Annotated in this window: 54 protein-coding genes and 1 tRNA gene (2 of these 55 running past the window's edge); 16 read left to right on the top strand and 39 right to left on the bottom strand. The window is 70.4% G+C overall.

Features of this window, described 5'->3' with window-relative positions; genetic code table 11:
• The 3 genes from ABIC53_RS08650 to ABIC53_RS08660 form a co-directional block, all read right to left on the bottom strand.
• Window positions 1-513 carry the 5' portion of a carbohydrate ABC transporter permease gene (locus ABIC53_RS08650; RefSeq protein ID WP_112613533.1) on the bottom strand. Its footprint begins 459 nt before the window's first position, so the window shows 513 of its 972 coding nt (coding positions 1-513); the start codon lies at window positions 511-513; the stop codon falls past the left edge of the window.
• Window positions 513-1850 carry a carbohydrate ABC transporter permease gene (locus ABIC53_RS08655; RefSeq protein WP_112613531.1) on the bottom strand — a complete coding sequence of 446 codons (1338 nt, stop codon included), beginning with the start codon at window positions 1848-1850 and terminating at the stop codon, window positions 513-515. Before ABIC53_RS08655 ends, ABIC53_RS08650 begins: the two co-directional genes overlap by 1 nt.
• 110 nt (window positions 1851-1960) lie before the next feature.
• Window positions 1961-3295, bottom strand: coding sequence for an ABC transporter substrate-binding protein (locus ABIC53_RS08660; protein ID WP_354451128.1), 1335 nt, complete (start codon window positions 3293-3295; stop codon window positions 1961-1963).
• A gap of 269 nt (window positions 3296-3564) precedes the next feature.
• On the opposite strand from ABIC53_RS08660, the gene ABIC53_RS08665 reads away from it, so the two are divergent.
• Window positions 3565-4614 carry a LacI family DNA-binding transcriptional regulator gene (locus tag ABIC53_RS08665; protein WP_274177452.1) on the top strand — a complete coding sequence of 350 codons (1050 nt, stop codon included), beginning with the start codon at window positions 3565-3567 and terminating at the stop codon, window positions 4612-4614.
• A gap of 74 nt (window positions 4615-4688) precedes the next feature.
• On the opposite strand, the gene rplL is transcribed toward ABIC53_RS08665, so the two are convergent.
• Together rplL and rplJ are read right to left on the bottom strand one after the other, a co-directional pair.
• A complete protein-coding gene (rplL, locus tag ABIC53_RS08670; protein WP_023952029.1) occupies window positions 4689-5072 on the bottom strand; it encodes a 50S ribosomal protein L7/L12 in 384 nt (127 codons plus the stop codon).
• Window positions 5073-5120: 48 nt separating this feature from the next.
• A complete protein-coding gene (rplJ, locus tag ABIC53_RS08675) occupies window positions 5121-5609 on the bottom strand; it encodes a 50S ribosomal protein L10 (protein ID WP_112613525.1) in 489 nt (162 codons plus the stop codon).
• A 438-nt stretch (window positions 5610-6047) separates the two neighbouring features.
• Here rplJ and ABIC53_RS08680 point away from each other — a divergent pair, with 438 nt between their 5' ends.
• Entirely contained in the window at window positions 6048-7010 is a 963-nt protein-coding gene (locus ABIC53_RS08680; protein ID WP_354451131.1) for a hypothetical protein, read from the top strand.
• A 161-nt stretch (window positions 7011-7171) separates the two neighbouring features.
• On the top strand, window positions 7172-7831 hold the full coding sequence (locus ABIC53_RS08685) for a YqaJ viral recombinase family protein (protein WP_112616890.1): 660 nt from the start codon (window positions 7172-7174) through the stop codon (window positions 7829-7831).
• A 26-nt stretch (window positions 7832-7857) separates the two neighbouring features.
• On the opposite strand, the gene ABIC53_RS08690 is transcribed toward ABIC53_RS08685, so the two are convergent.
• Window positions 7858-8370 (bottom strand): 2'-5' RNA ligase family protein, encoded by a 513-nt coding sequence (locus tag ABIC53_RS08690; RefSeq protein ID WP_354451133.1) that lies wholly within the window; start codon window positions 8368-8370, stop codon window positions 7858-7860.
• A gap of 188 nt (window positions 8371-8558) precedes the next feature.
• Here ABIC53_RS08690 and ABIC53_RS08695 point away from each other — a divergent pair, with 188 nt between their 5' ends.
• The 3 genes from ABIC53_RS08695 (at window position 8559) to ABIC53_RS08705 (ending at window position 11965) form a co-directional block, all read left to right on the top strand.
• Complete coding sequence (locus tag ABIC53_RS08695; protein WP_240309684.1) at window positions 8559-10265, top strand: MDR family MFS transporter; 1707 nt, start codon at window positions 8559-8561, stop codon at window positions 10263-10265.
• A 10-nt stretch (window positions 10266-10275) separates the two neighbouring features.
• Window positions 10276-10794, top strand: coding sequence for a MarR family winged helix-turn-helix transcriptional regulator (locus ABIC53_RS08700; RefSeq protein ID WP_354451135.1), 519 nt, complete (start codon window positions 10276-10278; stop codon window positions 10792-10794).
• 142 nt (window positions 10795-10936) lie between these two features.
• Window positions 10937-11965: an NADP-dependent oxidoreductase gene (locus ABIC53_RS08705; protein ID WP_274177448.1), complete on the top strand. Its 1029-nt coding sequence runs from the start codon at window positions 10937-10939 to the stop codon at window positions 11963-11965.
• A gap of 115 nt (window positions 11966-12080) precedes the next feature.
• On the opposite strand, the gene ABIC53_RS08710 is transcribed toward ABIC53_RS08705, so the two are convergent.
• Window positions 12081-12980 (bottom strand): LysR family transcriptional regulator ArgP, encoded by a 900-nt coding sequence (locus tag ABIC53_RS08710; RefSeq protein WP_274177447.1) that lies wholly within the window; start codon window positions 12978-12980, stop codon window positions 12081-12083.
• Window positions 12981-13051: 71 nt separating this feature from the next.
• Here ABIC53_RS08710 and ABIC53_RS08715 point away from each other — a divergent pair, with 71 nt between their 5' ends.
• Window positions 13052-13669 (top strand): LysE/ArgO family amino acid transporter, encoded by a 618-nt coding sequence (locus ABIC53_RS08715; protein WP_354451138.1) that lies wholly within the window; start codon window positions 13052-13054, stop codon window positions 13667-13669.
• Window positions 13670-13683: 14 nt separating this feature from the next.
• Window positions 13684-13959 carry an acylphosphatase gene (locus ABIC53_RS08720; RefSeq protein WP_114588097.1) on the top strand — a complete coding sequence of 92 codons (276 nt, stop codon included), beginning with the start codon at window positions 13684-13686 and terminating at the stop codon, window positions 13957-13959.
• A gap of 37 nt (window positions 13960-13996) precedes the next feature.
• Here the strand turns inward: ABIC53_RS08720 and ABIC53_RS08725 are convergent, their stop codons facing one another.
• From ABIC53_RS08725 to ABIC53_RS08750, 6 genes are all read right to left on the bottom strand, one after another.
• On the bottom strand, window positions 13997-15040 hold the full coding sequence (locus ABIC53_RS08725) for an NAD(P)H-dependent flavin oxidoreductase (RefSeq protein WP_274177445.1): 1044 nt from the start codon (window positions 15038-15040) through the stop codon (window positions 13997-13999).
• An 86-nt stretch (window positions 15041-15126) separates the two neighbouring features.
• Window positions 15127-15816: a 50S ribosomal protein L1 gene (gene rplA / locus ABIC53_RS08730; RefSeq protein ID WP_112616874.1), complete on the bottom strand. Its 690-nt coding sequence runs from the start codon at window positions 15814-15816 to the stop codon at window positions 15127-15129.
• A 13-nt stretch (window positions 15817-15829) separates the two neighbouring features.
• Window positions 15830-16261 (bottom strand): 50S ribosomal protein L11, encoded by a 432-nt coding sequence (rplK, locus tag ABIC53_RS08735; RefSeq protein WP_023952050.1) that lies wholly within the window; start codon window positions 16259-16261, stop codon window positions 15830-15832.
• A gap of 216 nt (window positions 16262-16477) precedes the next feature.
• Entirely contained in the window at window positions 16478-17539 is a 1062-nt protein-coding gene (nusG, locus tag ABIC53_RS08740) for a transcription termination/antitermination protein NusG (protein ID WP_181574192.1), read from the bottom strand.
• A gap of 74 nt (window positions 17540-17613) precedes the next feature.
• Window positions 17614-17871: a preprotein translocase subunit SecE gene (gene secE / locus ABIC53_RS08745; protein WP_114588099.1), complete on the bottom strand. Its 258-nt coding sequence runs from the start codon at window positions 17869-17871 to the stop codon at window positions 17614-17616.
• Window positions 17872-17915: 44 nt separating this feature from the next.
• Window positions 17916-17988 (bottom strand) — tRNA-Trp (locus ABIC53_RS08750).
• 245 nt (window positions 17989-18233) lie between these two features.
• Here ABIC53_RS08750 and ABIC53_RS08755 point away from each other — a divergent pair.
• The 3 genes from ABIC53_RS08755 to ABIC53_RS08765 all read left to right on the top strand — a co-directional run bounded on the left by ABIC53_RS08755 (window position 18234) and on the right by ABIC53_RS08765 (window position 24483).
• Complete coding sequence (locus ABIC53_RS08755) at window positions 18234-19655, top strand: HNH endonuclease signature motif containing protein (RefSeq protein ID WP_354451142.1); 1422 nt, start codon at window positions 18234-18236, stop codon at window positions 19653-19655.
• Window positions 19656-19809: 154 nt separating this feature from the next.
• Window positions 19810-21660, top strand: coding sequence for an HSP90 family protein (locus tag ABIC53_RS08760; RefSeq protein WP_274178530.1), 1851 nt, complete (start codon window positions 19810-19812; stop codon window positions 21658-21660).
• 36 nt (window positions 21661-21696) lie between these two features.
• On the top strand, window positions 21697-24483 hold the full coding sequence (locus ABIC53_RS08765; protein ID WP_354451144.1) for a tetratricopeptide repeat protein: 2787 nt from the start codon (window positions 21697-21699) through the stop codon (window positions 24481-24483).
• A 95-nt stretch (window positions 24484-24578) separates the two neighbouring features.
• On the opposite strand, the gene ABIC53_RS08770 is transcribed toward ABIC53_RS08765, so the two are convergent.
• The 7 genes from ABIC53_RS08770 to gabT are packed head-to-tail and all read right to left on the bottom strand — an operon-like array spanning window position 24579 to window position 34091.
• Window positions 24579-25946, bottom strand: a complete 1368-nt coding sequence (locus ABIC53_RS08770) for an NAD-dependent succinate-semialdehyde dehydrogenase (protein WP_354451146.1) — start codon at window positions 25944-25946, stop codon at window positions 24579-24581.
• A gap of 18 nt (window positions 25947-25964) precedes the next feature.
• The gene (locus tag ABIC53_RS08775; RefSeq protein ID WP_274178527.1) at window positions 25965-27431 is read right to left on the bottom strand and encodes an NAD-dependent succinate-semialdehyde dehydrogenase; all 1467 of its coding nucleotides are present in this window, start codon (window positions 27429-27431) and stop codon (window positions 25965-25967) included.
• Window positions 27428-28987 (bottom strand): APC family permease, encoded by a 1560-nt coding sequence (locus ABIC53_RS08780; RefSeq protein ID WP_354451149.1) that lies wholly within the window; start codon window positions 28985-28987, stop codon window positions 27428-27430. The genes ABIC53_RS08775 and ABIC53_RS08780 overlap by 4 nt, the downstream gene beginning before the upstream one ends.
• Window positions 28984-29886 (bottom strand): universal stress protein, encoded by a 903-nt coding sequence (locus ABIC53_RS08785; protein ID WP_354451150.1) that lies wholly within the window; start codon window positions 29884-29886, stop codon window positions 28984-28986. The genes ABIC53_RS08780 and ABIC53_RS08785 overlap by 4 nt, the downstream gene beginning before the upstream one ends.
• Window positions 29883-31241: a flavin monoamine oxidase family protein gene (locus ABIC53_RS08790; protein ID WP_354451152.1), complete on the bottom strand. Its 1359-nt coding sequence runs from the start codon at window positions 31239-31241 to the stop codon at window positions 29883-29885. Before ABIC53_RS08790 ends, ABIC53_RS08785 begins: the two co-directional genes overlap by 4 nt.
• A complete protein-coding gene (locus tag ABIC53_RS08795; RefSeq protein WP_354451154.1) occupies window positions 31234-32730 on the bottom strand; it encodes an amino acid permease in 1497 nt (498 codons plus the stop codon). Before ABIC53_RS08795 ends, ABIC53_RS08790 begins: the two co-directional genes overlap by 8 nt.
• 2 nt (window positions 32731-32732) lie before the next feature.
• Window positions 32733-34091: a 4-aminobutyrate--2-oxoglutarate transaminase gene (gene gabT, locus ABIC53_RS08800; RefSeq protein ID WP_282502182.1), complete on the bottom strand. Its 1359-nt coding sequence runs from the start codon at window positions 34089-34091 to the stop codon at window positions 32733-32735.
• An 89-nt stretch (window positions 34092-34180) separates the two neighbouring features.
• Here gabT and ABIC53_RS08805 point away from each other — a divergent pair, with 89 nt between their 5' ends.
• On the top strand, window positions 34181-35701 hold the full coding sequence (locus ABIC53_RS08805) for a PucR family transcriptional regulator (protein WP_354451155.1): 1521 nt from the start codon (window positions 34181-34183) through the stop codon (window positions 35699-35701).
• Between the two features lie 8 nt (window positions 35702-35709).
• Here ABIC53_RS08805 and ABIC53_RS08810 read toward each other — a convergent pair whose 3' ends face one another.
• The 6 genes from ABIC53_RS08810 to ABIC53_RS08835 are packed head-to-tail and all read right to left on the bottom strand — an operon-like array spanning window position 35710 to window position 40687.
• A complete protein-coding gene (locus ABIC53_RS08810) occupies window positions 35710-36558 on the bottom strand; it encodes a MurR/RpiR family transcriptional regulator (protein ID WP_354451156.1) in 849 nt (282 codons plus the stop codon).
• Window positions 36548-37381 (bottom strand): phosphonate ABC transporter, permease protein PhnE, encoded by an 834-nt coding sequence (gene phnE, locus ABIC53_RS08815; protein ID WP_112616846.1) that lies wholly within the window; start codon window positions 37379-37381, stop codon window positions 36548-36550. The genes ABIC53_RS08810 and phnE (ABIC53_RS08815) overlap by 11 nt, the downstream gene beginning before the upstream one ends.
• A complete protein-coding gene (gene phnE, locus ABIC53_RS08820; protein WP_354451158.1) occupies window positions 37378-38178 on the bottom strand; it encodes a phosphonate ABC transporter, permease protein PhnE in 801 nt (266 codons plus the stop codon). Before phnE (ABIC53_RS08820) ends, phnE (ABIC53_RS08815) begins: the two co-directional genes overlap by 4 nt.
• Complete coding sequence (phnC, locus tag ABIC53_RS08825) at window positions 38175-38993, bottom strand: phosphonate ABC transporter ATP-binding protein (protein ID WP_112616842.1); 819 nt, start codon at window positions 38991-38993, stop codon at window positions 38175-38177. The genes phnE (ABIC53_RS08820) and phnC overlap by 4 nt, the downstream gene beginning before the upstream one ends.
• Entirely contained in the window at window positions 38990-39964 is a 975-nt protein-coding gene (phnD, locus tag ABIC53_RS08830) for a phosphate/phosphite/phosphonate ABC transporter substrate-binding protein (protein WP_112616840.1), read from the bottom strand. Before phnD ends, phnC begins: the two co-directional genes overlap by 4 nt.
• Window positions 39965-40021: 57 nt before the next feature.
• The gene (locus ABIC53_RS08835; protein ID WP_112616838.1) at window positions 40022-40687 is read right to left on the bottom strand and encodes an HAD family hydrolase; all 666 of its coding nucleotides are present in this window, start codon (window positions 40685-40687) and stop codon (window positions 40022-40024) included.
• Window positions 40688-40767: 80 nt separating this feature from the next.
• On the opposite strand from ABIC53_RS08835, the gene ABIC53_RS08840 reads away from it, so the two are divergent.
• A complete protein-coding gene (locus tag ABIC53_RS08840; RefSeq protein WP_354451161.1) occupies window positions 40768-41424 on the top strand; it encodes an amino acid deaminase in 657 nt (218 codons plus the stop codon).
• 19 nt (window positions 41425-41443) lie between these two features.
• Here the strand turns inward: ABIC53_RS08840 and ABIC53_RS08845 are convergent, their stop codons facing one another.
• Complete coding sequence (locus ABIC53_RS08845; RefSeq protein ID WP_114588209.1) at window positions 41444-42874, bottom strand: helix-turn-helix domain-containing protein; 1431 nt, start codon at window positions 42872-42874, stop codon at window positions 41444-41446.
• A 185-nt stretch (window positions 42875-43059) separates the two neighbouring features.
• Between ABIC53_RS08845 and aceA the strand changes: the two genes are divergently transcribed.
• Entirely contained in the window at window positions 43060-44367 is a 1308-nt protein-coding gene (gene aceA / locus ABIC53_RS08850) for an isocitrate lyase (RefSeq protein ID WP_323987319.1), read from the top strand.
• 32 nt (window positions 44368-44399) lie between these two features.
• A complete protein-coding gene (aceB, locus tag ABIC53_RS08855) occupies window positions 44400-46055 on the top strand; it encodes a malate synthase A (RefSeq protein ID WP_354451163.1) in 1656 nt (551 codons plus the stop codon).
• A gap of 37 nt (window positions 46056-46092) precedes the next feature.
• Here aceB and ABIC53_RS08860 read toward each other — a convergent pair whose 3' ends face one another.
• From ABIC53_RS08860 to ABIC53_RS08885, 6 genes are all read right to left on the bottom strand, one after another.
• A complete protein-coding gene (locus ABIC53_RS08860) occupies window positions 46093-46479 on the bottom strand; it encodes a hypothetical protein (protein ID WP_354451165.1) in 387 nt (128 codons plus the stop codon).
• Between the two features lie 15 nt (window positions 46480-46494).
• Complete coding sequence (locus tag ABIC53_RS08865) at window positions 46495-47019, bottom strand: hypothetical protein (protein WP_354451167.1); 525 nt, start codon at window positions 47017-47019, stop codon at window positions 46495-46497.
• 108 nt (window positions 47020-47127) lie between these two features.
• Window positions 47128-47763 carry a response regulator gene (locus ABIC53_RS08870; protein ID WP_112616828.1) on the bottom strand — a complete coding sequence of 212 codons (636 nt, stop codon included), beginning with the start codon at window positions 47761-47763 and terminating at the stop codon, window positions 47128-47130.
• Window positions 47760-48935: a sensor histidine kinase gene (locus tag ABIC53_RS08875; protein WP_274178516.1), complete on the bottom strand. Its 1176-nt coding sequence runs from the start codon at window positions 48933-48935 to the stop codon at window positions 47760-47762. Before ABIC53_RS08875 ends, ABIC53_RS08870 begins: the two co-directional genes overlap by 4 nt.
• Window positions 48936-48951: 16 nt before the next feature.
• Window positions 48952-49827, bottom strand: coding sequence for an ABC transporter permease (locus ABIC53_RS08880; protein WP_274178515.1), 876 nt, complete (start codon window positions 49825-49827; stop codon window positions 48952-48954).
• Window positions 49824-50720, bottom strand: coding sequence for an ABC transporter ATP-binding protein (locus ABIC53_RS08885; RefSeq protein ID WP_274178514.1), 897 nt, complete (start codon window positions 50718-50720; stop codon window positions 49824-49826). The genes ABIC53_RS08880 and ABIC53_RS08885 overlap by 4 nt, the downstream gene beginning before the upstream one ends.
• Before the next feature lie 94 nt (window positions 50721-50814).
• Here ABIC53_RS08885 and ABIC53_RS08890 point away from each other — a divergent pair, with 94 nt between their 5' ends.
• On the top strand, window positions 50815-52014 hold the full coding sequence (locus tag ABIC53_RS08890) for a pyridoxal phosphate-dependent aminotransferase (protein ID WP_354451170.1): 1200 nt from the start codon (window positions 50815-50817) through the stop codon (window positions 52012-52014).
• An 89-nt stretch (window positions 52015-52103) separates the two neighbouring features.
• Here the strand turns inward: ABIC53_RS08890 and ABIC53_RS08895 are convergent, their stop codons facing one another.
• The 6 genes in view from ABIC53_RS08895 to ABIC53_RS08920 are tightly spaced (at most 43 nt apart) and all read right to left on the bottom strand, a layout consistent with a single transcriptional unit that may run on beyond the window.
• Window positions 52104-53240: a UDP-N-acetylmuramate dehydrogenase gene (locus ABIC53_RS08895; protein ID WP_354451172.1), complete on the bottom strand. Its 1137-nt coding sequence runs from the start codon at window positions 53238-53240 to the stop codon at window positions 52104-52106.
• A 2-nt stretch (window positions 53241-53242) separates the two neighbouring features.
• Window positions 53243-53650, bottom strand: coding sequence for a MaoC/PaaZ C-terminal domain-containing protein (locus ABIC53_RS08900; RefSeq protein ID WP_112616814.1), 408 nt, complete (start codon window positions 53648-53650; stop codon window positions 53243-53245).
• Window positions 53647-54096, bottom strand: a complete 450-nt coding sequence (locus ABIC53_RS08905; RefSeq protein WP_274178511.1) for an FAS1-like dehydratase domain-containing protein — start codon at window positions 54094-54096, stop codon at window positions 53647-53649. Before ABIC53_RS08905 ends, ABIC53_RS08900 begins: the two co-directional genes overlap by 4 nt.
• A 9-nt stretch (window positions 54097-54105) precedes the next feature.
• Window positions 54106-54942 carry a sulfite exporter TauE/SafE family protein gene (locus ABIC53_RS08910; protein WP_274178549.1) on the bottom strand — a complete coding sequence of 279 codons (837 nt, stop codon included), beginning with the start codon at window positions 54940-54942 and terminating at the stop codon, window positions 54106-54108.
• A complete protein-coding gene (locus tag ABIC53_RS08915; RefSeq protein ID WP_354451175.1) occupies window positions 54942-55793 on the bottom strand; it encodes a DUF2510 domain-containing protein in 852 nt (283 codons plus the stop codon). The genes ABIC53_RS08910 and ABIC53_RS08915 overlap by 1 nt, the downstream gene beginning before the upstream one ends.
• A gap of 43 nt (window positions 55794-55836) precedes the next feature.
• On the bottom strand, window positions 55837-56569 hold the 3' portion of the coding sequence (locus tag ABIC53_RS08920; RefSeq protein WP_274178510.1) for an ABC transporter ATP-binding protein. It continues 1325 nt past the right edge of the window; only the last 733 of its 2058 coding nucleotides appear in the window; its start codon lies off the right edge, out of view — the gene reads right to left on this strand; its stop codon occupies window positions 55837-55839.

Here is a 56569-nt window from a genome sequence, read left to right on the forward strand (position 1 = left end):
CACGTCGTTGATCGTCAGGCCCTCCGAGAAGAGGCTGAGCAGCGGAACCAGGGCCATCTGCAGGGGCACGATCTGCAGTGCGAAGACGAACACGAACAGCGCACTGCGGCCCTTGAAGTCGATCCAGGCGAACGCGTAGGCGGCGAGGGCTGCCATCACGATGGGGAACACCGTCGCGGGGATGGTGATCGCGAGCGAGTTGATGAACGCCGACGCGAGCGTCGTGGACGTCCCTCCCGACGTCAGCGCCTCGGCGTAGTTGTCGAGGGTGAACTCGGGATTGGTGAAGACGGTCCACCAGCCGGTGGACTGGGTGTCGGCACCGGGTCGGAACGACGTCACGAACAGGCCGAACGTCGGGATCGTCCAGAAGACGGCGATGATGACGGCCGCGATGGTCGCGCCCTTCGACGTCAGCTTCTTGTGGGCGATCGCCTCGTTGCGGCGGGTGTCGCGCGCCACTTGGCGCTTGGTGCGGGTGTCGACGGGCGCGGCCGGGGCTGCAACGGTCATCAGCGGATCTCCCTCTGCTTGGCCATCGATCGGGCGTTGTAGATGATCAGCGGCAGGACGAACAGGAACAGCACGACAGCGAGCGCGGACGAGTGCCCGTAGCTCTGGAATCGCTGCTGCTGGTTGACCATCTCGAAGCCGAGCACGGTCGTCTCATCGCGACCGCCGGTCATGACCGCCACGATGTCGTACACCTTGAGCGACGCGATCGTGATGGTCGTGAGGACCACGATGAGCGACGACCGGATGCCGGGCACCGTGACGTTGCGGAACCGCTGCCAGGCATTGGTCCCGTCCAGCTGCGCCGCCTCGAGCTGCTCGGTCGGCACCGCCTTGATCGCGGCCGACAGAATCACCATGGCGAATCCGGTCTGGGTCCAGATGAAGACCACCAGGAGCATGAGGGTGTTGATGACCGGCTTGATGGCGAGCCACTGGATCGGATCGCCGCCGAATGCCGTGACGATCGCGTTGAGCAGGCCGACCTGCTCCCCCTGGCGGGCGTCGTACATGAACTTCCAGATGATGCCGGCGCCGACGAACGAGATCGCGACGGGCATGAACACCAGGACCTTCAGGACCTTCTCGCCGCGGGCACGATCGATGAACACCGCGTACGCCAGGCCGATGGCGACGGAGATCGTGGGAGCGAGGAGCGCCCACAGGATCGTGTTGACGACCGAGGCCGTGCCCGTCGGGTTCGTGAACACCCAGAAGTAGTTCTCCAGGCCCACGAACTGCTCGCCCGACTTGTCGTAGAACGACTTGAAGATCGTGGCGATCGCGGGGTAGATCAGTCCGAGCGCCAGCATGATGCTGGCCGGGGCCATGAAGAGGATGAGCTGGAACAGATAGCCCGCGCCCTGACGCGACCGGAAGTCCGCGAAGAAGAGCAGCGCACCGACGAGCAGCGCGATCGCGACGACGTAGAGGACGGCGTTGGCGTAGGGCCGCAGCAGCAGGAAGGCGAGCACCGGGATGACCAGGCACGCGACGAGCCGCATGATGAAGTAGCCGCGACCCGGGCGGGGCGCGTACTCGATGAGCACCAGGATGATGCCCACGACGAGCCCGAACACGGCCAGGATGACGGGGATCTGGATGAGCGGGTTCATCGCGCCCAACCAGAGGAAGAAGCTGTTGAGCGAGAACCCGATCGTGATGCGCGACGATTCCTCGCTCGATCCGGTGAAGATCAGCAGCAGGAGGATGGCGACGATCAGGGCGAATCCGGCGGCGACGATGATCCGAGTGATCGACCGCCCCTTCGGATCGGTGGCGTGCGTGGTGGTGGGAGGTTCGGTGTCGACGGGTCTGTCGACGGTCGTCTGCGACATGTGGATCCCCTTCTGAGTACAGCGGCGTACCCGGGCGGTACGGACGGGAGGAGCGGGGCCGGGCTTGTGCAGCCCGACCCCGCTCGGCTCAGCCGATCGTCAGGCGACGATCAGTTCTCGTAACCGGCCTGGATGTCGGACAGGACCGTCTCGGTGTCCTTACCGTCGATCCAGTCGACCATGCCCTTCCAGAACGAGCCCGAGCCCACCGTGGACGGCATCAGGTCGGATGCGTCGAAACGGAAGACCGTGGTCTCGTCCTGCAGCGTCGTCATGGCTTCCTGGAGGAACTCGCTCGAGGCGAGCGAGGGGTCGGCGTTCTTGTTCGCCGAGATCACGCCGCCGAGCTTGACGCGCGCGTCAGCGAACTCGGGCGAGGCCATGAACTCGAGAACCTTCTGCGTCGACTCGTCGTCCGAGAACGCGGCGACGAACTCGCCGCCGCCCTCGACCTGGAGCTCGCCTTCGGTGTACCCCGGCGTCAGGAACGCGTAGACGTCACCGTCGGGAGCGACCTCGGGGGTCGCGCCGTCGGCGGTCTGCACGTCGAGGAAGTTCGCCGACAGGAACGAGGCCTGGTGCGTGAGGGCGCAGTCACCGCTGGCGACAGCCGCGGCCACGTCGCCGAACGCGGTCGAGTTGATGCTCTTGACGTCGCCGTAGCCCGCGTTGACGTACTCGGGGTTGAGCAGGATCTCGCCCACCGCGTCGAACGCGGACTTGATCTGCGGGTCGGTGAACTTCACGTCACCGGCCACCCACTGGTCGTACACGTCGGGGCCGGCCTGGCGCAGGACGAGGTCCTCCACCCAGTCGGTGCCCGGCCAGCCCGAGGCGGCGTCGGAGGCGAAGCCGGCGCACCACGCGGGACCGCCGGTCGTCTGCACGATCTTGTCGGTGAGAGCGATCATCTCGTCCCACGTCTTGGGAATCTCGACGCCCCACTCGGCGAACTGCTTCGGCGAGTACCAGACGTAACCCTTCAGGTTCGCGAGCATGGGTGCCGCGTAGAAGGTGTCGTCGAACGTGCCGTACTGCTTCCAGTCGGGCGACCAGTTCTCGTCGACCGCGCTCTCGACCGCCTCAGTCGCGGGCAGCACCTTGCCGGTCTCGACGAGCGTCTTCAGCAGGCCGGGCTGCGGGACGATCGCGATGTCGGGGGCGTCGCCACCGGTCACCTTGGTGACGATGTTGCCCTCGAACGACTTGTCGCCGGTGTACTCCACCTTGATACCGGTGTCCTCGGTGAACTGCGCGAACGACTCGTTGAGTGCGTCAGCCTCACCACCGGTGATGCCGCCCGAGATGCGGACGGTCGTCTTCGCGTCGCCGCCGCCCTCGCCGCCGCCTTCGCCGCCACCTTCGGCGCACCCAGCCAGCACCAGTGCTGCCGCGCCCACGAGGGCGACGGGGGCAAGAAGACGGTATCGCTGTGACAATGCCATGTACTTCTCCTCTATCGGGATCATCGTTCACCCAGAGGAGCCTTGTCCGCATCCATTGGGGAACCGATTCCAGGACAACCTACTGTCCCGCCGAGTCCGGCACAACCAGCGGAATATCACGGATTGACAACCATCCCATGTGGTAATAAGCGAGGCCGTGGGAGCGCTCACACTCGAGGCGCCTGGAACCGGTTCCCGGTCGCGGTCGAAACCGCTACGCTCTGGTGGGAGTCCCCCGGCAGGTCTCCCCGAACGGACGAGGAGGTCCCATGAGCACCATCGCCGACGTGGCCACCCGTGCAGGGGTGTCGAAAGCGACGGCGAGCCGCGCCCTCACCGGACGCGGGTACGTGTCCGACGAGACCCGCAGGCGCGTCGCTGCCGCAGCACAGGAGCTGTCGTATGTCGCGCACTCGTCGGCGATGAGCCTCGCGACCGGTCGCACGCAGACCGTCGGCGTCGTCATGCCCCACGTCAGCCGATGGTTCTTCGGAGAGGTTCTCGAGGGCATTCAGGCGGCTCTCCTGGAGCACGGCCTCGACCTGACCCTGTACGACGCTCGCCCGGGGACGGAGACGCGGCGCCGGGTGTTCGAGGACTTCCTGGCCCGTCGGCGCTTCGACGGTGTCATCGCGGTGGGCCTCGAACCTGCCGAGAGCGAGCTGGACGCACTGCTGGCGCTGGGAAAGCCAGTCGTCAGCGTCATCGGCACCGAGGGCGACACCAGCCTCGTCACGCTCGACGACGCGCACGCCACCGCTCTCGCGACCGCGCACCTCGTCGAGCTGGGGCATCGCCGCATCGCGTTCCTCGGTGGCACCGACTCCACGCACTGGCCTCACGTCGAGTCCGAGCGATACGCCGGCTACGAGTCGGAGATGCGTCGCGCCGGTCTCGCCGACGAGATCTCGCGGGTGCCGGCCGAGCTCTCGATGCCAGCCGGGTACGCTGCCGCGGTCGACCTGCTGAGCGACCCCGCCGCCCGACCCACGGGCATCGTTGCGGCCTGTGACGACGTCGCGATCGGAGCGATCATCGCCGCCCGCCGCCTCGGCATCCTCGTCCCGTCGTCGCTGAGCGTCGTCGGCATCGACGATCACGTCAATGCCGAGATGTTCGCCCTGACGACGTTGCGACAGGTCCCCCACGAGCAGGGCCGGGCCGCCGTCGAACTGCTTCTGCGCCACATCGAGGACCCCGACGCCGACACCGTGACGATGCGGATCAAGCCGCGCATGGTGGTCCGGGGGACGACGGCGGGAGCACCCGGACACAGCTCCGTCGCCGTCCGCGACTCGACCCTCTCCCGCCGCGACTGAGTCCGGCGCAGACGACGACGGCCCCGGATGCAGCATCCGGGGCCGTCGTGCTGCTCTCGAGTGAGAGCGGGGAATTACTTGAGGGTGACCGTCGCGCCGGCCTCTTCGAGAGCGGCCTTCGCCTTCTCGGCGGTCTCCTTGTTCGCGCCCTCGAGGACGGCCTTGGGAGCACCGTCGACGACAGCCTTGGCCTCGCCGAGGCCCAGCGAGGTGAGCTCGCGGACCGTCTTGATGACCTGGATCTTCTTGTCGCCGGCAGCCTCGAGGATGACGTCGAACGAGTCCTTCTCCTCCTCGGCCTCAGCGGCACCAGCGCCACCAGCGGCGCCGGCAACGGCGACGGGGGCAGCAGCGGTGACGTCGAACTTCTCCTCGAACGCCTTCACGAACTCGCTGAGCTCGACGAGGGTCAGGCCGGCGAACTGCTCGAGCAGCTCCTCGGTGGAAAGCTTCGCCATGATGTATCTCCTAGATAGATGGGGTTGGTGTAAGAGCTCGCCTGTCGCTCACGCGGCGTCGGCGGTCTCCAGCTTTTCGCGAAGCGCGTCGATGGTGGCGGCAGCCTTGCCCATCGTCGCCTTCATCATGCCCGCGGCCTTGGCCAGCAGAACCTCGCGGCTCTCGAGCGAGGCGTACTTGTTGACCTCGTCGGCGGTGAGGGCGTTGCCCTCGAAGATGCCGCCCTTGATGACGAGGAGCGGGTTGGCCTTGGCGAAGTCACGCAGAGCCTTGGCGGTGGCGACGAAGTCGCCGTGCACGAACGCCACGGCCGAGGGACCCTTGAGGTCCTCGTCGAGCGCCGTGATCCCCGCGTTGTTCGCGGCGATCTTGGTCAGCGTGTTCTTCACCACGGCGTAGTTCGCGTCCTGACGGATGCTGTTGCGCAGCTGCTTGAGCTGGGCCACCGTCAGACCGCGGTACTCGGTCAGCAGAACGGCAGTCGAGTCCTCGAATGACTTCGTGAGCTCGGCGACCGATGCGTCCTTCTGCACCATGGTCACTCCTTGATGTGTGCCTGACGCCCCGCGGTGGCGGAGCGCCGGCCTCGACCAGCCCCGGACATGACAAAAGCTCCGGCGCAGAGGCACGGAGCTCGGTTCCCGAAGGAGAAGTTCAGTGTCACCTGCGCGGGCCCCTGCAGTGCAGAGCTTCGATCACGAGTGCGCTCACGCGCACACCGATGACCAGCGGTCTTTGGCTTACCCCCACCATACCCCCACACCCCCCATCCCCCAAATCCCCCCGCTTGTCGCCGAGTGCACGGCATCCCGCCCACTGCACGGCACCGCTACGCAGCGTGCCCGTGCACTCGGCGCGAGCTCGTTCGCTCGGCGCCGGCCGCGAGTTCTGCACATGTGGGGGTGGGGTGGGGGTGTCCACACATGGGTGGGGGGATGGGGTGGGGTGTGGGGGTGGGGGTGAGCATGGGCGGGATGCGCAGACGACGAGGACCGGATGAGGTGCGGGCATTGCTCCACCGCCGACGCGACCTGCAGAGCGAACGCTCGATCGACCGCTCGGTGCGGGACGGCATCCGGGTGCACGTGCGACGCGGCTGGTACGTCGACCGCGCCGCGTTCGATGAGCTCTACGCCGAGGACGCGCATCTGCTCCATGTGATGGCGGTCGCGCACGAGGTCCGGGGCCACGCGGTCGTCTCGCACGAGTCCGCCGGGGTCCTGCACGGCCTCGATCTCTATCGCCTCCGGCCGACCCGCGTCCACCTCACGACGGCCCCGGGCGCCCGGGTCTCCAGCGGCCCCGATGCATTCCGCCACTGCGCGCCTCTCGATGCGCATGACGTCGTCGAGGTGAACGGCATCCGCTGCACCTCCCTGGCGCGGACGGTCTTCGACGTCACGCGCACCATGACTCCCGAAGCGGCGCTCGTCATGGCCGACCGCGCGGAACGGATCTGGTGCGACCGCACGGGCCGCTCCCCCGACGACTGGCGGATGGCGATGTCCGCTCGGATCGCGGAGGCGGGCGCGGCGCGAGGGATCAGGCGGGCTCGATGGGTGGCGGGCTTCGCCGACGGCCGGGCCGAGTCGACCCTGGAAAGCGTGAGCCGGTTCCGGTTGCACCAACTCGGCTTCCGGTCGGTTCGGCTACAGGTGCCGATCGCTGGCCCGCGCGGTGCGGGCTGGTACCGCGTCGACTTCGGCCTCGACGACGCCGATGCCTGGGGCGAATGCGACGGCGTCGGCAAATACCTCGACCCGGAGGTCCGCTCAGCCCGCTCGGCAGAGAGGACGGTCCTCGACGAGAAGCGCCGCGAAGACTGGATCCGGGGTACAACCGGGCGCCGCCTCGTGCGCTGGGAACCTCGTCACGTCACCTCCCCGTCAACCCTCGCCGCCCACCTCAGGGCATTCAACATCCACCCTCCCCGTTGAGCGCACGGCTTGCCGCCGAATGACCGCGACATCTACGCACCGATGCCGTGCAATCGATGGGATGCCGTGCACTCGACGCCTACGCGTGAGGTGGGGTGGGGCGGGGGCACGCCGAGGGGCAAGGGCAGGGAGGGAGGGCGGGCGGGGTTAGGGTCGAAGGCGTGTCACCCGAACTCGCTGCTCGCATCGTCGCGGACTCGCGCGACCGCGTGGCGTGGATCCGGGCTCGCTCGCGGGGCATCACGGCGACGGACGTCGCGGCGCTGACGAGCCCGAAGGCGATTGCGCGCGCCGCCGACGCCAAGCTCATGGGCTCGGGGTTCTCCGGCAACGCGTACACCGACCACGGTCGCCGCCGCGAGCCGGAGATCGCCGCCTGGGTCGCTGCGACGCACGGCATCCAGCCATCGTCCGCGCTCTTCCACGCCGTGGTCGAGAAGCGACACCTCGCCACGCCCGACGGCGTGATGGTGGATGCCGACGGCCGTGTCACCCTCGCCGAGATCAAGACCACGAATAAGAGCTGGCGCTCGATCCCCCGCACCTATCTGCGTCAGGTGTGGTGGCAGCAACACGTCCTCGGCGCCGAGCGCACCCTCGTGGTGTGGGAGCAGCACGACGACTTCGTCCCCATCGACGACGAGCCGCGCTGCGCGTGGGTCGACCGCGACGAGCGCGAGATCCGATCACTCGTGAATCTCGCGACCGATCTCATCGACGAGCTGTACCGCCGCACGATGCAGCGGCGCGCGGCGGAAGCGCCGCGGATCGTCGCATCGCGCCCGCGCGAACCCTTTCGAGCCCTCGCCCTCAGCGACTGACCGGCCTCTCGTCACGGGCGGGGCGATCACGCCAGCGGCGTGACCACCTTGGCCTCGGCATCCCAGAGGCGCAGTCCGGTCAGTTCACCCTCGAGGGTCGGCGCCCCGACGATGCCGAGCGCGCGTCCGATCTGCTCCGCCGTCATCCGGCGCGCCAGGGTGATGTGCGGTGTCCATCGGCCTGCCGCGGTGACGGCGTAGCGCACCGGCGGCGGCCCGATGAGGTCGACGATGCGGGCGTGAAACCTCAGCAGCGCGGCCGTCATGACGAGGGGCCGGGCCAGGACGAACCTCTCCCCCGCAGCGAACACCACCGCGCCACCGAGCCGGCACTCCACCGGCAGGGCGTCACCGAGACGCGCCAGTTCGCGCCCAGCATCCGTCGACAGGTCGTCGCGCACCGCGAGAGTCACGTGGGGGCGGTTCGATTCCGAGGGATGCCGCCCCGCGCTGGGCAGGTCGGCTTCGATGAGCCGCTGCCAATCGGCCCGCACGGCCACCTCGATGCGGGTATCGGGAAGCGCCTCCACACTGAACACGTCCCCATCCTCGTCGCAGCGAAGCGCGCGCGGGAATAGTTGACGTAACTCAACGATTGAACATATAGTTGACCGATCTCAACGGTTGACTTTCGTCAACCAGTTACGCCGCCCCGCGGCTACCGAAGTACCGTCCGCCGACGATCCGCGCCAACGCAGCCGCGTCCGTCCGAATCCCAGGAGGACTCATGTCCGCTTCCGCATCCACTCAACCCGAGGGGAAGAACATGTCGCGCCGCGGCGTGCTCGAGGCCCTTTCGGGCCTTCTGCTCGGCATGTTCGTGTCGATGCTCGCCTCGACCGTCGTCTCGACCTCGCTGCCGGTCATCATCCACGATCTCGAGGGCACCCAGGCCGCCTTCACGTGGGTCGTCACGGCGACTCTGCTGACGACCGCGATCTCGACCCCGATCTGGGGAAAGCTCGCCGACCTCACCAACCGCAAGGTGCTGTACCAGCTCGCGATCGTCATCTTCGTGCTGGCGACCGCGGCTGCCGGCTTCTCGCAGTCCCCCGAGATGCTGATCGCGTTCCGCGCGGTGCAGGGCATCGGCGCCGGTGGCCTCGCCGCCCTCAGCCAGGTGCTGATGGCCGACATCATCAGCCCGCGCGAGCGCGGCCGCTACATGGGCCTGTTCGGCGCCGTCATGGCCGTCGCCACGATCGGCGGCCCGCTGCTCGGCGGCGTCATCACCGATGCCTGGGGCTGGCGCTGGAACTTCTTCGTCGCCCTCCCCGTCGCCGTCGCCGCCCTGCTGATCGTGCAGCGCACGCTCCACATCCCCGCGCACCCGCGCAAGGAGACGCGCATCGACTACCTCGGCATCGTGCTGCTGTCGGCATCCGTCTCCCTGCTGCTGATCTGGGTGACGCTCGCGGGCGACTCGTTCGAGTGGATGAGCGTCGAGACCCTCCTGATGGTCGGTGGCGCCGTCATCGGCGCGGTGCTCTTCGTGATCACCGAGCTCAAGGTGCGCGAGCCGCTCGTGCCCCTCACGCTCTTCCGCAACCTGACCTTCACCCTCTCGGTGATCGCCTCGATCGCGACGGGCATCGCCATGTTCGGCGCCTCGGTGTTCCTCAGCCAGTACATGCAGCTCGCCCGTGGAGCCACCCCCACCGAGGCCGGCCTCATGACCATCCCGATGATCGGCGGACTGCTCGTCGCGTCGATCGGCGTGGGCGCGCTGATCACGCGGACCGGCCGCTGGAAGCCGTTCCTCATCGTCGGCGCACTGCTGCTGATCGGCGGAGCGAGCCTGCTCTCCACGATCCACTACGACACCGACTTCACGCTCGTCTCGATCTACATGGCGATGCTGGGCGCGGGCATCGGCATGACGATGCAGAACCTCGTGCTCGTCGTGCAGAACACCTCTCGCCCCACCGAGATCGGCGTCGCGAGCTCGGGCGTGACGTTCTTCCGGAGCCTCGGCGGCACGATTGGCGTCTCCGTCATGGGGGCGGCGCTCGCCTCGCAGGTCACCACGCTCGTCAGCGATCGGAAGGACGACATCCAGGCCGCGCTGATGTCGCTCGGCGACCAGGCCCAGACCTGGGCCGCGCAGCTGCAGTCGGGCACGCTCCCCCAGGTCTCGGCGATGCCCGAGGCGCTGCGGATCGTCTTCGAGGACATCTACGCCACCGGCATCTCGCACTCGTTCCTCATCGCCGTGCCGTTCGCGGTCCTGAGCCTGATCGCGATCGTGTTCCTGCCGAACAAGCCGCTGACGACGATGACCACCACCGAGCGTCTGCAGGCCGGCGAGGCCGACCTGGCCACCGTGTCGGTTCCGGAAGGCATGAACGCCCTCACCGCGACCGGCGCCGTCCACACGGATGCCGCCGACTCCGACGCCCCGGTCGACGCGGAGACGCGCCGCTCGGCTCGATAGGGTGATCGGGATGACCGCGCGAGAGTCCGCCGAGTCCCGGGGGTGCACCACCCCCGGGACTTCCGGCCCGTGGGGATCGGTCTTCGACGACGAGCGCACCGCGGCCGTCCGAGCGCTCGAGCTCGAGTTCGGTGAGCTGTTCACGCACGTCCGGCGGCTGTTCGCCGAGAACGCCGACCGGCTGAGCCCGGGAATGCTCCCGGGCGCGTACAAGGTGTTCACGACGATCGCGCGCCGTGGCGAGATCACGCTCTCCGCCCTCGCCGAGACGCTCCACTCCGACAAGGGCCAGATCAGCCGCACGGTCCGCGAGCTCGAGGAGCTCCAGCTCGTGCAGCGCACGCCCGACCCCGCTGACGGCCGCTCGAGCCTGCTCTCGGCCACCCCCGACGGCATCCGCCGGCTCGACGCCGTCCGCGCGCCGCGCGAGAACTCGCTGCTGACCGCGCTCGAGTCGTGGCACGTCGACGACATCCGCGAGCTCACCCGACTGCTCCACGCCCTGTCGTCATCCGAGACGCCCGACTGAACGCCCTCGCTCCCGCTTCCGGCGACGCCGAGCTTCTCCCTCCGGTGACCGCGGCGTAACACGGTCGAGACAATCTCACGATTGACTGAGATCGACCGAGCATCATCGCCGCCGACGCCGCGGTGTGAGGAAGGAGCGACGGATGAGATTCCGGCCGCTGCGCACAGCAACCGCCTCCCAGCCGACGACGCCGGCCGAGGCGACGCCCGAGACGATGCGAGCGGTCGTGTTCGATGAACCCGGCGCGCCCGAGGTTCTCCGCGTGACCGATGTCCCGGTGCCCTCTCCCGCCCTGAGCGAAGTGCTCGTGCGAGTGGTGGCCGCCGGTGTGAACCCCATCGACACCAAGACGCGGCTGGGACGCGGTGTGGCAGGACTCATCGATCGCTGGCCGAGCACCCTCGGCTTCGACTTCAGCGGCGTGGTCATCGCGAGCCCCTACGAGACCCACGAGCTGCAGCCCGGCACCGAGGTGTTCGGCATGCTACCGTTCCCCCGCTCGGGTGGCAGCTACGCGGAGTACGCCGTCGTGCCCTCGCTGTCCGTCGCCCGAAAGCCCGCGAGCCTGTCGCATGTGGAGGCGGCGGGGGTTCCCCTCGCCGCGCTCACCGCTTGGGGGCTGGTGGTCGAGACCGCCCACGCGCACGAGGGACAGCGAATGCTGATCCACGCCGGATCGGGCGGGGTCGGTCACTTCGCTGTGCAGCTCGCCGCGTACTTCGGCGCACAGGTGACCGCCACCGGCTCGGACCGCAACCTGCCCTGGCTGCGCGAGCTCGGCGCTTCGGTCGCGATCGACTACGCGACGACGCGCTTCGAGGACGTCGTCGGCGAGATGGATGTCGTCATCGACCTCGTGGGCAACGTGCACGACGACACCGGTTCCCGCTCGCTCGGGGTGCTGCGTCCGGGCGGTCTGTACGTCATGGTCCCGACCGGCGGATGGCCGGGGTACGCCGAGGCTGCCGCAGCGGCGGGCGTACGCGCGACCGGGTACAAGGTGATCCCCGACGGCAGCGTGCTGGCCACCCTCGGCCGCCTGCTCGACTCGGGCGCCATCCAGGTCTTCGTCGACAGCGTCCACGACCTCGCCGATGTCGCCGCCGCTCACATCGAGGTCGAGCGGGGTCACTCCCGCGGAAAGGTCGTCCTCACGGTCGCGGAGTCCTGAGTCCCTCCCCGCCCGGCGGAGCGGCTTCGCCGAGCACGCACCGTCCAGCCCACCACATACCGTCACAGCGACACTCTCGCGCCGAGGGTGCACTCTCGGCGAGCCGAGCTCGGGATCAGGCGGCGGGCTCGAGCACGCGCCGGGCTTCTGCGACGATCTCCTCGGCGACCGCGTCGAGGAGCGGCGAAGCGAGGTTCCACTGCTGCCAGTACAGCGGCACGACGATGTCGTCTCCCCCGAGCCGCACCAGCTCGCCCCGTTCCACGTGCACGCGTGACTGCAGTGTCGGCAGGAGCGCCCACCCGAGGCCGAGCAGCACGGCGGTCGCGAAGTCCTGGGATGCCGGGACGCGGTGCCGCGGCGGTGCGTCGGCAGCCACACCCGCGCCGCGCAGCCACCGGGTCTGCAGCTCGTCGCGGCGGTCGAAGTCCACGACCGGCGCCGACGCGAGTCCGGCGCGATCGGGTCCTGCGCCCACGCCCGCGCCCTCCGCGAACCATCGCCTCGCAAAGGCGGGCGTTGCGACCGCCTCGTACCGCAACGCGCCGAGCGCCGACACCCGGCATCCCGCCACCGGAACCCGCCGAGAGGTCACCGCGCCCATGACCGTTCCGCTCTCGAGCAGGCCGGCGGTGAAGTCCTGATCGTCGCGATGCAGGTCGAACACGACATCCCGTGCGGACGCGACCCGGGCGAGCGGCGGCAGGAACCACGTCGCGAGCGAGTCGGCGTTGACCGCGAGCGGAACGCTCGTGGCCTCTTCGTCGGCCCCCTCGAACGCGTCGCGCTCGAGCAGGGCGAGCTGGCGGGCGTAGCGCACGAAGCGGTGCGCCGCCTCGGTCGCGCGCGCAGGCTTCGACCGCACGAGCAGAACCTGGCCGGCGACGCGCTCCAGAGCCCGCACCCGCTGGCTCACGGCGGATGGCGTGATGTGCAGACGACGCGCGGCGGCATCCAGGCTCCCCTCGTCGAGGATCACCGCGAGGGTCTCGACCAGCTCGACCGGAACGCGCATCTTCAGCTGTGCTTCATCGACTGCAGATCCATGAACTGGACTGTACCGACCTGCGACCCTAGCGTCGACTCGTGCTCTCCGCTTCCCTCTCGGGCCTCGGCCTCGGCCTGTCGCTCATCGTCGCCATCGGCGCGCAGAACCTGTTCGTGCTGCGGCAGGGCATCCGGCGGGAATACGTTCTACTCGTCGCGACCATCTGCGCCGTATCCGACGCCGTGCTGATCGTCGCGGGGGTGACCGGCCTCGGCCTCGTGGTGGCGGGCCTGCCGTGGCGGGTGCCCGTCGTGCGGTGGGCCGGCGCGGCGTTCCTCCTCGCCTACGGCCTCCTCGCTGCTCGTCGTGCCTGGCGCCCCAGCGGGCAAGCTCTCGACGCGCGGGCGGCGACCGAGCGCCCCGCGCCGGCCCGCCGCGCCGCCGTCGCGCTCACGTGCCTCGCGCTGACCTGGCTGAACCCCCACGTCTACCTCGACACCGTCTTCCTCCTCGGGAGCATCGCCGCGACCCACGGCGACGACCGCGTCTGGTTCGCTGTCGGCGCTGTGACGGCGAGCGTCGTCTGGTTCTTCGCGCTCGCGTTCGGAGCGCGCCTCCTCGGGCGCGTGCTCGCGACTCCGGGCGCGTGGCGCGTGCTCGACGGGCTCGTCGCCCTGGTCATGATCCTCCTCGCCGTGAGCCTCGTCTGGCCGTGAGGCAGGATGAGGGGATGCGAAGCGTTCACGTGGTCGTCGAGGGCCGTGTCCAGGGCGTCGGATATCGCTACAGCCTGCTGCTCGAAGCTGATAGGCGCGGCGTCGCCGGCTGGGTGCGCAACCGTAGCGACGGCACCGTCGAGGCTGCCCTGGAAGGCACGGATGACGCTGTCGACGCGGTGCTCGCCTGGATGGCGGAGGGCCCTCCCGGGGCGCGGGTCGACGCGGCGCGGGTCACCGACGCGGCGCGCATCGGCTCGATGGGCTTCGAGGTTCGCGACACCCAGTGACCGAAGCCGCGGCACCGCGCCGGCGCCGCGACCGGCCTCACGACGCCGGCAGACCGGCGGCGAGCTCGCGCAGCACGTCTCCCGCGTCGTCTCGCGTGGCGAGGCCTGCGGCCTGGCCCGCCCACAGCGACGAGAGCTCCGGGTCACCCCCGGCGGCGGCGCGGAAGACTCCCGTGAGCCAGTTCTGCGCCGGGAATGGCGCGATCACCCCCGCGGACTCGATGTGGCGGACGGCGCGATTCGGGATGCCGCGCGCGAGGCGCCCGCTCATCGCACGCGTGAGCACCGTCGACGTGTCCTGCGCCCCGGCGATCGCGGCGCGATGGCCCTCGGATGCGGCCGACTGCCGCGTCCGGAGGAAGGCGGTCCCGACCTGCACCCCCGAGGCCCCCAAGGCGAACGCTGCGGCGACGCCGCGCCGGTCGGCAACGCCGCCCGCGGCGACCACCGGCACGGACACGGCGTCGACGACCTGCGGCACGAGAGCGAAGGTCCCCACGAGGGAATCCTCCGGCGCCCCGAGGAACGAAACGCGGTGACCCGCGGCCTCGGCGCCGCTCGCGACGATGACGTCGACGCCGCCGGCCTCGAGCGCCCGTGCCTCGGCGACCGTCGTGGCGGTCCCCATCACGCGGATGCCCAGCCGATGCGCGTCTTCCACGACCGCCGACGCGGGCACGCCGAACACCACGCTCAGGACCGCGGGTCGTGCCTCCCAGATCGCAGCGAGCTGCTCCTCGAGCGGCGGCAGGAAGCGCTCCGGCAGCTCGGGTACGGCCGCGCCCGCGACTGCGTAGAGCGGCCGCAGCGCGTCGCGCGACGGCGCGGCATCCACTCCGTGCGGCGTGACCTCGTCGCCGAGCGGCAGCCACAGGTTGAGAGCGAACGGGCGAGCCGTGCGCTCTCGGATCGACGCGACGGTCTCGCGGATCCGCGTGCCGTCGTACCCGTAGAGCCCGAACGACCCGAGTCCACCTCCCTCACTGACCGCGGCCGTCAGCGCCGCGGACGACAGACCCCCGAAGGGTCCGAGCACGATGGGCAGATCGATTCCGAGGACATCGGTGAGGGAATGCCGCATGAGCCGACGCTAGCGCGATCCGGGCGAGCCCGGAACGACGAACGGGGCCTCACCCGAAGGTGAGACCCCGTTCATGCGAATCGCGATCAGACGAGCGCGTTGACGTCCAGCGGGATGCCGGGGCCGAACGTGGTCGACACGGCGCCCTTCTGGATGTAACGACCCTTGGCGCTCGAGGGCTTCAGACGGACGATCTCCTCGACCGCCGCGTTGAAGTTCTCTTCGAGCTGTTCGGCCGAGAACGACGCCTTGCCGACGACGAAGTGCACGTTGGCGTGCTTGTCGACACGGAACTCGATCTTTCCGCCCTTGATCTCCTCGACGGCCTTGGCCGGGTTGGGGGTCACGGTGCCGGTCTTCGGGTTGGGCATGAGGCCTCGGGGACCGAGGACCTTGCCCAGGCGGCCGACCTGGCCCATGAGCTCGGGCGTCGAGACGGCCGAGTCGAAAGCGGTCCAGCCGCCGGCGACCTTCTCGATGAGCTCGGCGCCACCGACCTCGTCAGCGCCGGCGGCGATGGCAGCCTCAGCGGCCGGGCCCGTCGCGAAGACGATGACGCGAGCGGTCTTGCCCGTGCCGTGGGGCAGGATGACCGTGCCACGGACCATCTGGTCCGCCTTGCGCGGGTCGACAGCGAGCTTCAGCGCGACCTCGACAGTCGAGTCGAACTTCTTCGAACCGGTGTCCTTCGCCAGAGCGACGGCCTCGGTGGAGCTGTAGAACTTGTCGCGGTCGATCTTCGCCGCGGCTGCTTCGTAAACCTTGGACTTAGCCATTGTGTTCTCCCCCTCAGCTCTCGACCGTGATGCCCATGGAACGGGCGGTGCCGGCGATGATCAGCGAGGCGGCCTCGATGTCATTGGCGTTCAGGTCGGGCATCTTGGCCTCGGCGATCTCGCGGACCTGGTCCTTCGTGAGCTTCGCGACCTTGGTCGTGTGAGGCGTGGCCGAACCCTTGGCGACTCCGGCGGCCTTCTTGATGAGCTCCGCGGCGGGCGGGGTCTTCAGGATGAACGTGAAGCTGCGGTCCTCGTAGACGGTGATCTCCACGGGGATGACGTTGCCGCGCTGCGACTCGGTCGCGGCGTTGTACGCCTTGCAGAACTCCATGATGTTGACGCCATGCTGACCGAGCGCGGGGCCGATCGGCGGCGCCGGGTTGGCTGCTCCGGCGTTGATCTGAAGCTTGATCAGGCCGGTCACCTTCTTCTTCGGTGCCATTCGTTTTCCTTTCGTCGAGCGGATGCCGGCGGCATCCCTCTCCCGCACGCCCGGCATCTCCGAGCGGCGGTTGTGTCATGCAGGCGCACAAGCGCCCGCAAACTCCCCAAGCTTACCGCATCCTCGGCTTCGAGGATGCTGGCGAGGGCGGCGCCGGGACGACGAAGCGCCCCGGCCGCCGGGTGGCGGACGGGCGCTCGTCGACGTGATGTCGCGTTACTGCTTGGTGACCTGGTCGAACGAGAGCTCGACGGGCGTCTCGCGCTCGAAGAGCGACACGAGCACCGTGAGCTTGCCGCTCTCGGGCTTGATCTCGCTGATCGAGCCGGGAAGGCCGGCGAACGAGCCCTCCTTGATCGTGATGGTCTCGCCGATCTCGAAGTCGACCTCGGTGACGACGCTGCGCGTGGGGGCGGCGACGCCCTTGGCCGCGCCGGCCTTGGCGGGAGCCGCTTCCTTGACCTCGACGAGCGACTTCAGCATGTTGAACGCCTCGTCGAAGCGCAGCGGCGTGGGGTTGTGGGCGTTGCCCACGAAGCCCGTGACACCGGGGGTGTGGCGGACGACCGACCAGGTGTCTTCGGTGAGCTCCATGCGGACGAGCACGTAGCCGGGGATCCGGACGCGCGTGACCATCTTGCGCTGACCGTTCTTGATCTCGACGACGTCCTCCATCGGGACCTCGACCTGGTAGATGTCTTCCTCGACCTCGAGCGTCGACTTGCGCTGCTCGATGTTGGCCTTCACCTTGCGCTCGAACCCGGCGTAGGAGTGAATGACGTACCACTTGCCCGGCAGCATGCGCAGCTCGGTACGGAACGCCTCGTACGGGTCTTCGTCGTCGCCGACGGAGATCTCGATGCCGGCGGCGGCCTCGAACTCGGAGAGGTAGTCGACGGCCTCCTCGGAGACCTCGACGTCGGGCTCGGGACCGTCGTAGGGCTCGACCTCGTCGGCCGCCTCAGCGGCCTGCTCGGCGATCTCCTCCTCGAGGGAGTCGGTCAGGACCTCCGCGGCGGCTTCGGCCTCGGCGGTCTCGTCGATCTCGAGCGCGTCGTTCACGACGGCGTCGGCCTCGGGGTCGTCGATCTCCACACCGTCGAGGTCGGTGTCGTCCTGCTCGGCCTCATCGTCCACGACGTGGACAGCGGCGTGCTCGGCGGCGTCGGAGGCGCGCTCCTGGCCTGCCAGCACGTTGCCCTCCTGGGCTTCGTCGTCCTCGCTGGACTGCTCGGCGGCCGTGGCCCAATCGACGTCGTCGGGGATGCGTTCTGACACTGCGTTCTCTTCCATCGGTTGTCGGGATGCCTGGCTGGCAGGCATTCGCGGGTCGTGCGGGCTGGGCCCGTCGATCAGCCCGGGACGCCGAAGACGACGGTCGTGATCCAGACGAACAGGACGTCGAGGCCGTAGACGAGCGCCATCATGACGACGACGAATCCGAGGACCACTGCCGTGAACTTCACGAGCTCCTGGCGGGTCGGGGTGACGACCTTGCGGAGTTCGGCGAACACCTGGCGGATGAAGATGATGATCCGCGCGAAGATGTTGGGCTTCTTCTCGCGGGGCGCGCCACCTGCGGCGACGACTTCGCCACCCTCTTGGACCATCGAACCCACCTGATACCTTCCGTGTGCCGGCTGACGCCGACGCGCAGGGCGGACAGGAATCGAACCTGCAACCTGCGGTTTTGGAGACCGCTGCTCTGCCAATTGAGCTACCGCCCTAGAGATCCTTCGGACCCCGGGGTCTACGCCCGCATTCCTCCACGGCCGTCGAGTCTTCGACGCTTGGGCATGGCGAAAGAATGCAGATTTCGACTGCTCCTCTCAGTGTACGTCATGACCGCCGGGGTCGCGAACGTCGGCGCGATTTCGGCACGGGCTCCTCCCCTGGCGCGACGTGGGACGAGTTGCCCACAGGGGCACGTACGTTCGACGGGAATGTCTGAGGCTGGTGCCAGGATGGGAACATGACAGCGAACCGTGGTAGCGGGCTCGGGGGTGACGGCGCCGCGGATGCGTCGCCGCACGCCGAGGCGTTCTCCGTGTTCGCTGAGGCGCTCGACCTGTTCCATGCGGCCGATGTTTCGCGGGTTCGGGCGTTGGCGGAGCTGGGCCGGTCGGCGATGCGTGAGGCGCGGCGTGACGGCGTGCGGGGGATGGCGTCGGACATGGAGTTGCGGTCGGTCGCGGCCGAAGCCGCGGGGATGGCGCGGCTGACGGACCGCAGGTTGCAGGGTGAGATCGACCACGCGATGACGGTCATCGACGACTACCCCGCCGTGTTCGAGGCGTGGGTTCAGCGGCGGATCGAACGCGGCCACGTCGATGTGGTCGTGCGGGTCGGCGCCGGGGTGCCGCACGAGGTGCGGTCGGCGTATGCGGAAGCGGCGGTCGCGGTGTGTGAGCGGGATGTGCCTTCCCGGGTGCGCGGGACGCTGGAGGCTCTTGCGGCGAAGTTGCACCCGCAGACCTTCACCGAGCGGCACAAGACTGCGGCGGCGGAGCGGTGCGTGCGGGTGTTCCACGGCACGGACGGGATGTCGAACCTCGTCGCCAACCTCCCGACCGTCATCGCCGCGGGGATGCTCGACCGGCTCACGCAGATGGGGCAGTCGGTGAAGGACGCCCGGGTCACGACTGGTCCGGAGGGCGGGTCGGATGCCGCGGGGTCGGGCGAGCCGGCGGATGCTGGTGGGGCGGATGCCGCCGACTTGGCCGCGGACCCCGATACGCGGACGATGGATCAGCTGCGGGCCGACATCCTCGGGGACCTCGTCCTCGGTGGGGCACCCGTCGTCGACCCCACGTACGGGACCGACCGGGCCGGTGGGCTCGGCGCCATCCGGGCACGCGTGCAAGTCGCCGTCACCGCCGAAACCCTGATGGGGCGCGACGAGAACCCCGCCGAAGCCGTGGGCGCGGGGCTTGTCGATGCCGACACGGTCCGCCAGCTCGCCGGGCAGGTGTCCGAATGGGACCGACTCTTCATCGACCCCGTCACCCGCACACCGGTCGAGATCGACACCTACCGGCCCACGGCCTCGATGAAGAAGCTCTTAATGGCGCGGGATCAGCACTGCCGGTTCCCCGGATGCCGCCGCGCCGCGATCCGCTGCGAACTCGACCACACCATCGATTACGCCCTGAGTGGGCACACCCACATCTTCAACCTCGCCCACCTCTGCCAAAGACACCACTCCATGAAGCAATTCACGAAATGGGAAGTCCGACAGGTCGGCGGAGGAGTTCTCGAATGGACCTCACCCCTCGGCCGGGTCTACCGCGAAGACGTTCCCATACCGGCGGTCTGCTTCACCATCGACACCACGGATCCGCCACCGGATGCGACACGCGGCGGACCACCGCCGGACGAACCGCCACCCTTCTGAACCGGTCCGGTTGCCATGAGCATGAGGCGGCGGTCGATAACTGCGCGTCGATTCTGGACGCGAATCAGAAATGCGCCCTTACCGGGAACTGTTACGCTCTGCTGTCGCACCGAGGACGCCATCGGTGGTGCTTACCCGAAACGAAATCAGGCGGATGAATACCGGACGATCACAGCAGTTCCAGGTCGACCTTCGCGGCATCGTCGACCTCCTGAGTCGACACATCTACTCGGGTCCTCGCGTCTTCCTGCGAGAGCTGATGCAGAACGCCTGCGACGCGATCACCGCTCGGGCAGAGTTCGAAGCGAGCACATCCCCCGCCGGGATGCCGCGGCAGTCGAGCGGCATCCGCATCACCCCGCTCAGCGACCGCAGTGACGAGTTCATCGTGCGCGACGACGGCATCGGGCTCACCGCCTCAGAGGTGACGGACCTCCTCGCGACGGTCGGCCGCAGCTCGAAGCGCGACATCTTCGACCTGCCCAGGAGCGACTTCCTGGGGCAGTTCGGCATCGGACTGCTGTCGTGCTTCATGGTGGCCGAGACGATCGTCATCCGATCGCGGAGCGCGCGCGGGGGCGACGCCGTCGAATGGCAGGGCAACGCCGACGGCACGTTCACGGTGCGGACGATTCCCGACGACCTCCCTGTCGGCACGAGCGTGCACCTGCGTCCGCGCCCGGGCCAGCGCGATCTCCTCAGCACGCCCGCGACGGTCGAGCTGGCCGAGACCTTCGGCGAGTTCCTCCCCATCGCGGTGCGCGTCGACCTTCCCGGCGGCGGCGAGCAGCTGACGACCCGCACGCCTCCCTTCCGTGCCGCCACGACCGGCATCGACGAGGCGGCGCGCTGGGCCTACGGGCGCGATCTGCTCGGCCAGGACCCGTTCGACGCGATTCCCCTGCACGTCCCGGGAACCGACACCGTCGGAACCGCGTACGTCCTCCCCTACGCTCCCCCGCCCGGCGCCCGGCAGGCCACCCGCGTCTACCTCGGCCGGATGCTGCTGAACGAGAACGCCGACGACATCCTGCCCGACTGGGCCTTCTTCGTCCGAGCTGTGATCGACTCCGCAGCGCTCAGCCCGACCGCGAGCCGAGAGGCGCTGGTCGAAGACGAGGCTCTCGAGCACACACGCCAAGAGCTCGGAGCCGCGATCCGGCGCTGGGTGCTCGACCTCGGCCTGACCGAACCGCACCGTCTCGCGCAGTTCGTCGCGGTTCACGAAGTCGCTCTCAAGTCGCTCGTGCGTCATGACGACGAGCTCGCCGCCTTCATCGTGCGATGGCTGAGTGTCGAGACCACGCACGGCCGGATGCGGGTCGGCGACCTGATCGGCCGCTTCCCCCACCTGCGATACGTCGAGACGGTCGACGAGTACCGCCAGATCGCCGGCATCGCCGACCCGCGGCAGCCGCTCGTCAACGGCGGATATCTGTTCGACGCCGAACTGGTGCGCCTGCTCCCGCTCGTGTTCGACGGCGTCACGGTCGAGCACGTCGACCTCGCTGAGGAACTCGACCGGCTCGATCCGCCCCCGCTCGACGACCGCGCCCGCGTCCTCGCACTGGAGGAGCGCGCGAGCTCCGCCCTGTCGGCTGTCGGCTGCACCGTCGCGGTGCGTTCTCTCGACGCCGCCGAGATCCCGGCGGTCTACCTCGCAGGCGCCGAAGCGCTGCGCGCGATCGACCGTGGCCGCGCCCGATCAGTGGGCAGCCCGCTGTGGGGAAGCGTCATGGACCGCATCGACGCGACCGCCGAGAAGCTGCGCCCGGCGTCGCCCGAGAGCGCGTCCGGGGGCGTTCGGCTGTGCCTGAACTGGCAGAACTCGGTCGTGCGCTCGCTCCTGGACATCCCCGACGACCTCGCCTTCGCACGCACGGTCCACCTCCTCTACGTCCAGGCGCTCCTCGCCGCGCAGCGCCCCCTCAGCGGCGACGACCGCGCGCTCATGATGGGCGCGCTCCATGCGCTCGTCGAACTCTCCGCGCGCCCTGCGTCCTGACCGCATCCCGCGCCTCGGCCCCCACGAAAGGACAGCATGACCAGCGACCGCATCCTCGAACTGTTCGAGCAGATCGACCGCACCCCGGTCGGCATCGAAGAGCGAGCCCTCATCAACGAGGCCATCGCCCTCGCCGTCGAGGCAGGCGACGAGCCCCTGGAGTACCGGGCCCGGATGCGGCTGACCTCGTCCGCCTGCATGAGCGGCGACACCGAGGCGATGCTGACCTCCTTCGCGTGGTGCCTCGGCAAGCATGACGACGACCCCGAGCGCTTCCCCGCCGACCTCGGCGACGAGACCGCCGACCTCATGTGGCAGTTCAAGTGGATGGCCGACAGCCTGGCCGCATCCCCGGCGTTCGACCGCGAACAGATCTCCGCCGTGCTCGACGACATGGAGAACCACTACCGCGCCGCCGGGCTCGGTCAGAGCGGCGTCCTCATGGCCCGCTTCGAGAACGCGTGGATGGCCGGCCGCCTCGACGAGGCCGAACAGCTTCGCACGAAGCTCGAGACGACACCCCGCGACAGCCACAGCCACTGCGAGGCGTGCGTCCGCAGCGTCGTCGCCGGCTACCTCATCGACACCGACCGCGAGGACGAGGCGATCCGCCTCGTCGAAGAGCTCGTCGAGGGCGACTTCTCGTGCGGCGAAGAGCCGGAGCACGCGCTCGCACGGTCGCTCGTTCCGTACCTGCACGCCGGCGAATACGACAAAGCCCGCCTCGCCCACCTGCGCAGCTACCGGCTCGCGAAGGACAACGCGGACAACCTCGCCATCGTCGCCGACAACATCGTGTTCTGCGCCATCACCGGCAACGAGGCACGGGCACTCTCGCTCGTCGAACGCCACCTCGACTGGCTCGCGCACGACGCGCTCGGCGTCGACGGGCATCTCTCCGCCCTCACCGCCTTCGCGATCGCCCTGGAAGCCGTCAGCGCCGCGGGTCACGCCGACACCATCGTGCGGGGCGCCGACTCCGACCGGCTCCGCGCATTCTTCGGCGACCACGACGGCCCGTGGCGCGCCGCCGAGCTGGCCGCGGTGATGCGTTCGGAGGCCGAGCGAATCGCCGGCGAATTCGATCGCCGCGACGGCACCGACGGTCACCGCCGACGCCTCGACCGGGCCTGGGCCGTCGGGCAGGAGCGCTACTCGCTCCCCCTCAGCGCCGAGCCCCTGCTCCCCCGGGTCGCCCCCGTGGCCGCACGGTCGGCCGAAGAGCTCGTCCAGCGGGCTATCGACCTCGGCGACTACGGCGCCTCCGAGGCCCTGGCTGCGGCGGATGCCGCCCTCCCCGGCGCGACCCTCGAGCAGCGCGCAAAGCTCCACTCGGCGCGCATCGCCGCTCTTGTCGCGCGCGAGGACCTCGAGGCCGCTCAAGCGGCCCTGCAGGACCGTCTCGACGCCCTCCGCGCCGCCGGTCGCGACGCGGAGGCCCGGGTCGAAGAGCGCGCCGGGCTCGCGCTCTTCGGACGCGGCACCCCCGACGACCTCGAGACTCTTCGCGCGCTCCTCGCCGACGGCGAGAGCCTGCCGCCGCGCCTGCACGCGATCGTGGAGGTCGTGCTCGGCATGGCCGTCGCCGAGAGCGACCCCGATACGGCCCGCGGCCTCTTCGACGACGCCCGCGACCGCGACGCCGCCCTGGGTGACGACGACCTGCGGCGCATCGTCACGCTCGCGCGCGCGTCGTTCCAGGGCGCCGTGGGGGCGTTCGACGAGTGCGACGCGACGATCACCGCGGCCCTCGAGGACCCCACGCTCGGGGCGGGCGCACGGGCCCGGCTGCTCGGCCTGCGCGCTCGCATGCGCGGCGGACAGGAGAGGTTCCTCGACGGCGTGGCCGACGCCGACGAGCTCTGCCGCATCCTCGTCGAGCTCGACGCGCGCAGCGTGCTCCCGGGGGCATACGTGCTCGCCGCCGCGCTGAACGAGGACGCCGGCGCTCCGGGCGAGGCAGTCGCGCGCTACCGGTTCGCCGAGCGGGCCGCGACGGAGAACGGCGACTCGGTGACCGCGGTGCAGTACCGCCTCGCCCGGGCGCTGCTCGCATCCGGTTCGGCCGACGAGGCCGCCGAGCTGCTCGTGAACGTCTACTCCGACGAGACCGACCGCGAGGAGCCCGCGGCGTCTCGCGCCCAGACGCTCATGCTGCTGGCCCGCGCCTTCGAAGACGCCGGCGAACCCGGCCGCGCGGTCGGCGCATGGGATTTCGCCGCCGAGCTGTTCGACGAGGGAGAGGCCCCGGTGGGTCGCGCCAACGCCCTCCTGTCGCACGGTCGCCTGCTGCACCGGTTCGGAGAGTTCGACGACGCCCTCGCCTCGCTCGAGACGGCGGTCGCGATCGCGCGCACCGAGCCCGACCAGGCCGGCCTGCTCGCCGAAGCGCGGCACTCGGAGGGCCAGGTTCGCGCCGCCCGCGGCGAGCAGGAGGCGCTGACGGCCCTCGACGAGGCCCGCGAGATCGCGTCCGGTCTCGGTGCCCCGTGGCTCGCCGCCGACATCACCGACTCCCGAGCCCGCGCCCTCGCGATGCTCGGGCAGGCGGACGAGGCGGTCGCCACCGCTCTGCAGGCCGCCGACGGCTTCGCCGAGGTCGGCGACGCGGGCTCTGCCGGCGCGTCCGAACTCTTCGCCGCACGCGTCCTCACGCAGCACGAGCGCGCGGCCGACGCCGTGCCGCTCTATCGGTCGGTCATGGAGCGTGCCGCGGAGATCCCGCCGCTGCTCCAGGTGGCTGCGGGCGAGCTCGGCGACGTCTATGAGGCTCTCGGCCGCCCCGCCGAGGCCGCGGAGGTCCGCTCTCTGCTCGACGCCTGAGCCCGGTCACGCCACGACCCCGATAACCCACGACGAAGGGCGCGCCGATCCGCTCGGCGCGCCCTTCGTGCTGCTCCGTGGGCTCCCGCGACGGGTCAGGCGCCGGTACGGATGAGTTTCTTGTTCACGAACTCGTCGGCGGCGAGGAGCCCGAGCTCGCGTGAGGTGCCGCTGCGCTTGACTCCGCCGAACGGCAGCCCGGCCTCGTCCGCGAGCACGAGGTTGATGTAGACCATTCCCGCGTCGATCGCATCGGCCACACGCTCAGCCTGCTCGGCATCCGTCGTGAACACGTACGACCCGAGCCCGAACGGGGTGTCGTTGGCGAGCTCGATCGCCTCGGCCTCGTCCGCGACCCGGTAGACCACGCCGACGGGACCGAAGAACTCCTCGCGGTAGGCATCCATCTCCGGGGTCACGCCGGTGAGCACCGTGCCCGGGTAGAAGGCGCCGTCGCGGCGTCCGCCGGTCACGAGGGTCGCCCCCTGCGCCACGGCTCGGTCGACCTGCTCCGCCAGCCGCTCCGCCGCCGTCAGCGACGACAGCGGCCCGAGGACCGTGTCGTCGGCGAACGGGTCGCCGACCTTCGCGTCGGCCAGCGCCGCGGCGAACTTCTCGACGAAGGCGTCGTAGAGTCCATCGACCACGATGAACCGCTTCGCTCCGTTGCACGACTGTCCCACGTTGTCGAGGCGCGCCTCGGCGGCCGCCGACACCGCGGCATCCAGATCATCGGTCGAGAGCAGGATGAACGGGTCTGACCCGCCGAGCTCGAGCGCGACCTTCTTCAGGTTGCGACCGGCGATCTCGGCGACCGCCGATCCGGCGCGCTCCGACCCGGTCACCGAGACGCCCTGCACGCGGCGGTCGGCGATCACATCGGCGGCCTGCTCGTTGCTCAGGTACAGGTTCGTGTAGACCCCGGCCGGGAAGCCCGCGTCGCGGTAGATCGCGTCGATCGCGGCGGCGGACTCGGGGCACTGCGGCGCGTGCTTGAGCAGGATGGTGTTCCCGACCGCGATGTTCGGCGCCGCGAAACGGGCCACCTGGTAGTACGGGAAGTTCCACGGCATGATTCCGAGCAGCACGCCGAGCGGGCTGCGCCGGATGACCGCGGCACCCTCCCCCTCGATCGGAATCGGGGTGTCGCCGGTGATCTCGTCGATGTGGTCGGCGTAGTACGCGGTGATGTCGGCGGCGAAATCGACCTCGCCCTCCGCCGCGGCGAGCGGCTTGCCCATCTCGCGCACGATGATGGCGGCCAGCTCGTCGCGGCGCTCGCGGTGCAGCTCGGCCACGCGGCGCAGACGCTCGGCCCGCTCAGCCGGCGCGACGACGCGCGACCACGTGCGGTAGGCCTCGTCCGCCGCGGCCAGGGCGCGCTCGACGTCCTCGTCGGTCGCGGGGTCGTACGTCGCCAGGGTCTCGCCGGTGGCGGGGTTGGTCACGGCATACGTGCTCATCGGTTCTCCTTCGTCTCGTCAGTCGGCGGGGATCAGGGTGTACTTCGTCGAGAGGTATTCGTGGATGCCCTCGAGTCCGCCCTCGCGCCCGATTCCCGACTGCTTCACACCACCGAACGGGGCCGCCGCGTTGGAGACGACCCCGACGTTCAGGCCCATCATGCCGGTCTCGAGACGATCGATCATCCGGTGGCCGCGCGCGAGATCCTGCGTGAACACGTACGACACCAGTCCGTACTCGGTGTCGTTGGCCAGGCGCACGGCCTCGTCCTCGTCGGAGAAGGTCGCGATCGCCAGGACGGGTCCGAAGATCTCCTCGCGCAGGATGTCACTGCCCGCGGCGACCTCGGTCACGACCGTGGGCTCGAAGAACGTCCCCTCCCCGTCGATGGCCGACCCGCCGGTGCGCACCGTGGCGCCCCGCGCGACGGCATCCTCGACGAGCGCGCCCGTCTTCGCGACCGCCTTCTCGTCGATGAGCGGCCCGATCTGCACGCCGTCCTCGGTACCGCGACCGATCTTCATCGCCGAGACGCGCTCGGTGAGCCGGTCGGCGAACTCGTCGGCGATCGACTCGTGCACGATGAAGCGGTTGGCCGCGGTGCAGGCCTGCCCGATGTTGCGGAACTTCGCGAGCATCGCGCCCTCCACCGCCTTGTCGAGGTCGGCGTCGTCGAACACGACGAACGGGGCGTTGCCGCCGAGCTCCATCGAGACCCGCAGCACCCCTTCCGCCGCCTGCTCGATGAGCTTGCGCCCGACCGGGGTCGAGCCGGTGAACGAGAGCTTTCGCAGCCGGGGGTCGGCGATGATGGGCGCGGCGACCTCGCTCGAGCGCGTCGCGTTGACGACGTTGACGACGCCCGCCGGGAGGCCCGCCTCCTGCAGGATCTGGACGAACAACGTCGTGGTGAGCGGCGTGAGCGCCGCGGGCTTGACCACGACGGTGCACCCGGCCGCAAGCGCCGGAGCGATCTTGCGGGTCGCCATCGCGAGCGGGAAGTTCCACGGCGTGATGAAGAACGACGGACCGACGGGACGCTGCGAGACGACCATGCGGCCGGTCCCCTCGGGGTTCAGGCCGTATCGGCCCGAGATGCGCACCGCCTCCTCGCTGAACCACCGCAGGAACTCACCGCCGTAGACGACCTCGCCGCGCGCCTCGGCGAGGGGCTTGCCCATCTCGAGCGTCATCAGCAGCGCCAGGTCCTCCTTGCGCTCCTGCACGAGGTCGAACGCGCGGCGCAGGATGTCGCTGCGCACGCGCGGCGCGGTGGCGGCCCACTCCTCCTGTGCCGCGACGGCGGCGTCGAGGGCGCGGATGCCGTCGGCGGGCGAGGCGTCGGCGATCTCGATGAGCGTGCGGCCGGTCGAGGGGTCGGTGACGGGGAAGGTCGCGCCGCCCTCGGCATCCACCCACTCGCCGCCGATGAAGAGGCCGCGTTCGATTCCCGCCAGCAGTCGTGTCTCGTTCTCGTGCGTCATCGCGCCACTCCTCTCGCGCGCCGGCTCACCGGCGCATCCTTGGTCAAAGTCTCGCCTCGGAAGAACGCGGGGCGCTTCACGGCCTGCCACACCATCACGACGACGCCGACGAGGATGACTCCCACGCCGAGGATGAACACCAAGCCGATGCCGCCGATCTGCGATCCGCTGCCGTACGCGGGATCCATCGTGTCGATGAGCGTCGTGACGAACAGCACCGCCAGGATGACGCCGCCCACGAGCGGGAAGAGGAACGTGAAGAAGACGTTCCGCACCGAGTCGAACCACTGGCGCCGGAAGTACCAGACGCAGGCGAATGCCGTCAGGCCGTAGTAGAAGCAGATCATCATGCCGAGCGCGAGGATGGTGTCCCACAGCACGTTCTCGCTGACGATACGCATGACGACGTAGAAGCCCGATGCGACGATCGCCGAGACGATCGTGGCGTAGCCGGGCGTGAAGAATCGGGGGCTCACTTTCGCGAAGCTCTCGGGGAGGGCGCCGTAGTGGCCCATCGCGAGCAGTGTGCGCGCCGGCCCGACGAAGGTCGACTGGAGCGACGACGCCGAGCTGGTGAGCACCGCGAGCGAGACGAGGAACGCCAGCGGGCCGAGGATCGGGCCCGACAGGTGGAAGAAGACGTTCTCCTGGATGTCCTCGTTGCCGAGCCCGAGCTCGCCCGTGCCGACGCCGGCGAACATGATCATCGCGATCGCGAGCAGCAGGTAGAGGGCGACGATCATGACGACCGTGATCGTCGCGGCGCGTCCCGGCGTGCGCTCGGGGTCCTTCGTCTCCTCGTTCATCGTCAATGTGACGTCCCAGCCCCAGAAGATGAAGATCGACAGCGAGAGCCCGGCGGCGAACGCACTGAACGTCGGCACCGCGAACGGGTTGAACCACGACCAGTCGAACGCCGTGGCGTCGAAGGCGTTGCCCGACACCGACTCGACGATCGCCGCGATCGCGAACAGCACGAGGACGACGACCTGGAAGGCGACGAGTCCGTACTGCAGCTTCTGCGTCGTCTGCATGTCGCGGTACGAGATGAACGTCGCCGCGGCGACGAACAGGACGCAGACGAGGACGTTGATCCAGACCACGGAGGCGAGGCCGGCGATCGACTCCTGTCCGGTGAGCTGGGCGATCAGCAGGAAGAGGAAGTCGACGGCGACCCCCGCGAGGTTCGAGAGCACGAGGATCGTGGCGGCGACGAGCCCCCAGCCGGCCATCCACCCGATCCACGGGCCGAAGGCGCGCGTCGCCCACGTGAAGCTCGTACCCGAGTCGGGCATGCGGTTGTTGAGCTCGCGGTATCCGAAGGCGACGAGCAGCATCGGGATGAAGCCGACGAGCACGATCGCCGGCACCTGAGTGCCCACGACGGATGCCGTCGGCCCGACCGCCGCGGTGAAGGTGTAGGCCGGGGCGATGCAGGAGATGCCGATGACGACTGCTCCGATGAGGCCGACCGTTCCGGCGCTCAGCCCCTTCCGGGAGATGCCGCCGGTGACGGGGTCGCCCGCGGGCACCCCCGCCTGTTCTGCTCGGGTCATGCGCTCGCTCCTTCGCGGTCGCTGCGGGTGCGGGGCACCACGATCATGGGGGCGGTGACGACGCGCAGCATGCGCGCCGCCGTGGAGCCGAGGAAGAGCCGTCGCGGCTGCGCGAGACGGCTGGAGCCGACGATGACGACCTCGCCGGCCTCCCATTCGAGGTGCGACACGGCGTCCTCGATGCCGTCGCCGGCCGCGACCACGGCGGTGACCTCGGCCTCGGCCGGAAGAGCTCCGCGGACCTCGTCCAGGACCTCCTGCGCGTGGTTCTGACCGACCGTGCGGATGGCGCCGGTGTCGAGCCCCGCGGGCAGGTCGAGGGCGACGAGCGAGAGCAGGCGCACCGGTGCCGCGGTCGCCGCGGCGAGCCGGATGGTCGCCTCGATGAGGAGCTCGGTGCCCTCGCGCTCGCCCACGGCGGCGGTCAGGCGCGTGATGCCGGTCTCGACCGGAACGCGGCGCGCGCCGCGCGGAACCAGGGCGACCGGCACGTCGGACGAGTGCACGAGCTCGGTCGTCGTCGTGCCGAGCCGGTGCCGGCCCCGATTGCCGCCGTCGGCGGCCCCGACGACGATGAGTGACGCGCCGAGCTCATCGGCCGCGTCGATGAGCCCCGCGGCGACCGACTCGCCGTAGCGGACGTGTGCGCGGTGCGACACACCCTCGGGCACCTCCGCGGCGCCCTCCCGCAGCCAGCCGGCGGCCTGCTCGCGCAGCAGCCGTTCGTAGCCCGCGTCCGGCGGGACGACCCCTGGCTTCTGGGCGGGGAGCACGAGCACGAGGTGGAGCGCGGCCCCGGATGCCGTCGCGAGGCGACTCGCGAAGGCCACGGCATCCCGCCCCGCCTTGGTCGCGGTGTATCCGACGACGATGCGGCCGCCGGACGCCGAGCGGCTCATGCGCGGTCCGCTTCGAGGATCTCGTCGGCGACGCGGTGGCCCATGCGGATCGCTCCGTCGACGTGCTGGTAGCCGAGTCCGGCGAGATCGCTGCACGCGACGTGCAGCGGTGCGACGAGCTCGAGCTGCTCAGCGCCGTAACGGGTCAGGCCGCCGAGGTCGAAGCTCGCGGCGTAGGCGCCGCGCGTCCACTCCTCGCTGCCCCAGTCGCTCTCGTAGTAGACGATCGGGTTCTTCGCCTCGGGTCCGTAGTAGTGCGAGAGCGACTCGAGGATGCGCTCGCGCCGCTCGTCCGCGGAGAGGCGGAAGAGGTCGTCCGCGTTCTGGTCGGACACGAACCCGACGAGCGTGCCCCGCTCGTCGCCGTGGTTGGTGTTGTCGTACGCCTCGTGCGACAGCTCGTACGGGCTGAAGGCGGTGCCCGACAGCCCCTGCTCGCGCCAGAACGGCCGGTCGTAGACGGCGTGCACCTTGATGACGAAGCCCATCGAGAAGTGCTGGTGCATCTGGTGCTTCAGACGCGGCAGCGGCGGCGAGAACGAGATGCGGTTGTAGAGCACCGGCGCCAGAGCGAGCACGACGTGGCGTGCCCGCACCGTGACCTCGTCGGTGCGGACGACCGCACCCGCGTCGGAGTACTCGATCGAGCGCACCGGCTGGCCCAGCAGGACGTCCTCGCCCAGCCGCTCCGCGAGGCGCAGCGGCACCTGCTGCAGACCTCCGACGACGCGCTTGTCGAGGATGAAGTCCGCATCGACCAGGTGCGAGTACGAGCCCGCCGACGCCGCCATGAGCAGCGACTGGAGCAGCGAGAAGGTGTGCGTCGGCTTGGTGAGCATCGCCGATCCCGTGGCGAAGGCGAGGTTGCGCACCGCCTCGTCGTCATCGGTCTGCTGACGCAGCCACGCGTCCCACGAGATGCGGTCCCACTCGGCCGCCTTCTCGTGCGCCCACGGCCGGTCGGGGTCGATCTCGGCGACCATCTCGTCCAGCCGCGCGGTGATCTCGTCGATGACGCGCTCGGTCTCCGGCGCCACCGGGAACATCTCGCCGCGGAAGCGCCGCGCCTGCCCGTCCGGACCGACGTACACGCTGTCGCCGTCGCGATACCGCGTGTACGTCTCGAGCCCGAGGTCGGCGAGCGTGTCGATCAGCGCGTGCTGGTCGGGCGAGACCCACTGTCCGCCGAGCTCGAGCATGGCGCCGTCGATCTCGTCGGTCCACAGGCGTCCGCCGACGCGGTCGCGCGCCTCGAGCACGACGACCGACAGCCCGGCCTTCCTCAGGTCGTTCGCGGCCGTCAGTCCGGCCGCGCCGGCTCCGACGATCGTGACGTCGCGGGTGATCTCAGTCATTTCCGACTCCTTCGTTGGCAGAACCCGTGACCGGGGCGACACTCTCCCGGTCGAGCCGACGGGCGCGCAGGTTGCGGCGCACGAGCGGCCAGAACACCAGTAGTACACCGGTGGCGATGAGACTCGTCCACACCTGCGAACGCCCCGACTCTGTCGTGAGCATGACCACCACGACGGCGGCGATCGCGACGATCAGGAAGATGTTGAGCCACGGGTGCAGCCACATCTTCAGCTTGAGCGCGGCCACCTCCTCGGGCGTCATCCGCTGACGCAGGCGCAGCTGGGTGAGGGCGATGAAGACGTACACGAAGAGCGCGACGAGGCCGGCCGAGTTCATGATGAAGTCGAAGATGCCCGACCCCGGCGTGAGGAAGTTCACGAGCGTCGCGATGAGCCCGCCGATGGTCGAGGCCAGCAGCGCCATCACGGGAACGCCGTTGCGCGAGCGCCGCGCGACGAGCTTCGGGGCGAAGCCCTTGTCGGCCAGCGCCGAGAACATCCGCGAGGCCGAGTACAGGCCCGAGTTGAGGACCGAGATGACGGCCGTGAAGATCACGAGCTGCATGATGACGTCGGCCCCGGGGATGCCGAAGCGCGACAGCGCGACCGTGAACGGCGCGTTCGCGACATCCGTCGGCGCCGGCAGCTCATCCCAGGGCACGACGGTGACGATCACGAGCACCGACCCGACGAAGAACAGCAGGATGCGCCAGATGATCGTGCTGGTCGCCTGCCGGATGCCCTTGGCGGGATCGACGGATTCGGCCGACGCCATGACGGCGATCTCGGTGCCGAAGTACGAGAAGATCACGAGGGCAACGCCGGTGAAGGCGACGCCGATGCCGTTGGGGGCGAACCCGCCGTGCTCCCACAGGTTGGGGACGGCGAAGGTCGCCTGCGGCCACAGCCCGAGGGCGAAGAGGATGCCGGCGCCGAGGAACACGACGATAGCGAGCACCTTGATGCTGGCCAGCCAGAACTCGACCTCGCCGAACGTGCGGACCGAGATGACGTTCGTGCCGACGAAGACCGCGAGCAGGATCAGCGACCAGCCCCAGGAGGGGATGACCGGGAACCAGGTGTGCATCGTCTCGCCGCCGAGCACCGCCTCGTAGGCGAGCACGCCGACCCAGAAGTACCAGTAGAGCCAGCCGACGAGATAGGCAGCCCAGTCACCGAGCCCGACGCGGGCGTACTCCATGAACGAGCCGATCGCCGGACGCGACGCCGCCATCTCGCCGAGCATGCGCATCGCGAGGAAGACCAGCAGACCGCCCAGCAGGTACGACAGGACCGCGGCCGGCCCGACCGTGCGGATGACGTTGCCGGATCCGACGAACAGGCTCGCGCCGATGATGCCGCCGAGAGTGATCATCGTGACGTGGCGCGACCGCAGCTTGTTCGAACGCGCCTTCGTCACCGCCCCGAGCCCCGCGGACGTCTCGGGCGAGACCGGGTTCTCCCAGCCGCTGGAGCTCGGGGCCGCCACGCTCAGGCCCGCCCGAGAGCCGCGGCGATGACGTCGAGACCGTCGTCGAGCAGCTCGTCGCCGATCGAGAGCGGCGGAAGGAACCGGATCACGTTGCCGTAGGTGCCGCACGTGAGGACGATGACGCCCTCCGCGATGCACGCCTTGGCGATCGCCGAGGTCAGCGCGGCGTCGGGGGCGCCGGTGGCGGGGTCGACGAACTCGGCGGCGATCATCGCGCCGAGCCCGCGCACATCCCCGATGCGGGGGTCGCTCTCGCGCATCGCGTTGAGACGAGCTGTCAGGCGCGCCCCGATCTGCTGAGCGCGCTCGATCAGGCCGTCGTTCTCAAAGGCGTCGATCGCGGCGAGGGCCGCCGCGCAGGCGACGGGGTTGCCGCCGTACGTGCCGCCCAGGCCACCGGGGTGCGAGGCGTCCATGAGGTCGGCGCGGCCGGTGACGGCCGCGAGCGGCAGGCCCGCCGCGATGCCCTTCGCCGTCGTGATCAGGTCGGGGACGATGCCGAAGTGCTCGCTCGCGAACATCGCACCGGTGCGGGCGAAGCCGGTCTGGACTTCGTCGGCGATGAACACGACGCCGTTCTCGCGGCACCAGTCGGCGACCGCCGGCAGGAACCCGTCGGCGGGGACGATGAACCCGCCCTCGCCCTGGATGGGCTCGATGATGACGGCGGCGAGGTTGTCGGCTCCGATCTGCTTCTCGATCTGCGAGATCGCGCGGGCCGCGGCATCCGGGCCCGACAGTCCGTCGCGGAACGGATACGACAGCGGCGCACGGTAGACCTCGGGGGCGAAGGGCCCGAATCCGCTCTTGTAGGGCATCGACTTCGCGGTGAGCGCCATCGTGAGGTTCGTGCGGCCGTGGTAGCCGTGGTCGAAGGCGACGACCGCCTGACGGCCGGTCGCCTTGCGTGCGATCTTCACGGCGTTCTCGACCGCTTCGGCGCCCGAGTTGAACAGCGCGGTCTTCTTCTCGTGGTCGCCGGGGGTGAGCCGGTTGAGGGCTTCGGCGACGGCGACGTACGACTCGTACGGCGAGATCATGAAGCAGGTGTGGGTGAACTGCGCGACCTGCGCCTGCACAGCGGCGACGACGGCGGGATGCGCGTTGCCGACCGAGGTCACGGCGATGCCCGAGCCGAGGTCGATGAGCGAGTTCCCGTCGGCGTCGACGATGACTCCGCCACCCGCGGCGACGGCATGGATCGGCGCGGTGTGGCCGACACCGGCCGGGACGGCGGCTGCCTTGCGTGCCAGCAGCTCCTCGGAGCGGGGTCCGGGGATCGCGGTGACGACACGGCGCTCCTGCGGGAGGGTCGGGCCGCCGAGGGGGATGGTCGGCGTCGAGGTCGTGGTGCTCATTCCGCGACAGTAAGACGCGCATCGCGCAACCCGCATTCACCGGGTTGTACAGTGATGCCACCTCTTATCGCCAGCACGTACAGGATCCGATGCCCGCCGCCGCTCCCCCGTCACCGACGATCCGCGCCCTGCTGGCCCGGCGTGAACTCGATCTGCGCCTCGCGACGCCTGCCGACGACGCCAACCTCGACGCGCCGGTGCGCTGGGTGCACAGCTCCGATCTTGCCGACCCCACCCCCTTCCTCTCGGAGGACGTCGTCCTGCTCACGACGGGCACCCAGTTCGCCGGGGACTCCGATGCGGATGCGGAGGCGGAGGCCTACGTCGGCCGCCTGCGGGCGCGCGGTGTCCGCGGGCTCGGCTTCGGCACGGAGGTGGTCCGCGACGGCATCCCCGATTCCCTCCGGCTCGCCTGCACCACGGCAGGCATGCCGCTGTTCGAGGTGCCGTATCGGACCCCGTTCATCGCCGTCGCCCGAGCCGCCGCGGAAGCCATCGCCGCGCAGGCGTACGCTCGGCGCAGCTGGGCGCTCGACGCGCAGCGCGCCCTCGCGATCGCCGCCCTGCGGCCCGACGGGTTCGACGCGACGCTGGCCGAGCTCGCGCGCCAGCTCGGCGCGTGGGTCGGCCTCTACGACGCCTCGGGAACGCTGACGCACGAGCACTCCTCCGCCCGGTCCGCGGTCGACGGCGAACTGCGCCGGGCCATCGGGGCAGAGGCTGCGGCGCTGCTGCGACGGGGAGGGGGAACTGGCGCGGCGATGCGGTTGGCGGGCTATCCGGTGACGCTGCAGACGCTCGGCTCGGGGGGTCAGCGCGGGGTCCTCGTCACTGCCGGCGCCGAACTCGACCAGGACGCCCGCGCCGTCGTCACCGCCGTCGTCGCGACGACGGGCCTCGCTCTCGAGCAGCGCCGGATGACCGCGGGCGCGTGGAGCGGGCTGCGCGCTGCGCTCGTCGACCTCCTCGCCGACGGGCACCTCGCCCTCGCACGGAAGGTGGCGACCGATGCCTGGGGCGGCTTCCCCGCCGCGCCCTACGTCGTCGCGGTGGCGGATGCGCACGCGCCGACCGGCGCGCGCGAAGTGCTCGACAATCACGCCGCAGGCGGCCGGCTGTTCTACGGTCGCGACGAGGACGGCGTGCTCCTCATCGTCGGGACGAACGAACGGCACCTGCTCGACGAGATCGCCGCGCGGCTGTCGTGGCGGCTCGGGACCGCGGCGGCCACGACCGACGACGACGTGACGGCGGCCCGCGACCGGGCCCGGCTCGCGCGCGACCGCGGGCGTCCGGGTGCCGTCACCGATGTCGTCGATGCTCCAGGCGACCTGCTCGACGATCTCGCGACGGCGCCCGCTCGCGCCCGCGCCGGAGCCGAGCTCACCCCGCTACGCACCCACGATGCACGTCACGGCACGGCGCTCGAGGCGACGCTCGTCGCCTGGCTCGACCACGACGGCGCTCACGAGTCGACGGCGCGCGCCCTCGGCGTGCATCGACACACCGTCCGCACGCGCATCGCCCTGGCCCAGCGCCTGCTCGGCCGCGACCTGTCGAGCTTCGCCGACCGCGCCGCCGTCTGGACGGCCCTCCGCCTCTCCCCCTGACCCCGTGCTCAAGCCCCGAGATTGTCGGAGAGGACCTCGAGCACCTGCGCGCGCACGGCGCTCGCGCCGCCGGGCAGGCGCGCGGCCACCTCGTCGGCGAGAGCCTCGACGAACAGCGCGTGCGCGGCCCGCGACGTGTGCTCGAGCTCATCGCGGAAGCTCGTCCCCGCCGGCGCGATGACGAGCGCGTGCGTGGCTCGTTCGACGAGCGGGGATGCCGCGAACGAGGTGATCGCGATGACGACGGCTCCCCCGGTCGCGGCCGCCGCCGCGGCCCGCAGACTCGCCTCGTTCGCGCCCGAGCCGCTCACGACGATGCAGACGTCACGACTGCCGAGCTGCCGAGCGGAGATCTGCTGCGCGATGACGTCGGCGATCGCCTCGGCTGGCCGCCCCACGGCGGTCAGGCGCATCGCGAGATCGCTCGCGACCGGCGACGAGAGTCCGTTGGCGACGACCAGCAGCCTGCCGGCGCCGACCACAGCCGTCACCGCTCGCTCGACCTCGTCAGCCTCGAGCAGGCTCGTCGACGCCGGCAGCGACGCCGCGGCTCGATCGATCGACCTGCGCACGCGCCCGAGCGCCCCGTCGCCGTGGTGGGATGGCGCCGGCGCGGCCGCTCCGAGTTCGGCGGCGAGCGCGACCCGCAGCTGCGGATAGCCGCGGAACCCGAACGTCTGACAGGCGCGGACCACCGACGAACGCGCGACCCCCGCACGGTCGGCCAGCTGCTGCGCGGTGAGTTCGACCACGACCTCGGGCGCGTCGAGGATCACGTCCGCGACGCGGCGCTCGGTCGGCTGCAGCCCGTTGCGGAGCGCCTGGATGCGCACGGTCGGCGGAGCGTTACCGGACACGTGCGCCCTCCATGATCCGTCGGCGGATGCGGCCCGAGATGCCGTCGATCGTCATCGTGACGACGATCACGACGATCAGCAGCATCCCCACCGTCGACCACTCACGGTACTGGGTGTAGGTCGTCAGCATGTCGCCGATCCCGCCGACTCCGATGAGCCCGAGGACGGCCGACGAGCGCACGTTGATCTCGAAGCGGTAGAGCCAGAACGACAGGAACACCGGGGTCGCTTGCGGCCACACGCCCCATCGCAGCACCTGCGCCGGGCTGCCCCCGGCCGCGCGCGCCGCTTCGATGGGTCCGGCGGGGACGGCTTCAACGGCTTCGTACCCCCACTTGCCGAGGGTGCCGATGCCGTTCACCGCGAGGGCGAGCGCCCCCGTGAGCGGCGTGAGCCCGGTCATCGAGAGGATGATGATCGCGAAGATGATCTCGGGAACGGCGCGAATCGTCGAGAACACGAACCGCAGGATCGAGCGCAGCCATGCCGGACCGAACCCTCGGGCCGCCACCAGGCTGAGCGGTGTTGCCACGATGACCCCGAGCACGGTCCCGACCCACGCCATCTGAACGCTCTGCCAGGTCTGCCACAGAGCGTCCGGCAGCTTCTCCCACGTCGGCGACGAGAACATGAGCCAGCCGTAGCGCACGAGCTCGGCGGGCAGGTCAGCCAGCCGCGACCAGGTGATGTCCACCGACCAGAAGGCCAGGATGACGACGATCGTCACGGCGGCGGCGACCACGGTGCGCACCCGTCGACGCGGGCGGGAGGGCACGGCCGGCGCTGACGTGCGTCGCGGATCGGCGAGAACGGGAGCGGTCATGCGAGCCTCCGTCGCAGGGCGGAGCTGGCGGCGTCGATGACGAGCACGACGACGAGGATCTCCAGGATGATGAGCGACAGCTGGTCGTACCGGTAGAAGGTGCGCACGGCGTCGATGATGAGGCCCATGCCGCCGGCGCCGACGAGCCCCAGGACGGTCGACGCGCGGACGTTGAGCTCGAGGACGTACAGCGTCTGCGCCGCGAACGCGGGCCAGGTGTCGGGCAGGGCGAGGGCACGATTGATCTGAAGCTGCGTCCCGCCCGCGGCGCGGCCCGCTTCGAGGGGCCCCGTGTCCATCGCGTCGATCTGCTCGGAGACCAGCTTCACGATGATGCCGACGTTGAAGATCACGAGGGCGAGGATGCCGGGCAGCGCGCCGACCCCGACCATCGCCACCAGGATCGCCGCCGACAGCAGGTCGGGAACGCTCCGGACGATGTTGAGCATCGCGCGGACCGCACCCCGCAGCACCGGGCGCGGGTTGGTCGGCCGAGCCGCCCACAGACTCAGCGGCAGCGAGAGCGCGGCCCCCACCGCGGTGCCGATCACCGCCATCTGGAGCGTCTCCAGCAGCGGGGCGACGGTCCGCGGGAAGAAGGTCCAGTCCGGCTGCAGCAATCCGAGCACCTTGTCGGCTCCGTGCTGCCAGTTGCGCGCGATGCCCGACAGGTCGAGCCCGACGCCGATGCCGGGAAGGCAGGTGACCACCGTGATCGCGGTGACGATCCCTGCGACCAGCCACGGCACCGCACGTCCGCGGGGTCGCGGCGGGACGATGAGTGCGGGCGCGCTCATGCGTCGAGCCGGTCCTCGGCCGTCAGCGATCGCCCGTAGATGCCGGCGAAGTCCGCGTCGGAGGCATCCGCTGCCGGGCCGTCGTAGACGACCTCGCCCGCCCGCATCCCGATCAGTCGCACGCCGTAGGTGCGCGCCAGGTCGAGCAGGTGCAGGTTCACCAGCACCGTGATGCCCAGCTCGGTGTTGATGCGCTGGAGGTCTTTCATGACCCCGTGCGCCGTGGGCGGATCGAGGCTCGCGACCGGCTCGTCGGCCAGGACGATGCGCGGCTGCTGCGCGAGGGCGCGGGCGATCGCGACGCGCTGCTGCTGACCTCCCGAGAGAGCGGCGGCGCGATCCCAGACCCGCGGCAGCATCCCCACGCGCTCGAGCGCCTCGAAGGCGAGGCGGCGGTCGTCGGACCGGTAGGCGCCCAGCAGGGTGCGCCACACCGGGGTATGGGCGAGGCGACCGACGAGGACGTTGTTGAGCACGCTCGTGCGACCGGCGAGGTTGAAGCCCTGGAACACCATGCCGATGTCGCCGCGCAGGCGACGCAGCTCGCGCCCACGCGCCGTGTCGACGCGCACGCCGCCGACCTCGAGCACGCCCGAGGTCACGGGGACGAGGCCGTTGATCGTGCGGATGAGGGTCGACTTGCCCGATCCCGACAGCCCGACGACGGCGACCATCTCGCCCGCACCGATCTCGAGCGAGACCCCGCGCAGGCCGAGAGTGCCGTTCGGGTAGCGCACCGTGACGTCGTGCAGCCGGATGCCCGACGGCGATGCCGGGGCCGCGGCCCCGGCATCGCGTGCAGTGGTGTCGGTCACTGCAGTCCGAGCGCCTGCGCGGCGCGTGCGACGACGTCGAGCGACGAGGCGTCGGCGGGTGCGAGCTTCGTGATCGAGTAGATGCTCTGCAGCACCTCCGAGCCCTCGGCGGTGTTCGAGAAGTCCTCCAGCGCGGTCGCGATGCGCTCGCGCAGCTCGGGCGAGAGGTCCGAGCTCAGCGCGACACCGTCGTTCGGGATCTCCTCGGTCATCGCGAACACGACGACCTTCTGCCCGACGTCCGGGGTGTCCTTCTTCACGATCGTGCGCGCGTCCCAGAAGCTGAACCCGACTTCGGCGTCACCGTTGTAGACGGCGAGCACGGACGCGTCGTTCGCGGTCACGGGCAGCTGATCGATGTCGCTGTCGGTGTCGAGCCCGGCCTCCTGCAGCGCGAGGATCGGGTAGATGTAGCCGGCGGGCGACCCAGGTCCGAGCACGGCGACCTTCGCGCCCTTCACCTTGGTGATCGAGTCGAGGCCCGCGGGGCCCGTCATCGCGTCGGCGCCGTTGCAGAAGAGCATCCCGTCGCGCTCGACGGGAGCGTCGTCGCAGTACTTGTCGGGGTTGTTCGTCATGAACTGCGCGGGGTAGCTGATGTTGCCGTTGCGCTCGGTCTGCAGCACGACGTCAGCGCCGTACATGTCGTTGGCCTGCCACAGCTGCAGCGACGGGAGGAAGCCGATCTGCGCCTGGCCGGCGCCCATCGCCTCGACGGCGGCCTGATAGTCCTTCGAGACCACACCGGTGACCTCGATGCCGAGCTCGTCGCTCAGGTAGTCGGTGAGCGGAGCCGCGGTCTCGACGAGCCCGTTCTGGTCCTGCGAGGGGACGAGCGCGAGCACGAGCGACGTCGGGTCGGCGGCGGCCTCAGGGGTGTCACCGGCGGCGGGCGAGCCCGCGCAGCCGGCGAGGGTGATGGCGGCGATGGCGCTGACGGCGGCCGCGGCGAGAAGTCGGGTGGTGCGCATGAGTGGATGTCCTTCGGGTGAGGGGTGGGAAAGGAGTGGTGTGAGAGGTGTACGGAGTCAGGGGGCGGATGCCGCGGCCCACGCTTCGATGCGCGGCAGCAGTTCGGTGAGCGTGTCGGCGTGGAAGGTCGGGGATGCCGCGGCATCCGTCCACGGACCGACGAGCGCGGTGTCGTGTCCGCGCCGGTGCGCGGGCTCGAGGTCGTTGCGCCAGATGTCGCCGACCGCGAGCACCCGGCGGTCACGGACCTCGGGCGCGTCGAGCAGCCGTTCGAGCCCCGCGGGCTTGCCCGCGTCGGTGACGATGCGCGCGAAGGCGTCGCCGAGCCCGAGCGCGTCGAGGGTCTCCGCGACGCGGGTCGCCGGGGCATTGGTGACGAGGACGCACTCGGCCGGCAGGCGTTCGGCGACCGCGGCGAGCCCGACCGGCGCCTCGACGGGAGCGAGATCGGTGCCCAGCAGTGCGCGGCTGTCGAGGTAGGCACGCGACAGCGCCTCGGCCCCGACCCCCGCGTCCTCGGCCACGAGCCGGATCACGTCGTACGCGTCGAGCGGCGCCCCAGCACCGGACGGTCGGCCGCGCAGCCCGTCGTCGACCCGGGCGAGGAACCGGTCGGGATCGCCGGAGGCAGCGGCGGCAGCACGCGCGTAGGCGAGCACCGGCCCGTCGCCGAGGGCGACGGTTCCGTCGAAATCGAAGATGATGAGAGCAGGGTTCGGCACGGATCGGACTTTCTGAGTGGACGCTTCGTCCATCGTTAGGTGCACACGTGGACACAAATCCCACAGTCGATGAACTGCGGATGAACGAGATCCGACGACTCGATGCGGCGGCCGCGACCGCCGCGCGCGGCGACGCCGGGCAGGCGTTCGACGCGGTGCCCTGGCTCTCGCGATCGATAGCCCAGGATGCGGCATCCGGTCGCTTCGCACGCTGGTCGCGGTCGACCATCGTCGACGAGAACGTCGGTGCGCCCGTGCTCGACCGTGCGGTCTTCGACCGGCTGCACGATCTCGCCGGCGAGCCGAGTGCCTGGCCGGTCGGGAACGCGGGCCTCCTTCACGTGTACGGCTACCTGCTCTCGCTGACGCCGACGCCGTACGGCCTGAAGCGCGAACGGTGGCTCGGCCCCGAGCTCGCCCGCGCGTTCGGGCTCGCCGACGCTGCGTTCGCGCCCTGGGCGGACGGGCCGACGCTGCTCGAACGGGTGACGGACGCGGCGACGAGCCTGCTCCGCTCCCCCGCAGCGGCGCGGTCCGAGGCCGGCGGCGAGTACGTCACCGTGCTGTCGGCATCCACCGGTGCCGCCGCGCTCGTGTACGCGCGTGTCACCGACGACGGCATCCGCCTGGTGACGACCTTCCCCGTCGCCGACGCTGCCGCCGTCCTGACCGCGATCGACACTGCCTCGCCCGCCCCCGGCACCCCCTACCGCCCCCGGTGGAACGCCGCTCCCTGACCCGAGTCGACGGGGTGCTTCAGGAGGGGGCGTGCGCCTCCAGGAACGCGTAGAGGTCGGTCGTGTCGACGCCCGGGAAAGCGCCGGTCGGCAGAGTCGCCAGCAGCGTGCGCGGGGTCTTCACGTTCGGCCACGCGGCGGCACGCCACCGCTCCTCGAGGTCGGCCGGCGCACGTCGGCAGCACACGTCGACCGAGTGCCGTGACACCCCGCGATGGGGTGTGTCGCGCCCGAGGAACCACTTCGTGTCATCGAACCGCACGCCGACGCTGACCGAGTGCGCGCCCTCGCTCGAATGCTCGACGCGAGCCGTGCACCAATAGGTCCCGTTGCCGGTGTCGGTGTACTGGTAGTACGGGTTGAAGCGGTCATCGACGTCGAAGACCGCGCGGCTCGTCCACTCCCGGCAGCACAGCTGCCCCTCGATGGCGCCGAGGCGGTCGGTCGGGAAGTCGACGTCGTCGTTCTCGTACGCCTTCGTGATCGTCCCCGACTCGTGAACCTTGAGGAAGTGCACAGCGATGCCCAAATGCTCCGTCGCGAGGTTCGTGAATCGGTGCGCGGCGGTCTCGTACGTCACCGAATACGCGTCGCGCAGATCCTCGATGGAAATCGCGCGCCGCTCCTTGGCCTCGCGCAGGGCGGGCGCGGCATCGGCCTCGGGGATCAGCAGGGCACCGGTGAGGTAGTTGGTCTCCACCCGCTGCCGCAGGAACTCGTCGTAGCTGGCCGGCTCGGTGTGACCGAGGATGCGGCTCGACAGCGCCTGCAGCACGGCGGTCCGCGGATCGGCGGACGTCGCGGCAGCGAGGCGGCTCGACAGGTAGAGCCGCCCATGGGCGAGGTCGGCGACGCTTCTGGTCGTCTGGGGCAGATCCGCGACGTAATGGATGCTGAAGCCGAGATGCCCCGCGATGTCGCTCGCGGTGCGCTGCGTCAGCGGCCCGCCCGGGTGCCCGACCGCCGCCAGCAGCTCCCGCGCCTGCTGCTCGAGCTCGGGGAAGTAGTTGTTCTGCGTCCGCATAAGACGCCGCAGGGCGACGTTGGCGCGCCGCGCCTCCTCGGGAGTCGCCGCGCGCTCGTCGTGCAGCCGCTCGATCTCGCCCTGCAGCGCGAGAAGGGCGCGCAGCACCTCGTCGGGCACGGCGCGCGGGATGCGGAACGGCGTGATCCCGGCGCTTCGGAACGTCGGCCCCGCCATCGCGCGGGCGACCTCGATCTCCAGGGCCGCACGGGGATCCAGCTCCTCGGACTCGAGGAGCGCATCGAGCGAGGTGCCGAGGGCGCGCGCGATCGTGCGGAGCAGCGAGAGCTTCGGCTCGCGGCGACCGTTCTCGATCATCGAGAGCTGGCTCGGCGCACGCCCGACGGCAGCGGCGAGGTCGTCGAGGGTCATCCCTCGTCCGGTGCGGATCTGCCGGATGCGCCGGCCGATCGTGAAGGCGTCCATGTCCTCATCGTCGAGCGCCACGCCCGCGGCGGCGACGGCGTCCTTGCGCGTCATGGCGGGATTCTGTCACGAAAGCAGAAGATCGGCCGATCTTCTCCTCGAACCCGGCGGTGCTGCGCCCGGTAGTTCGCCCACAGTGGTCTCCACGACGGGCAGAGCCGCCCGTTCTGACGAAGGAGACCGACATGACCACGATTCCCGCTCCGGGTCCGCTGCGACCCGGCGACCAGGTTCAGACCGCTGCCGAGCTCGAGGAGCTGTGGCAGACCGACCCCCGCTGGGACGGCATCGAGCGCACGTACCGCGCAGACGACGTCATCCGGCTGCGTGGCTCCGTCCGTGAGGAGGCCACCCTCGCCCGCCGGGGTGCCGAGTCGCTGTGGAACCTCCTCCACACCGCGGAGTACGTCCGCGCCCTCGGGGCCTACACGGGCGGCCAGGCCGTCCAGCAGGTGCGCGCTGGCCTGAAGGCGATCTACCTGTCCGGCTGGCAGGTCGCCGCCGACGCGAACCTCGCCGGGCAGACCTACCCCGACCAGAGCCTGTATCCCGCCAACTCCGTGCCCGCCGTCGTGCGGCGCATCTCGAACGCGCTGCTGCGACAGGACCAGATCGAGCACGCCGAGGGCGGCCGCACCCGCGATTGGCTCGCCCCGATCGTCGCCGACGGCGAGGCGGGGTTCGGCGGTCCGTTGAACGCCTACGAGCTCGCGGCATCCCTCATCGCCGCTGGTGCCGCCGGCACGCACTGGGAGGATCAGCTCGCGAGTGAGAAGAAGTGCGGCCACCTCGGCGGCAAGGTGCTGGTGCCGACCGCTCAGCACATCCGCACGCTCAATGCCGCGCGGCTCGCCGGGGATGTCGCGGGCGTGCCTGCGATCGTGATCGCGCGGACCGACGCGCTGGGCGCCGACCTCATCACGAGCGACGTCGACGAGCGCGACCGCCCCTTCCTCACCGGCGAGCGCACGAGCGAGGGCTTCTACCGCACCCGCGCCGGGATCGACCCCGTCATCGCGCGCGGCCTCGCGTTCGCGCCCTACGCAGACCTGCTGTGGGTCGAGACCGGCGAGCCCGACATCGAGCTGGCCCGCGAGTTCGCCGCAGCCGTCCACGCGGAGCATCCCGGCAAGCTGCTCGCGTACAACTGCTCGCCGAGCTTCAACTGGAAGCGGCACCTCAGCGACGCGCAGATCGCGACGTTCCAGGCGGAGCTGGCCGAGCTGGGCTACCGGTTCCAGTTCATCACCCTGGCCGGATTCCACGCCCTCAACCACTCGATGTTCGACCTCGCCCGTGGCTACGCCGACCGTGCAATGAGCGCGTACGTCGAGCTGCAGCAGGCGGAGTTCGACGCCGAGGCGCACGGCTACACCGCCACCCGCCACCAGCGCGAAGCCGGCACCGGCTACTTCGACGCCCTCTCGACGGCGCTCAACCCCGACAGCGCCACCCTCGCCCTGGCCGGATCGACCGAGGCATCCCAGTTCTGACCCGAGCGTCACAGATCACAGGAGACGAGACCATGACCATCACAGAGACTCAGAGCCGGCGGCGCACCTGGACGGGGCCCGTACCCGTGCAGACGCACGAACCCGCGATCGAGGTGCGCGGCGAGATGCACCCGCGCTTCGACGAGATCCTCACGCCCGACGCGCTCGACTTCGTCACGGCGCTGCACGACCGCTTCGCGGGGCGACGGCACGACCGCCTCGCCGACCGGATGCGGCGCCGCTTCGAGATCGGCAACGGGGCCGACCCATCGTTCCGCAGCGACACCGCGCACATCCGCGAGGACGACTCGTGGCGCGTCGCGGGTGCGGGCCCGGGCCTCGAGGACCGCCGCGTCGAGATCACAGGACCCACCGATCCCAAGATGACGATCAACGCCCTGAATTCAGGCGCCCGCGTGTGGCTCGCCGACCAGGAGGACGCCACCTCGCCGACCTGGCGCAACGTCATCGGCGGGCAGCTGTCGCTGCGCGACGCGATCCGCGGTGAGCTGGAGCACACCGGTCCCGATGGGCGGCGCTACACCGTCACCGCCGAGCGCACGCCGACGATCGTCATGCGCCCGCGCGGCTGGCACCTCACCGAGAAGCACCTCGCCTACACCGACCGCACAGGGCGCACCCTCGACGCATCCGGGTCACTCGTCGACTTCGGGCTCTATGCGTTCCACAACGCCGTCCGGCTCGTCGAGAGCGGCCGGGGACCGTACTTCTACCTCGCCAAGCTCGAATCCAGCGCCGAGGCGCAGCTGTGGGACGACGTCTTCTCGTTCACGGAGCGCCGGCTCGGACTGGCCCACGGCACCATCCGGGCGACCGTGCTGATCGAGACGCTGCCGGCGGCGTTCGAGATGGACGAGATCCTCTTCGCTCTCCGCGACCACTGCGCGGGTCTCAACGCCGGACGGTGGGACTACATCTTCTCGATGATCAAGAACTACCGCGGCCGCGGGGCCCGGTTCGTGCTGCCCGACCGCAGCGCGGTCACGATGACGGTGCCGTTCATGCGCGCGTACACCGAGCTGCTCGTGAAGACCTGCCACCGCAGGGGCGCGCACGCGATCGGCGGGATGAGCGCCTTCATCCCCAACCGGCGGAACCCCGAGGTCACGCGCGCCGCGTTCGAAAAGGTCGCCGCCGACAAGCGGCGGGAGGCCGGCGATGGGTTCGACGGCACGTGGGTCGCGCACCCCGACCTCATCCCGATCGCGCGCGCCGAGTTCGACGCCGTGCTCGGCGACCGCCCGAATCAGCTCGACCGGCAGCGCGACGACGTCGAGGTCGCGGCATCCGAACTCATCGACTGCCACATCGGCCTGCCGATCACGACCGCCGGTGTGCGCGCGAACGTGTCCGTCGCCGTGCGCTACCTCGAGGCCTGGCTGCGCGGGATCGGCGCCGTCGCGATCGATGACCTGATGGAGGATGCCGCCACAGCCGAGATCAGCCGCTCGCAGATCTGGCAGTGGATCCACCAGGACCGCACGACGGATGACGGCACGCCGATCACCCGCGCCTGGGTCGACGAACTGGTCGACGAGGTCATCGCCGAGGTCGAGCGCCGCGACGGCGACCGCTTCGACGATGCCGCGGCCCTGTTCCGCGAGGTCGCGCTCGGCTCCGAGTTCCCCGCGTTCCTGACCCTCCCCGCCTACGCGAAGTACCTCTGAGCCGCCTCCCCTAGCCCCCGTCGGGGCTGGGGGTAGGTCAGGGGGACAGGAGGGGGATCAGAGACGGAGGGGCGGGGCGGGTCTGGAAGTCGCTGCCGACGATGCGCTGACAGCCGTCGAGCTCGACGGTCACAGTGAGAGGCGCGCCGCCCGCGGCGGCCGTGACGTCCGGGTGGACGACGACGAAACGGGATGCCGTCTCGGAGCAGTGCGCGCCCGTGGCCCGAGCAGCCGCGGCTTCGAGAACTGCAGCGGCCTCGTCAGCGTCGAGCGAGAAGGTCGCCGCGAACAGGCCCCCATCCCCGACGACGGTCGGCGTGCTGGCCGGGGCTTCGACCTGATAGACGCACACCAGGGCGCCGGCGACGTCGACCGGCGGTTGCGTCTCGGTCGGCGTCCACCGGAGGACGTTGAGCGGGGCCACGCCCGCACGCGTCGCTCAGCCGACCGCCGTCGCCTCGTGCAGTTCGACGCGACCCGCCCCCGAGGACGTGCGGTCGACGACCTCGAGCCGAGCCAGAGCGGCCAGGGGTTCGTCCTCTTTGGGGCCGCCGCATGCCGTCAGGGGGAACGACATCGGCACGAAGCGGCCCGCCGCATCCGTCGCCCAGATCGCGCGGAAGGCATACCCGACGGCGGGGCAGACCGCTGCCGGCCCAGGATCGCTGGGCGCCGCCATCGCGTCGAGGAATTCCGTGAGGTCGCCCTCGTAGCGCCGCACCTCGTTGCCGGCGATGACGCCGTCGGCATCCTCACGCGTCACGCCGTTGGCGCACTCCAGCACCGCGACGACCTCGAAGTCTTCGGGGACGAGACCAGCGCCGGGAAGCGGGTTGAGGATCGGGTCCGGGCACGACATCGTGTCGGACACGGTCGCCACCTCGCGGACAGGCGGCGGTCCGAGCGGGATCGACGCGCACCCCGCGAGAAGCAATAGCGTGGCCGAGCCCGTGGCCAGCGCCACCCGCATCCGCATCCCCGCTGCCCTCCCCTGCCCTGTTGCTTCCGTTCCCTCCCACGCTACGACAGCGCCCGCTCCCGCACGTGACGACCCCATAACGAGGGCTTCGGGTCAGGGAAGCAGGCCGCGCTCGAGGGCCAGGGTCACGGCGCGGGTTCGGCTGTCGACGCCGAGCTTGTCGTAGACCCGCAACAGGTGCGTCTTGACGGTCGACTCGCCGATCCCGAGCTGCACCGCGATCTGCCTGTTGCCGTGCCCCGCGGCGACGAGGCGCAGCACGTCCGTCTCGCGCGGAGTGAGAGCGGATGCCGCCGGCTCGGGCTGCCGCATCCGTTCCACCAGACGCACCGCGACGGCCGGCGAGAGAGCCGACTGGCCGGCGGCGACCGACCGGATTCCCGCCACGATCTCCTCGCGTGGAGCCGCCTTCAGCAGATAGCCGCTGGCTCCGGCCTCGATGGCGGCGAGGATCTGGTCGTCGCTCTCGTAGGTCGTGAGGATGAGCACGCGCGGCCCCGCGGCCCCATCGCGCGCCGCCACGATACGAGCCGTGGCTGCGACGCCGTCGAGCACCGGCATCCGGAGGTCCATGAGGATGACGTCGGGATGCGCCTCGGTGGCGAGCCGGACGGCCTCGTCGCCGTCGGCGGCCTCCGCGATCACCTCGAACCCGGGCTCGTCGGCGAGCAGACCGACCAGCCCCGCCCGGACGATCGGGTGGTCGTCGACGATGAGCAGACGGATCATGCGCGCACCGCCGCGCCAGCGCTCGGCACAGGCGACCCGGGCAGCCGAACGGAGAGCGTCGTCCCCGAACCCGCGACGGCCGTGATCTCGAGGTTCCCCCCGGCGAGTGCGACTCGCTCGCTCATGCCGTCGAGACCGTACCCGGTGCGCGGAGACGAGACGTCGAACCCGCGCCCGTCGTCCTCGACGACCAGTCGCAGGGCGCCGTCGTCCTCGCGCGTGAGCGCCACCGTGACCCGCGCGGCTCCCGCGTGCTTGCGCACGTTGGCCAGCGCCTCCTGCAGGCAGCGCAGCGCGACGACCTGCGTCTCGCGATCGGCCCCGGAAGCCGTGTCGACGACGGAGATCTCGAGCCCGGTGTCGGCGCGGAAGCGTTCGGCGAGCCGCTCCACCGCAGCGCCGAGCACGGGGTCGTCGGGGACGGCGGCGGTGCGCGCGACGATCGCACGGGCCTCGCCAAGCGCGTCGCGAGCGGCCACCTCGAGGCGCTCGACCGCGGTCGCGGCGCCGCCTGCATCCCCCGCGCGCGAACGCCGCCCGGCCTGTTCGGCGAGCATGACGATTCCCGCGAGGGTCTGCGCGAGGGTGTCGTGGATCTCGCGGGCCAGATGCTCCCGCTCGTCGGCCGCGCCCTTGTCGCGGCTGAGCGCCTCGACCTGCTGCTGCGCCCGGGAGAGCTCGTCGAGCAGGCGCGCGCGCTCGGTGCCGTATGCGGCGATCGCTGAGATCCACCACCCCATCGCGATCGAGAACGCAACCGAGAGCACCGCGACGGCAGCTGCCTCCAGCAGCGCGTCGGGAGCGAAACCGAAGCCGCCGGCATACCCGACGAGCATCCCGGCGCCGACCGAAAGCGATCCCACGACACCATCACGGCGCAACGGAGCGAAGATCCACACCAGCGGATACACGATGACCTGCATCGTCGCGAGCGAGACCTCGCCGAACGTCATCGCTGCGATCGAGACCGTCACGACGGCGAGGAACACCGCGAAGCGCCGGGGATCCTCCGCGCCGGCGGAGGGCCGCGCGATCAGATACGCCGCGAGCAGGAGCACCAGGCCCGCGACCGCCCACGGCAGCCGGTCCGTCTCTCCCGCGGCTGCGAGGATGCCCACGCCGAGGGCGAGCACGACACCGACGGCGACATCCACCCAGCTGCGACTGATCACGCTCCCATCCTGCCCCTCAGCGGATGCGCGAGCGGATGCGGGCCGCCGCGAGCACCGCGAACGCCACGGCCACGACAGCGAGCACGACCGCCGCGACCCAGACCGGGACCGTCGCCGACCCCACCTGCAGGTCGAGCCCGTAGATGCGGCTGAGCTCCTCGACCGCGCCCGGCGCCCCGCCCGCGAGGCGATCGAGTGGATCGGCGGCGAACTCGCGCCGCACGAGCATCGCCGACTGCGCGAACGGGAGCACGCCGACGGCATCCCGAACGGCGTCGGGAAACGAGCCGACGGGGATGTACGCACCCGCGACGAAGCCGGCCAGGGTTCCCACGAGGGTCGACAGTCCCGAGTACGACCCGCTCGTGCGAAGAAACGACACCACGAACGCCCAGAGCGCCGTGTAGGCGGCAACCGAGAGGACGGTCCACAGCACGATGCGGATGATCTGCCCGGCGTCGGGGAGCGTCCGCCCGGTGAGCCCGAGGTAGGCCAGCGCGACGGCGAGCACGATCAGCGTGGTGATCAAACCGATGATGAACGCCGACCCGAGGTAACCGAGCACGAGCTGCGCGCGGCGCACCGGCGAGACGAGGAAGTCGCGGAACCGTCCGGACGCGGCATCCTCGACGAACGTCGACAGCGCGCCGAGCGGCGTCGTGACGGCGGCGACGGCCACGACCCCGGCGAACATCCACGAGTCGACGAAGTCGCGGGCGGCGTCGGCATCGAACCCCGGAGTCGCGGCGAGCGAGTCCACCTGCATCTGGCCGAGGAACAGGGCGTAGAGCAGGAAGACAACGAGGGCCCCGGTGAGCGAGAAGAACACCCCGAGCGGGTCCCGGTAGAACAGTCGGAGATTGCGCCCGACGTACGCCTGCACGGTCTTCATCGCGCCGCCTCCCCTGTTGCTGTCTCCCCCGCCGCCGCCTGTCCGGTGAGGGCCAGGAAGACGTCGTCCATGCGTCCATGACGGAACTCGAAGTCGAGCACCGCGTCGCCCCGTTCGGCGAGGATGCCGCGGGCTTCGGCGGCATCCGCCACCGCGATGCGCTCGTCGCCGTCCGCCGTGACGAGCGACAGGATGCTGGAGCTGTACCGCGCCCGCAGCTGCGCCGGAGTGCCGTCGGCGACGATCCGCCCGCGGTCGATGATGCAGACCTGGTCGGCCTCTTCCGTCTCCTCGAGGTAATGCGTCGTGAGGAACACGGTGAGACCGGCGCGCTCGCGCAGCTCATGGATCGTCCGCCACACCATCTGCCGGCTCGCGGGATCGAGTCCCGTCGTCGGCTCGTCGAGGAAGACGATCTCCGGGTCGTGGAGCAGCGCGCGGGCGATGTCGGCGCGGCGACGCTGCCCGCCCGAGAGCCGGCCGTAGCGACGGTCGATGAACTCGCCCAGGTCGATGATCTCGGCGAGGCGGTCGATGCGGTCGCGGATCGCCGCCGTCGAGCCGAGGTACGGACGCGCCCGCACCGTCAGGTTCTCGCGCACGGTGAGGGCGGAATCGAGGAGCGAGTCCTGGAAGACGACGCCGATCGCGCGGCGCACGGCGTCACCGTCGGAGCGCACGTCGTGACCGGCGACCTCGAGCTGCCCCGCATCCGGCTCGATCACAGTCGTGAGAGCGCTGATCGTCGTGGACTTGCCGGCCCCATTCGTCCCGAGGAACGCGAACACGCCCCCGGCGGGCACCTCGAAGCTCACGTCGTCAACGGCCGTCACGTCGCCGTATCTCTTGGTCAGGCCGCGCACGACGGTCGGTGCGCTCGCTCTCGTGGTCATGCCTCCAGCGTGCCGGTTCCGTCGCCGGCGCGGGAGAGGTCATCCGGTCGATCCCCGTCCACCATTCGGTGGACCACGCCGCTACTCTCGAAGGGTGACCGAACGCGCACCGCTGTCCCGCAAGCTCTTCGCCATCGCCGAGTCGGCGACCCTCAAGGTCGACGCCAAGGCCAAGGCCCTGCAGGCCGCCGGCCGGCCGGTCATCTCGTACGCCGCGGGCGAGCCCGACTTCTCGACGCCGCAGTTCATCGTCGAGGCCGCTCAGCACGCCCTCGCCGACCCGGCCAACTACCGGTACACCCCCGCCGCCGGCCTCCCCGTGCTGCGCGAGGCGATCGCCGCCAAGACGCTGCGCGACTCGGGCCTCGAGGCCCAGCCCTCGCAGGTCATCGTGACCAACGGCGGCAAGCAGTCGGTGTACCAGGCCTTCCAGACGGTCGTGAACCCCGGCGACGAGGTGCTGCTGCCCGCGCCGTACTGGACCACGTATCCCGAAGCGATCGCCCTGGCCGACGGCATCCCGGTCGAGGTCTTCGCCGGCGCAGACCAGGAGTACAAGGTCACCGTCGAGCAGCTCGAGGCCGCGCGCACCGAGCGCACCACCGTGCTCGTCTTCGTCTCGCCCTCCAACCCGACGGGGTCGGTGTACACGCCCGAGGAGACCGCGGCGATCGGCCAGTGGGCTCTCGAGCACGGCATCTGGGTCATCAGTGACGAGATCTACCAGAACCTCGTCTACGAAGGCGCCCGCGCGGTCTCGATCGTCGAGGCCGTACCCGAGCTCGCGGGTCAGACGATCCTGGTCAACGGCGTCGCCAAGACCTACGCCATGACCGGATGGCGCGTGGGCTGGATGGTCGGCCCCGCCGACGCCATGAAGCTCGCCGGAAACCTGCAGTCGCACCTCAGCTCCAACGTCAACAACGTCGCGCAGCGCGCGGCTCTCGCCGCACTCACCGGCCCGCAGACCGAGGCCGAGGAGATGCGCTTGGCCTTCGACCGTCGGCGCCGGCTCATCGTCGAGGAGCTCGCGAGGATCCCCGGCGTCGAGGTCCCCAACCCCCTCGGGGCGTTCTACGTCTACCCCGACGTCACCGGACTCCTCGGACGCTCCTGGGGCGGCGTCGAGGCGAACACGAGCCTCGAGCTCGCCGACCTGATCCTCGAGCAGGCCGAGGTCGCCGTCGTGCCCGGCGAGGCCTTCGGTCCGTCGGGCTACCTGCGCCTGTCGTACGCGCTCGGTGACGATCAGCTGCTCGAGGGCCTCCAGCGCCTCCAGCGCCTCTTCTCCTAACCCCTCCTTCTCCCGTCGAGTCGCCAAGAAACGCGGATGCCGGTACCCGACCATCCGCTTTCTCTGGCGAGTCGACGGCAGCGACGGGGTTAGAGCTCGACACCGACGAGGACGGGCTCGGGCTGCAGGATGAGGCCGAACTCGGCCTGCACGCGCTGCTGGACGAACCGCGCGAGTGCGGCGAGTTCCTCGGCCGTCGCTCCCCCGCGGTTGGTGAGCGCGAGGGCGTGTTTGGTCGACAGGCCGGCTCGCGATCCGGGCAGCGAGAAACCCTTGCCGATACCGGCGTGCTCGATGAGCCAGGCCGCGCTCACCTTGACGTCCGGCTCGGCCACCTCACCCGTCGGCGAGACGCCGTAGTACTCGTTCAACGGGATCACCCGGTCGGTCACTGGGTCGGGTGCCACCGGCCAGCGCGGGCAGGCGTCGGGCAGCGTCCGAGCGAAGGCGGCGGTCACCACGGCGTTCTGGAAGAACGACCCGGCGCTCCACGTGTCGGGGTCGGCGTCGTCGAGCACCATCCCCTTGCTGGCCCGTACGGACAGCACGGTCTCGCGCACCCAGCGCAGCGACACCGTCGCCTCCGGGTCGAGCCCCAGGGCGCCGCGCAGCTGCGGCCCGCTGATCGCGAACTCGCCGTGCCCGACTCGGTCGAGCTCGAGCGTGATCGACAGGATGACCGCGGAACGCGCCGCGACCGATCCGTGGTGATGCTTCAGCACCGAGGTGCGGAAGCCGAGGCCCAGCTCGGCTGCCGGCACGACACTGACCTCGCCGGTCGACTCGTCGAGCAGCTCGACCTCGACGAGGGTCTGCACGACCTCCTGACCGTAGGCGCCGATGTTCTGAACGGGAGCTGCCCCCGCGGTGCCCGGGATGCCCGACATCGCGGCGATCCCGCCGAGACCGGCCGCGACGGCGTACTCGACGAGGTCATCCCACGAGTGTCCGGCCTGCACCTTCAGACGCGCACGCCCGGGATGCGGCGACGGCAGCTCTTCGATCCCGGTCGTGCGCACGGCGACGACGGTGCCGTCGAACGGCTCGTCACCCACCAGCAGGTTCGACCCGCCTCCGACGACCAGCCAGGGCTCACCGGCCGTCCACAGCTCGCACATCGTGGCGACGAGCTCGTCGGCCGTGTGCACCTCGACCATGCGGTCGGGCACGGCGCCCGCGCGCAGCGTGGTCAGCTCCGCGAGGGGTCGCGGTTCGATCTCGGCCACGGTCACTCGGCGGTGCGCACGCGCACTTGCGCCTTGCCGAGCACGACGGTGCCGTCGTGGCTGACGGTCAGGTCGATGCGTGCGACGCCCTCATCGACGGCGCCCACCTTCGCGACGACGGTGAGAGTCGCGCCGGTCTCAGCATCGACGACGACAGGGCGGGTGAAACGCACGCCGTACTCGACGATGCGGCCGCTGTCGCCGAGCCACTCCACGATCGTCTCGACGGCCAGCCCCATCGTCAGCATTCCGTGGGCGAGCACACCGGGCAGGCCGACGCGTGCCGCGACGTCGTCGCGGTAGTGGATGGGATTGAAGTCGCCCGATGCCCCGGCATACCGTACGAGCGACTCGCGCGTGAGCTCGACGGTGCGTTCGGCGACGACGGACCCGACAGTCAGATCGCTCATGCGTCCTCTCCCCCGACCAGCAGCACGGAGACGGCGGTCACGACGTGGTCACCGGCGACGTCGCGGATATCCGCCTCGCTCGTCACCATCGCCCCCTTGCCGAAGGCACGGATGCCGGTGACGGTGAGCTGCGCGGTGAGCTCATCGCCCGCGACGATCGGGCGCGTGTAGCGGAATCGCTGCTCGGCGTGCACCGTCCGCTCGAGGGCGATGCCCGAGTCGGCCTCGCCCAGGAGCTGCTGCAGCGTGAGGTCCTGGATCACCATGGCGAAAGTCGGCGGAGCGACCACGTCGGTGTAACCCAGCGCACGTGCCGCTTCGGGGTCGGTGTGCTGCGGATCGGTCGCGAAGACGGCGCGGGCGAACTCGCGCACCTTTTCGCGACCCACGAGGTACGGGGCGGTCGGCGCGAAGGCGCGGTCGACCAGATCGGGGTTCACGGACACCGTCCGATTCTACCGGTGGCCCCCCGACGGCTGCGCGGCCCGCTTCGTCGCGCGTGCCGCCCGGTGCGCCTTCACGGCGCGGATCGCCATCTGAGACGCGATGAAGGTGAGGAACACGGCGAAGAGGATGTTGGCCGTCAGCGGGTTCAGCAGCGTCGCGATCCACGCCCCCAGCGCCGTGGTTGTACACGCGGCGAGCCCGACGACGAGGGCCGCCACGAGGTCGACGTTGCGTCGCCGAGCGTTGCCGACGGTTCCCGAGATCGCGGTCGGGATCATCATCAGGAGCGAGGTGCCCTTCGCGATGAGGTCGCTCGTGCCGAAGAGGAACATCAGCGCCGGAACGACGATCACGCCTCCGCCCACACCGAGCAGGCCGGCCATGATCCCCGTGAACAGCCCGAGCCCGGCGAGCCCGATACCGACGCCCCAGTTCAGTTCGAGTACCGCGTCACGCGAGGGCACCACGATGAAGAGCATCACGATGACCACGACGAGGAACCCGACGAAGCCCCACCGCAGCGCGTTCTGCGGGATCTTCGCCAGCAGCCAACTGCCGATCTGTGCGCCGATCACGGCACCCGCGGCGAGGATGATGGCCGGGACCCAGGCGACGGATCCGGTGAGGGCGTAGGAGATGACGCCGACCGAGGCCGTGGGGACGATCGCGGCGAGGGAGGTTCCGGCAGCCAGCCGCTGATCGAATCCGAGCAGCAGCACCAGGAGCGGGACGATGACCGTTCCGCCGCCGACGCCGAACAGTCCCGACAACAGGCCGGCCGCGAGCCCGACCCCGGCACACGCCAGATAGAACCGCGCGCTCCGGCGCGCACCACGCTCGACCATCACTGCTCGACGTAATCGTCGATGAGCCAGCCGGAGCCACCCGGAACGAGCGTGTAAAGCGCTGAGAAGCTCGCGGGAACGGGGTTCTCGAGCGGAGCACCGGCGGCGTCCGCCGTCTGCGTGAAGGTCTCGACGGTTTCGACGTAGATGGTGTCTCCTTCTCGGGTCGTCGAGATGAAGCTCACCTCGTAGTCCTCGACCGAGTTGTTGAACTCGCGGGCCGCCTGGGCGAAGTCCGCGCAGTCGGACAGCCCGCCGCTCGCGAGGAACTCGGGAGTCAGGATGGCCTGGTAGGCCGCGCAGTCCATCTCGTCCCATGCGTCGTCGTACGCGTCGACGATGTCTTCGGCCGCCCGCAGATCGGCCCCCTGGACCGCCGTCGCACCGGGGCGATCGCTGCTCGGATCCAGGATCCCCACGATGAAGCGCGGAATGAACACGGCGGCGAGGACGACGAGCCCGACGAGGACGACGCCGAGCGCGACGAAGACGATCCAGAGCCGGGAACGGCGCGGAGGCGCTGCGTCGGTTTCGCCGACGGCGCCGGTCACGGCCGCCGTCGCGATCGACGGATGCGCGCCGGGATACACCGGCGCGAACCCTCCCGGCGACGGCGGGATCAGCGGCAGCGCGTCGGTCGGCGACGCGGTGTCGGATGCCGCGACCCCGTGCTGGCTCTCGGTGAGGGAGGCCTCCGTCACGGCCGGCGGTTCTTCGGGCTGAGGCTCGGTCTCCGGCTCCGGCTCGGGCTCGACGGGGGCGTGTGTGTGCTCGGTCCACCGCGAGCCGTCCCACCATCGCAGTGCGCCGTGCCCGTCGTCGTACCAGCCCGGAGGCGTCGAACCGCTCAACTCTGCCTTCTCTCGCGTCGGGCGCAGATCCGCCTCGTTCAGACTACCGATCGGCCGAGACCGGCCGGCCGCCCGCGGCATCATCGGCCGCGCCGAGCTCGGCGACCGAATCCGGCTGCTCCGTCGCCGCCTGCTCGAACTGCGATTGGTACAGACGCCAGTAGGCGCCCTGAGCCGCGATCAGCTCGTCGTGCGAGCCCTTCTCGACGATGTCGCCGTGCTCCATCACGAGGATGAGGTCGGCATCGCGAATCGTCGACAGCCGATGCGCGATGACGAAGGAGGTCCGCCCCTCGCGCAGCGCCGACATGGCCTGCTGCAGCAGCAGCTCGGTTCGGGTGTCGACGGAGCTCGTCGCCTCGTCGAGGATGAGCACCGCGGGCTGCGCCACGAACGCGCGCGCGATCGTGATGAGCTGCTTCTCGCCGGCCGAGACGTTCGCGGCATCCTCGTCGAGGACGGTGTCGTACCCGTCGGGCAGCGAATGCACGAAGCGGTCGACACGCGTCGCGATCGCCGCCTCGACGATCTCGTCGTCGGTCGCGCTCTCGCGGCCGTAGCGGATGTTGTCGCGGATCGTGCCGGCGAAGAGCCAGGGGTCTTGCAGCACCATCCCGGTGCGCGAGCGCACGTCGTCTCGGGACAGCTCGGAGATGTCCTGACCGTCGAGGAGGATACGGCCGCCGTCGAGCTCGTAGAAACGCATGAGGAGATTGACGAGCGTGGTCTTGCCGGCCCCGGTCGGACCGACGATGGCGACCGTCTGGCCCGGCTCG

The sequence above is a fragment of the Microbacterium sp. 1262 genome (assembly GCF_040544895.1).
In the GTDB taxonomy this organism is placed as follows: Bacteria; Actinomycetota; Actinomycetes; order Actinomycetales; family Microbacteriaceae; genus Microbacterium; species Microbacterium plantarum.

Bases quoted from the DNA above. Each gene is read 5' to 3' on its own strand.
- ABIC53_RS08780 (WP_354451149.1), bottom strand. From the start codon at position 28,987: ATGACCCGAGCAGAACAGGCGGGGGTGCCCGCGGGCGACCCCGTCACC.
- ABIC53_RS08880 (WP_274178515.1), bottom strand. From the start codon at position 49,827: ATGAAGACCGTGCAGGCGTACGTCGGGCGCAATCTCCGACTGTTCTAC.
- ABIC53_RS08805 (WP_354451155.1), top strand. From the start codon at position 34,181: ATGCCCGCCGCCGCTCCCCCGTCACCGACGATCCGCGCCCTGCTGGCC.
- ABIC53_RS08760 (WP_274178530.1), top strand. From the start codon at position 19,810: ATGAATACCGGACGATCACAGCAGTTCCAGGTCGACCTTCGCGGCATC.
- ABIC53_RS08695 (WP_240309684.1), top strand. From the start codon at position 8,559: ATGTCCGCTTCCGCATCCACTCAACCCGAGGGGAAGAACATGTCGCGC.
- ABIC53_RS08655 (WP_112613531.1), bottom strand. From the start codon at position 1,850: ATGTCGCAGACGACCGTCGACAGACCCGTCGACACCGAACCTCCCACC.
- phnE (WP_112616846.1), bottom strand. From the start codon at position 37,381: ATGACCGCTCCCGTTCTCGCCGATCCGCGACGCACGTCAGCGCCGGCC.
- gabT (WP_282502182.1), bottom strand. From the start codon at position 34,091: ATGAGCACCACGACCTCGACGCCGACCATCCCCCTCGGCGGCCCGACC.
- aceA (WP_323987319.1), top strand. From the start codon at position 43,060: ATGACCACGATTCCCGCTCCGGGTCCGCTGCGACCCGGCGACCAGGTT.
- rplL (WP_023952029.1), bottom strand. From the start codon at position 5,072: ATGGCGAAGCTTTCCACCGAGGAGCTGCTCGAGCAGTTCGCCGGCCTG.
- ABIC53_RS08775 (WP_274178527.1), bottom strand. From the start codon at position 27,431: ATGACGCACGAGAACGAGACACGACTGCTGGCGGGAATCGAACGCGGC.
- ABIC53_RS08725 (WP_274177445.1), bottom strand. From the start codon at position 15,040: ATGCGGCATTCCCTCACCGATGTCCTCGGAATCGATCTGCCCATCGTG.
- ABIC53_RS08700 (WP_354451135.1), top strand. From the start codon at position 10,276: ATGACCGCGCGAGAGTCCGCCGAGTCCCGGGGGTGCACCACCCCCGGG.
- ABIC53_RS08885 (WP_274178514.1), bottom strand. From the start codon at position 50,720: ATGACCACGAGAGCGAGCGCACCGACCGTCGTGCGCGGCCTGACCAAG.
- ABIC53_RS08680 (WP_354451131.1), top strand. From the start codon at position 6,048: ATGCGCAGACGACGAGGACCGGATGAGGTGCGGGCATTGCTCCACCGC.
- phnE (WP_354451158.1), bottom strand. From the start codon at position 38,178: ATGAGCGCGCCCGCACTCATCGTCCCGCCGCGACCCCGCGGACGTGCG.
- ABIC53_RS08900 (WP_112616814.1), bottom strand. From the start codon at position 53,650: ATGAGCGATCTGACTGTCGGGTCCGTCGTCGCCGAACGCACCGTCGAG.
- phnD (WP_112616840.1), bottom strand. From the start codon at position 39,964: ATGCGCACCACCCGACTTCTCGCCGCGGCCGCCGTCAGCGCCATCGCC.
- rplJ (WP_112613525.1), bottom strand. From the start codon at position 5,609: ATGGTGCAGAAGGACGCATCGGTCGCCGAGCTCACGAAGTCATTCGAG.
- ABIC53_RS08910 (WP_274178549.1), bottom strand. From the start codon at position 54,942: ATGGTCGAGCGTGGTGCGCGCCGGAGCGCGCGGTTCTATCTGGCGTGT.
- ABIC53_RS08785 (WP_354451150.1), bottom strand. From the start codon at position 29,886: ATGAGCCGCTCGGCGTCCGGCGGCCGCATCGTCGTCGGATACACCGCG.
- ABIC53_RS08790 (WP_354451152.1), bottom strand. From the start codon at position 31,241: ATGACTGAGATCACCCGCGACGTCACGATCGTCGGAGCCGGCGCGGCC.
- ABIC53_RS08710 (WP_274177447.1), bottom strand. From the start codon at position 12,980: ATGCGCGTTCCGGTCGAGCTGGTCGAGACCCTCGCGGTGATCCTCGAC.
- secE (WP_114588099.1), bottom strand. From the start codon at position 17,871: ATGGTCCAAGAGGGTGGCGAAGTCGTCGCCGCAGGTGGCGCGCCCCGC.
- ABIC53_RS08870 (WP_112616828.1), bottom strand. From the start codon at position 47,763: ATGATCCGTCTGCTCATCGTCGACGACCACCCGATCGTCCGGGCGGGG.
- aceB (WP_354451163.1), top strand. From the start codon at position 44,400: ATGACCATCACAGAGACTCAGAGCCGGCGGCGCACCTGGACGGGGCCC.
- ABIC53_RS08705 (WP_274177448.1), top strand. From the start codon at position 10,937: ATGAGATTCCGGCCGCTGCGCACAGCAACCGCCTCCCAGCCGACGACG.
- rplK (WP_023952050.1), bottom strand. From the start codon at position 16,261: ATGGCACCGAAGAAGAAGGTGACCGGCCTGATCAAGCTTCAGATCAAC.
- ABIC53_RS08665 (WP_274177452.1), top strand. From the start codon at position 3,565: ATGAGCACCATCGCCGACGTGGCCACCCGTGCAGGGGTGTCGAAAGCG.
- ABIC53_RS08845 (WP_114588209.1), bottom strand. From the start codon at position 42,874: ATGGACGCCTTCACGATCGGCCGGCGCATCCGGCAGATCCGCACCGGA.
- ABIC53_RS08765 (WP_354451144.1), top strand. From the start codon at position 21,697: ATGACCAGCGACCGCATCCTCGAACTGTTCGAGCAGATCGACCGCACC.
- ABIC53_RS08720 (WP_114588097.1), top strand. From the start codon at position 13,684: ATGCGAAGCGTTCACGTGGTCGTCGAGGGCCGTGTCCAGGGCGTCGGA.
- ABIC53_RS08840 (WP_354451161.1), top strand. From the start codon at position 40,768: ATGAACGAGATCCGACGACTCGATGCGGCGGCCGCGACCGCCGCGCGC.
- ABIC53_RS08755 (WP_354451142.1), top strand. From the start codon at position 18,234: ATGACAGCGAACCGTGGTAGCGGGCTCGGGGGTGACGGCGCCGCGGAT.
- rplA (WP_112616874.1), bottom strand. From the start codon at position 15,816: ATGGCTAAGTCCAAGGTTTACGAAGCAGCCGCGGCGAAGATCGACCGC.
- ABIC53_RS08770 (WP_354451146.1), bottom strand. From the start codon at position 25,946: ATGAGCACGTATGCCGTGACCAACCCCGCCACCGGCGAGACCCTGGCG.
- ABIC53_RS08660 (WP_354451128.1), bottom strand. From the start codon at position 3,295: ATGGCATTGTCACAGCGATACCGTCTTCTTGCCCCCGTCGCCCTCGTG.